This is a genomic window from Streptomyces sp. NPDC002536 (assembly GCF_053594995.1).
Genome location: NZ_JBSFWU010000006.1, coordinates 1 through 57,671, shown reverse-complemented (window position 1 = coordinate 57,671; position 57,671 = coordinate 1). Strand labels below are relative to the sequence as shown.

Annotated in this window: 49 protein-coding genes, 2 tRNA genes and 1 pseudogene (1 of these 52 running past the window's edge); 14 read left to right on the top strand and 38 right to left on the bottom strand. The window is 72.9% G+C overall.

Annotated elements, in window-relative coordinates:
* A protein-coding gene (locus ACWD4B_RS04005; RefSeq protein ID WP_336414136.1) for a catalase crosses the window boundary here: on the bottom strand, positions 1-63 show its beginning. It extends 1,413 nt beyond the left edge of the window; only the first 63 of its 1,476 coding nucleotides appear in the window; its start codon is at positions 61-63; its stop codon lies beyond the left edge, outside the window.
* A gap of 166 nt (positions 64-229) precedes the next feature.
* Here ACWD4B_RS04005 and ACWD4B_RS04000 point away from each other — a divergent pair, with 166 nt between their 5' ends.
* Entirely contained in the window at positions 230-649 is a 420-nt protein-coding gene (locus tag ACWD4B_RS04000) for a Fur family transcriptional regulator (protein WP_336414137.1), read from the top strand.
* 43 nt (positions 650-692) lie between these two features.
* On the opposite strand, the gene ACWD4B_RS03995 is transcribed toward ACWD4B_RS04000, so the two are convergent.
* The 4 genes from ACWD4B_RS03995 to ACWD4B_RS03980 form a co-directional block, all read right to left on the bottom strand.
* Positions 693-766: transfer RNA gene (locus tag ACWD4B_RS03995), tRNA-Met, on the bottom strand.
* Between the two features lie 51 nt (positions 767-817).
* Positions 818-2,797 (bottom strand): tetratricopeptide repeat protein, encoded by a 1,980-nt coding sequence (locus tag ACWD4B_RS03990; RefSeq protein ID WP_451419273.1) that lies wholly within the window; start codon positions 2,795-2,797, stop codon positions 818-820.
* A 271-nt stretch (positions 2,798-3,068) separates the two neighbouring features.
* Positions 3,069-3,142: transfer RNA gene (locus ACWD4B_RS03985), tRNA-Met, on the bottom strand.
* A 39-nt stretch (positions 3,143-3,181) separates the two neighbouring features.
* Positions 3,182-6,070 (bottom strand): UPF0182 family membrane protein, encoded by a 2,889-nt coding sequence (locus tag ACWD4B_RS03980; protein WP_451419328.1) that lies wholly within the window; start codon positions 6,068-6,070, stop codon positions 3,182-3,184.
* Between the two features lie 144 nt (positions 6,071-6,214).
* Here ACWD4B_RS03980 and ACWD4B_RS03975 point away from each other — a divergent pair, with 144 nt between their 5' ends.
* Entirely contained in the window at positions 6,215-6,793 is a 579-nt protein-coding gene (locus tag ACWD4B_RS03975; protein ID WP_336414139.1) for a PPA1309 family protein, read from the top strand.
* Between the two features lie 94 nt (positions 6,794-6,887).
* Here the strand turns inward: ACWD4B_RS03975 and ACWD4B_RS03970 are convergent, their stop codons facing one another.
* The 4 genes from ACWD4B_RS03970 to ACWD4B_RS03955 form a co-directional block, all read right to left on the bottom strand.
* Positions 6,888-7,979, bottom strand: a complete 1,092-nt coding sequence (locus tag ACWD4B_RS03970) for a YlbL family protein (protein ID WP_451419272.1) — start codon at positions 7,977-7,979, stop codon at positions 6,888-6,890.
* 88 nt (positions 7,980-8,067) lie between these two features.
* Positions 8,068-8,271 carry a hypothetical protein gene (locus ACWD4B_RS03965; RefSeq protein WP_451419334.1) on the bottom strand — a complete coding sequence of 68 codons (204 nt, stop codon included), beginning with the start codon at positions 8,269-8,271 and terminating at the stop codon, positions 8,068-8,070.
* A 163-nt stretch (positions 8,272-8,434) separates the two neighbouring features.
* Positions 8,435-8,896, bottom strand: coding sequence for a molybdenum cofactor biosynthesis protein MoaE (locus ACWD4B_RS03960; RefSeq protein WP_451419271.1), 462 nt, complete (start codon positions 8,894-8,896; stop codon positions 8,435-8,437).
* Between the two features lie 112 nt (positions 8,897-9,008).
* Positions 9,009-10,136 carry an SDR family oxidoreductase gene (locus ACWD4B_RS03955; protein ID WP_390776423.1) on the bottom strand — a complete coding sequence of 376 codons (1,128 nt, stop codon included), beginning with the start codon at positions 10,134-10,136 and terminating at the stop codon, positions 9,009-9,011.
* 204 nt (positions 10,137-10,340) lie between these two features.
* Between ACWD4B_RS03955 and ACWD4B_RS03950 the strand changes: the two genes are divergently transcribed.
* Together ACWD4B_RS03950 and ACWD4B_RS03945 are read left to right on the top strand one after the other, a co-directional pair.
* The gene (locus ACWD4B_RS03950) at positions 10,341-11,801 is read left to right on the top strand and encodes a zinc-dependent metalloprotease (protein ID WP_451419270.1); all 1,461 of its coding nucleotides are present in this window, start codon (positions 10,341-10,343) and stop codon (positions 11,799-11,801) included.
* Positions 11,798-12,319, top strand: a complete 522-nt coding sequence (locus tag ACWD4B_RS03945) for an NUDIX hydrolase (protein WP_451419269.1) — start codon at positions 11,798-11,800, stop codon at positions 12,317-12,319. The genes ACWD4B_RS03950 and ACWD4B_RS03945 overlap by 4 nt, the downstream gene beginning before the upstream one ends.
* Before the next feature lie 57 nt (positions 12,320-12,376).
* Here ACWD4B_RS03945 and ACWD4B_RS03940 read toward each other — a convergent pair whose 3' ends face one another.
* Both ACWD4B_RS03940 and ACWD4B_RS03935 read right to left on the bottom strand, forming a co-directional pair.
* Positions 12,377-13,201: a TerD family protein gene (locus ACWD4B_RS03940; RefSeq protein WP_451419268.1), complete on the bottom strand. Its 825-nt coding sequence runs from the start codon at positions 13,199-13,201 to the stop codon at positions 12,377-12,379.
* 22 nt (positions 13,202-13,223) lie between these two features.
* Positions 13,224-13,820 carry a M48 metallopeptidase family protein gene (locus ACWD4B_RS03935; RefSeq protein WP_451419267.1) on the bottom strand — a complete coding sequence of 199 codons (597 nt, stop codon included), beginning with the start codon at positions 13,818-13,820 and terminating at the stop codon, positions 13,224-13,226.
* Between the two features lie 196 nt (positions 13,821-14,016).
* Here ACWD4B_RS03935 and ACWD4B_RS03930 point away from each other — a divergent pair, with 196 nt between their 5' ends.
* Both ACWD4B_RS03930 and ACWD4B_RS03925 read left to right on the top strand, forming a co-directional pair.
* Positions 14,017-15,213, top strand: a complete 1,197-nt coding sequence (locus tag ACWD4B_RS03930) for a ThiF family adenylyltransferase (RefSeq protein WP_451419266.1) — start codon at positions 14,017-14,019, stop codon at positions 15,211-15,213.
* A 42-nt stretch (positions 15,214-15,255) separates the two neighbouring features.
* Entirely contained in the window at positions 15,256-16,620 is a 1,365-nt protein-coding gene (locus ACWD4B_RS03925; RefSeq protein WP_451419265.1) for an ABC1 kinase family protein, read from the top strand.
* Between the two features lie 76 nt (positions 16,621-16,696).
* Here ACWD4B_RS03925 and ACWD4B_RS03920 read toward each other — a convergent pair whose 3' ends face one another.
* The 5 genes from ACWD4B_RS03920 to ACWD4B_RS03900 all read right to left on the bottom strand — a co-directional run bounded on the left by ACWD4B_RS03920 (position 16,697) and on the right by ACWD4B_RS03900 (position 20,435).
* Entirely contained in the window at positions 16,697-16,912 is a 216-nt protein-coding gene (locus tag ACWD4B_RS03920) for a hypothetical protein (RefSeq protein ID WP_451419264.1), read from the bottom strand.
* 80 nt (positions 16,913-16,992) lie between these two features.
* On the bottom strand, positions 16,993-17,319 hold the full coding sequence (locus tag ACWD4B_RS03915) for a hypothetical protein (RefSeq protein WP_451419263.1): 327 nt from the start codon (positions 17,317-17,319) through the stop codon (positions 16,993-16,995).
* Positions 17,316-17,675 (bottom strand): WhiB family transcriptional regulator, encoded by a 360-nt coding sequence (locus ACWD4B_RS03910; protein WP_336414149.1) that lies wholly within the window; start codon positions 17,673-17,675, stop codon positions 17,316-17,318. The genes ACWD4B_RS03915 and ACWD4B_RS03910 overlap by 4 nt, the downstream gene beginning before the upstream one ends.
* A gap of 133 nt (positions 17,676-17,808) precedes the next feature.
* Complete coding sequence (locus ACWD4B_RS03905; protein WP_451419262.1) at positions 17,809-18,099, bottom strand: hypothetical protein; 291 nt, start codon at positions 18,097-18,099, stop codon at positions 17,809-17,811.
* Positions 18,100-18,254: 155 nt separating this feature from the next.
* A complete protein-coding gene (locus ACWD4B_RS03900; protein WP_451419261.1) occupies positions 18,255-20,435 on the bottom strand; it encodes an ATP-dependent DNA helicase UvrD2 in 2,181 nt (726 codons plus the stop codon).
* Between the two features lie 164 nt (positions 20,436-20,599).
* On the opposite strand from ACWD4B_RS03900, the gene ACWD4B_RS03895 reads away from it, so the two are divergent.
* Positions 20,600-20,839 (top strand): mycoredoxin, encoded by a 240-nt coding sequence (locus tag ACWD4B_RS03895; protein ID WP_451419260.1) that lies wholly within the window; start codon positions 20,600-20,602, stop codon positions 20,837-20,839.
* Between the two features lie 34 nt (positions 20,840-20,873).
* On the opposite strand, the gene ACWD4B_RS03890 is transcribed toward ACWD4B_RS03895, so the two are convergent.
* From ACWD4B_RS03890 to ACWD4B_RS03835, 12 genes and pseudogenes are all read right to left on the bottom strand, one after another.
* On the bottom strand, positions 20,874-21,332 hold the full coding sequence (locus ACWD4B_RS03890; protein ID WP_451419327.1) for a metallopeptidase TldD-related protein: 459 nt from the start codon (positions 21,330-21,332) through the stop codon (positions 20,874-20,876).
* Between the two features lie 204 nt (positions 21,333-21,536).
* Positions 21,537-22,148, bottom strand: coding sequence for a hypothetical protein (locus tag ACWD4B_RS03885; protein ID WP_451419259.1), 612 nt, complete (start codon positions 22,146-22,148; stop codon positions 21,537-21,539).
* A pseudogene (locus ACWD4B_RS03880) lies at positions 22,133-22,750 on the bottom strand (JmjC domain-containing protein); the annotation flags it as partial. The gene ACWD4B_RS03885 and the pseudogene ACWD4B_RS03880, both read right to left, overlap by 16 nt.
* A 215-nt stretch (positions 22,751-22,965) precedes the next feature.
* Positions 22,966-23,709, bottom strand: a complete 744-nt coding sequence (locus ACWD4B_RS03875; protein ID WP_451419258.1) for a hypothetical protein — start codon at positions 23,707-23,709, stop codon at positions 22,966-22,968.
* Complete coding sequence (locus tag ACWD4B_RS03870) at positions 23,693-24,247, bottom strand: hypothetical protein (protein ID WP_451419257.1); 555 nt, start codon at positions 24,245-24,247, stop codon at positions 23,693-23,695. The genes ACWD4B_RS03875 and ACWD4B_RS03870 overlap by 17 nt, the downstream gene beginning before the upstream one ends.
* Entirely contained in the window at positions 24,244-24,630 is a 387-nt protein-coding gene (locus ACWD4B_RS03865; protein ID WP_451419256.1) for a hypothetical protein, read from the bottom strand. The genes ACWD4B_RS03870 and ACWD4B_RS03865 overlap by 4 nt, the downstream gene beginning before the upstream one ends.
* A 153-nt stretch (positions 24,631-24,783) precedes the next feature.
* A complete protein-coding gene (locus tag ACWD4B_RS03860) occupies positions 24,784-25,488 on the bottom strand; it encodes a radical SAM protein (RefSeq protein ID WP_451419255.1) in 705 nt (234 codons plus the stop codon).
* A 101-nt stretch (positions 25,489-25,589) separates the two neighbouring features.
* On the bottom strand, positions 25,590-26,525 hold the full coding sequence (gene nudC, locus ACWD4B_RS03855) for an NAD(+) diphosphatase (RefSeq protein WP_336414161.1): 936 nt from the start codon (positions 26,523-26,525) through the stop codon (positions 25,590-25,592).
* Positions 26,526-26,594: 69 nt separating this feature from the next.
* Positions 26,595-28,001 (bottom strand): dipeptidase, encoded by a 1,407-nt coding sequence (locus ACWD4B_RS03850; protein ID WP_336414162.1) that lies wholly within the window; start codon positions 27,999-28,001, stop codon positions 26,595-26,597.
* A 47-nt stretch (positions 28,002-28,048) separates the two neighbouring features.
* Positions 28,049-31,450: a UvrD-helicase domain-containing protein gene (locus tag ACWD4B_RS03845; RefSeq protein WP_451419254.1), complete on the bottom strand. Its 3,402-nt coding sequence runs from the start codon at positions 31,448-31,450 to the stop codon at positions 28,049-28,051.
* A 55-nt stretch (positions 31,451-31,505) separates the two neighbouring features.
* Complete coding sequence (locus ACWD4B_RS03840) at positions 31,506-34,796, bottom strand: ATP-dependent helicase (protein WP_451419253.1); 3,291 nt, start codon at positions 34,794-34,796, stop codon at positions 31,506-31,508.
* A gap of 189 nt (positions 34,797-34,985) precedes the next feature.
* Positions 34,986-35,345 carry an MGMT family protein gene (locus ACWD4B_RS03835; protein WP_336414165.1) on the bottom strand — a complete coding sequence of 120 codons (360 nt, stop codon included), beginning with the start codon at positions 35,343-35,345 and terminating at the stop codon, positions 34,986-34,988.
* Positions 35,346-35,500: 155 nt separating this feature from the next.
* On the opposite strand from ACWD4B_RS03835, the gene ACWD4B_RS03830 reads away from it, so the two are divergent.
* The 7 genes from ACWD4B_RS03830 (at position 35,501) to ACWD4B_RS03800 (ending at position 46,131) form a co-directional block, all read left to right on the top strand.
* Entirely contained in the window at positions 35,501-38,203 is a 2,703-nt protein-coding gene (locus tag ACWD4B_RS03830) for a flippase-like domain-containing protein (protein ID WP_451419252.1), read from the top strand.
* 139 nt (positions 38,204-38,342) lie between these two features.
* Positions 38,343-38,738 carry a TOBE domain-containing protein gene (locus tag ACWD4B_RS03825; protein ID WP_451419251.1) on the top strand — a complete coding sequence of 132 codons (396 nt, stop codon included), beginning with the start codon at positions 38,343-38,345 and terminating at the stop codon, positions 38,736-38,738.
* Between the two features lie 14 nt (positions 38,739-38,752).
* Complete coding sequence (gene modA, locus ACWD4B_RS03820) at positions 38,753-39,502, top strand: molybdate ABC transporter substrate-binding protein (RefSeq protein WP_336414168.1); 750 nt, start codon at positions 38,753-38,755, stop codon at positions 39,500-39,502.
* A complete protein-coding gene (locus ACWD4B_RS03815; RefSeq protein ID WP_451419250.1) occupies positions 39,499-41,490 on the top strand; it encodes an ABC transporter permease in 1,992 nt (663 codons plus the stop codon). Before modA ends, ACWD4B_RS03815 begins: the two co-directional genes overlap by 4 nt.
* Positions 41,491-41,638: 148 nt before the next feature.
* Positions 41,639-43,225 carry an alpha/beta hydrolase gene (locus ACWD4B_RS03810; RefSeq protein WP_451419326.1) on the top strand — a complete coding sequence of 529 codons (1,587 nt, stop codon included), beginning with the start codon at positions 41,639-41,641 and terminating at the stop codon, positions 43,223-43,225.
* 134 nt (positions 43,226-43,359) lie between these two features.
* A complete protein-coding gene (locus tag ACWD4B_RS03805; RefSeq protein WP_451419249.1) occupies positions 43,360-44,502 on the top strand; it encodes a hypothetical protein in 1,143 nt (380 codons plus the stop codon).
* A 90-nt stretch (positions 44,503-44,592) separates the two neighbouring features.
* Complete coding sequence (locus ACWD4B_RS03800; RefSeq protein ID WP_451419248.1) at positions 44,593-46,131, top strand: alpha/beta hydrolase; 1,539 nt, start codon at positions 44,593-44,595, stop codon at positions 46,129-46,131.
* Positions 46,132-46,184: 53 nt separating this feature from the next.
* Here ACWD4B_RS03800 and moeZ read toward each other — a convergent pair whose 3' ends face one another.
* From moeZ to ACWD4B_RS03750, 10 genes are all read right to left on the bottom strand, one after another.
* Positions 46,185-47,363, bottom strand: coding sequence for an adenylyltransferase/sulfurtransferase MoeZ (gene moeZ / locus ACWD4B_RS03795; protein ID WP_390776401.1), 1,179 nt, complete (start codon positions 47,361-47,363; stop codon positions 46,185-46,187).
* Between the two features lie 85 nt (positions 47,364-47,448).
* Complete coding sequence (locus tag ACWD4B_RS03790) at positions 47,449-48,264, bottom strand: spherulation-specific family 4 protein (RefSeq protein WP_451419247.1); 816 nt, start codon at positions 48,262-48,264, stop codon at positions 47,449-47,451.
* Positions 48,252-49,166 (bottom strand): NAD-dependent epimerase/dehydratase family protein, encoded by a 915-nt coding sequence (locus ACWD4B_RS03785; RefSeq protein WP_336414173.1) that lies wholly within the window; start codon positions 49,164-49,166, stop codon positions 48,252-48,254. The genes ACWD4B_RS03790 and ACWD4B_RS03785 overlap by 13 nt, the downstream gene beginning before the upstream one ends.
* A 43-nt stretch (positions 49,167-49,209) precedes the next feature.
* The gene (locus ACWD4B_RS03780; protein WP_451419246.1) at positions 49,210-50,223 is read right to left on the bottom strand and encodes a hypothetical protein; all 1,014 of its coding nucleotides are present in this window, start codon (positions 50,221-50,223) and stop codon (positions 49,210-49,212) included.
* A complete protein-coding gene (locus ACWD4B_RS03775; RefSeq protein WP_451419245.1) occupies positions 50,220-51,764 on the bottom strand; it encodes a DUF3492 domain-containing protein in 1,545 nt (514 codons plus the stop codon). Before ACWD4B_RS03775 ends, ACWD4B_RS03780 begins: the two co-directional genes overlap by 4 nt.
* A gap of 165 nt (positions 51,765-51,929) precedes the next feature.
* A complete protein-coding gene (locus ACWD4B_RS03770) occupies positions 51,930-53,558 on the bottom strand; it encodes an ABC transporter ATP-binding protein (protein WP_451419244.1) in 1,629 nt (542 codons plus the stop codon).
* Positions 53,555-54,553, bottom strand: a complete 999-nt coding sequence (locus tag ACWD4B_RS03765) for an ABC transporter permease (RefSeq protein WP_451419243.1) — start codon at positions 54,551-54,553, stop codon at positions 53,555-53,557. The genes ACWD4B_RS03770 and ACWD4B_RS03765 overlap by 4 nt, the downstream gene beginning before the upstream one ends.
* Positions 54,550-55,551, bottom strand: a complete 1,002-nt coding sequence (locus tag ACWD4B_RS03760) for an ABC transporter permease (RefSeq protein ID WP_451419242.1) — start codon at positions 55,549-55,551, stop codon at positions 54,550-54,552. Before ACWD4B_RS03760 ends, ACWD4B_RS03765 begins: the two co-directional genes overlap by 4 nt.
* A complete protein-coding gene (locus tag ACWD4B_RS03755) occupies positions 55,548-57,266 on the bottom strand; it encodes an ABC transporter substrate-binding protein (protein WP_451419241.1) in 1,719 nt (572 codons plus the stop codon). The genes ACWD4B_RS03760 and ACWD4B_RS03755 overlap by 4 nt, the downstream gene beginning before the upstream one ends.
* A gap of 126 nt (positions 57,267-57,392) precedes the next feature.
* Positions 57,393-57,485, bottom strand: coding sequence for an Ms4533A family Cys-rich leader peptide (locus ACWD4B_RS03750; RefSeq protein WP_451419240.1), 93 nt, complete (start codon positions 57,483-57,485; stop codon positions 57,393-57,395).
* Positions 57,486-57,671 lie beyond the last annotated feature (186 nt).

Genomic DNA, 57,671 nt, shown 5'->3' with positions numbered 1-57,671 from the left:
CGGAGCTCCGGACTCCGTGGTCAGCGGGCCCGTGGTCGTTGCCGCCTCGCCGTTCAGCGTCACGTATGCCTCCGTCGTCTCGACTGCCTCGCGGCCGTCTGGCCTCGTCTCGAAAACGATCCTACATTGGACTTAGTCCAAGTCAAGATGAAGGTGATCTGGAGACAGGTTCCATGGGTGGACAAGGGCCACTGCTACGCTGGTCCTATCTGACTGATAGGTGAATGGCATGAGTGACCTGCTGGAACGGCTCCGGGGACGCGGCTGGCGGCTGACCGCGCAGCGACGCGTCGTCGCGGAAGTACTCGACGGGGACCACGTCCACTACACGGCGGACGAGGTCCACGCCAAGGCCGCCGAGCTGCTGCCGGAGATCTCGCGCGCGACGGTGTACAACACGCTGGGGGAGCTGGTCTCCCTCGGCGAGGTCCTCGAGGTGAGCACGGACGGCCGCGCCAAGCGCTACGACCCCAACGCACACCACGCGCACCAGCACCTGGTGTGCTCCCGCTGCGGCACGATCCGCGACGTCCACCCGGCCGGCGACCTGCTGGCGGGCCTGCCGGCCGACGAGCGCTTCGGCTTCCAGGTCTCGGCGGTCGAGGTGACGTACCGCGGCATCTGCCCCGGCTGCACCGGCACGGCATGACGAAAGGCCCGGATCCTGAAGGATCCGGGCCTTTCGTGAGCAGTAGCGGGGACAGGATTTGAACCTGCGACCTCTGGGTTATGAGCCCAGCGAGCTACCGAGCTGCTCCACCCCGCGTCGGTGAACACACTCTAACGCGCGCATGACCGGCGACGCAAACCCCTTCCGTTACGCCGTGAGCTCCTGCTGCAGTGCGTCCCGCAGCCGGGCCGCCCGCTCGGAGACCTCCGCCGGACCCAGCTCGACCGCGTGGGCGCACCACATCTGCCCCTCGGCCAGGTCGCCCCGGCGGGCCGCCAGCAGGGCGAGCCGCAGCGCGGCGCGCCCGTGCCCGGCCTCGGCGGCCCGGGCCCACCACATGGCGGCCTCCGGCTCGCTGCCCTCGCGGGCCAGCAGCAGCCCGAGGTTGAAGGCGCCGTTGCGGCTGCCCGCCTCGGCCGCCTCGCGGTACCAGTGCGCCGCCTCGACCACGTCCCCGCGCTCGGCGACGAGCATGCCGAGCCGCACCTGGGCTCGGCGGTGCCCCTGCCGGGCGGCCACCTCGTACCACTCCTCGCTCTGCGCACGGGTGTCGTCGTCGCGGTCGAGCAGGGCACCCAGCCGGAAGGCCGCCTCCGCGCTGCCGCCGCGCACGGCGATGCGCAGGTGCCGCTCAGCCTCCCCGTCCTCGGCGCCGCCGTCCCGCAGCAGGGCCATGGCGACCTGGAGGGCCGCCTCGGTGTGCCCGGCGGCGGCGGCGCGCTCGTACCACTGGCGGGCCAGCTGCTCCTCGTCGCGCCCGGCGTAGAGGATGCCCAGGTTGAACGCGGCGTCCACGCTGCCGGCCTCGGCGGCCTTGGAGAACCACGGCTCGGCGCCGGCCGGGTCGCCGCCCTGGAGCAGCAGCACGGCCAGGGCGTTGGCGGCCTCGCGGTGCCCGGCGTAGGCGGCGCGGCGGTACCACTGCTCGGCCTGTGCGGTGCGGCCCTGCTCGGCGCAGAGCAGGCCGAGGTTGTACGCGCCGTTGACGTCGCCCGCGTCCAGGGCGGCGCGGTACCAGCGCTCGGCCTGCTGGGCCTCACCGCGGTCGGCGTGCAGGGCGCCCAGCGCGTTGGCCGCGTTGCCGTCGCCCTCCTGGGCGGCGCGGCGCCACCAGACGGCCGCGCTGTCCAGGTCCCCGGCGTCGCGCAGCAGGAAGCCCAGGGCGCAGGCGGCGCGCGGCTCCCCGTCCTTGGCGGAGGTCAGGTACCAGCGGGCGGCCTCCTGGGTCTCGCCGCGCGCCTCCAGCAGGGTGCCGAGGTGCAGGGCGGCGCGGCGGTGGCCGCGGGCGGCGGCCTGCCGGTACCACTGCTCGGCCTCGCCGGCCGGGCCGTCGGTGCGCGGGCCCTTGGCCGCGTGGGCGCGCAGGTCGCGTACGGAGGTGTCCCCGCCGCCCGCGCTCACCTGCCGGGGGATGGCGGGGCCGAGCCCGCCGGCGAGGGAGCCGGGCCCGCCGGGGTCCTGTGACCCGGCGCCCGGCGCCCGGCCGTCGAGTATCCGCGCAAGGCGGTACGCGGCCTCGCGGTGCCCGCGCTCGGCGGCGGAGCGGAACCAGCGCTCGGCGCCCACGTCGCTGCGGTGCTCCAGGAGGTCGGCCAGGGCGTACGCGCCCAGGGCGTGGCCGGACTCGGCGGACTGGCGCAGCCAGTACTCGGCGGCCGGCTCGTCGCCGCGCTCGCGGTGGTAGCGGCCGAGGGCGTGCGCGGCCGCGGAGGAGCCGGCGACGGCGGCGACGCGCCACCAGCCGGCGGCCTCGTCGGCGTAGCCGCGCTGGTGCAGCAGGACGCCCAGGTTGTTGGCGGCGGAGCGGTCGCCCTCGGCGGTGGCGGCGCGCAGGTGGCGCTCGGCCCCGTCGAGGTCTCCGCGGCGCAGCAGCAGGGCGCCGAGCATGCTCAGGGACGCGGGGTCGCCGGACTCGGCGGCGCGGCGGCGGGCGGTCTCCAGCTCCAGGTCGCCCCCGTCCCCGGCGGACGACGGGGCGAAGGCCGAGGCGCGGGTGCCGCCTGCGGGGCCGTCCGCCCCCGGGCCGTACACGGACGTGTCACGGCCGTCCTGATCGCTCCCGTCACCGGGAGCTGCCACAAGCCGACGGGTCTCCAACAGCCTCGCCCTGTCCCCCATAAGTCCCATCGTCGCACTCCCGCAACCTGCGTACACCTGGAATACCGCAGCCAGTGAGGTCACTTCAGCGTTTTGTCGACTTCCCGACTTCCCGACACGGCGGTGCTCCAAACTCTAATCAAAACCCCCGCACACAACCCGCACAGACCGGCCCGCGCCGGGTCTGGACTGCTGTCCGGTCCGACCCCCGCACGAGCGCACGGCAGTCCAACGGTCGTACAGACGGTCCGCAGATGCGACAAGGCCCGGAGTCCGAGAACTCCGGGCCTTGTCCTGTGAGTAGCGGGGACAGGATTTGAACCTGCGACCTCTGGGTTATGAGCCCAGCGAGCTACCGAGCTGCTCCACCCCGCGTCGTTGTAGGGCAACCTTACCACGACGCGGGGCGGTCCCTTACTGGCTGCCCGGCTTGCCTCCGTTCCCGGCCGCCGAGGCCTCGGCCTTGGCGGCGCGGTCGAGGGCGTCCTTCAGGGACTGCTGGGCCTTGCCGTACGCCGCCCAGTCCTTGGCGTCGAGCGCCTTCTGGCCGGCCTCGAAGGCGTCCTGAGCATCCTTCAGGGCCTGCTGGACGTCGGCGTTCTGGGAGGCGGGCGGCTTGGTGGTGCCCTCGGCCGGCGGCTTGGTGCCGGGCTCGGGACCCTTCACCCCGAACACCACGTCGAGCGCCTGCGTGAGGTTGTCCTCGAAGGCGGTCTTGTCGCCGTAGGTGACCAGAACCTTCTTCAGCAGCGGGTAGTTGGTGCCGGCACCGCGCACGTACACCGGCTCGACGTAGAGCAGCCCGTCGTCGAGCGGGACGGTCAGCAGATTGCCGTACTCGATCTCGGAGTCGCCCCGCTTCAGGATATTGATCTTGTTCGCGATCTCCGGGTCGCCGTTGAACTTGCTCTGCACCTGCTGCGGACCGGAGACCGTGGTCTCCGACGGCAGCTTGAGGAGCCGGATCTTCCCGTAGTCCGGACTCGTGGCGTTCGCGTCCACCGCCATGAACGCACCGAGGTTCTCCCGGCTCTTGGGCGTGAACGTCGTGGTGAGCGAGAAGGTCTGCGCCTTCTGGTCCGGCATCTTCATGCTCAGGTAATACGGCGGAACCGCGTTGCCCGACTTGTTCGTCGGGTCGTCCGGCACCTGCCAGCGCTCACTGCCGGTGTAGAACGTGCCCGGGTTGGTGACGTGGTAGCGGGTGAGCAGTTCACGCTGCACCTTGAACAGGTCCTGCGGGTAACGGAGATGGTCCAGCAGCCCGGAGGAGATCTGGCTCTTCGCCTTCACCGTGCCCGGGAATGCCTTCATCCAGGTCTTGAGCACCGGGTCCTCGGTGTCCCACTGGTACAGCTTCACCGTGCCGTCGTAGGCGTCGACCGTGGCCTTGACGGAATTGCGGATGTAGTTGACCTGGTTCTGCTGGGCGACCACCGCGCGCTGCCCGTTGGTCAGCGAGTCCGCGGTCGTGTCGCCGAGGGTCGTACGGGACGCATAGGGATAGCCGTTGGTCGTGGTGTAGGCGTCGACGATCCACTGGATGCGGCCGTCGACCACGGCCGGATAGGCGTCGCCGTCGATGGTCAGCCAGGGGGCGACGGCCTCCACGCGCTCCTTGGGCGTGCGGTTGTAGAGAATGCGCGAGCCGTCGCCGATGGCACCGGAGTAGAGGATCTGCGGCTCGCCGAACGCCACCGCATAGGCGGCGCGGTTGACCGGGTTCGAGAGGCTCACACCGCTCTTGCCCTCGTAGCTGTAGCTCTTCTCGCCCTGGTCGCCGGAGTAGTCCAGCTCCTTCTGCGGGCCGCCGACGATCGAGTACTGCGTCGTCTTCTCGCCGTAGTACACGCGCTGCTCGTACGGGCCGAGCTTGCCGTCCGTCGGCAGGTTCTTCTCGGTGAAGTCCGGGGCGCCGCCGTCGACGGTGTTGGTGCCCTTGGCCGTGATGGCACCGTATCCGTGGGTGTACTTGAAGTGGTCGTTGATCCAGTTGCGCTCGGGAATCCCGTTGATGTTCAGCTCGCGCAGACCGATGACCGTGTCCTGCTCCTTGCCGTCGACCTTGTAGCGGTCGACGTCCAGGGTGGACGGGAACTGGTAGTACCCGCGCACCTGCTGGAGCTGCTGGAAGGTGGGCGAGACGATGTTCGGGTCGAGCAGCCGGAGGCTGGCCGTGGAATCCGCGTCCGCGCGCAGCTTCTGCTTGTCCTTGCCGTTCAGATCGCTGCTGCCCGGATAGTCCTTCACCTGAGCGTCGTCGATGCCGTAGGCCTCACGCGTCGCGGTGATGTTCTTCTTGATGTACGGGGCTTCCTTGGCCTGCTCGTTCGGCTGGACCTGGAACTTCTGCACGATCGCCGGGTAGAGCCCGCCGATCAGCACCGCCGAGAGCACCATCAGGCCGAAGCCGATCACCGGCAGCTGCCAGGTGCGCCGCCAGAGCGTCGCGAAGAACAGCACCGCACAGATCAGCGCGATGATGAACAGGATCGTCTTGGCCGGCAGATAGGCGTTCGCGTCCACATACCGCAGACCCGTCCAGCCCTCGGTCGACTTCAGCCCGCTGGACTTCACCGCCAGCCCGTACCGGTCCAGCCAGTACGCAACGGCCTTGAGCATCACGAAGAAGCCGAGCAGCACGGACAGATGCCCCGTGGCGGCGGCCGTGGCCCGCCCGCCGGGGCTGGTCAGCCGCAGCCCGCCGTAGAGGTAGTGCACCAGCGCGGCGGCGATCAGCGAGAGCACCGTCGCGGCGAAGCCGAAGCTCAGCAGGAAGCGGTACCAGGGCAGGTCGAAGGTGTAGAACGCGATGTCCTTGTGGAACTGCGGGTCCTTCTGGCCGAACGGCACCGCGTTCACCCACTGCAGCCACGTGCGCCACTGCCCGGCGGCGGACGCACCGGCCACCAGGCCGACGAGCGCGGAGACCGCCAGCAGGGCCCACCGCTTGTACGGGGCGATGCTCATCCGGTAGCGGTCGAGGCTCTGCTGCTCCATCGACATCGCGCTCAGCGGCGGCCGCAGCCGGTGCGCCAGCCAGATGTTGACCCCCACCGCGAGGGCCATCAGCACACCGAAGACGGCGAACAGGCCGATCTTGGTGCCGAGGGTGGTGGTGAAGACCGAGGAGTAGTCCACGGAGCGGTACCAGAGCCAGTCGGTCCAGAACCCCGCGAACATGACGAAGAGCATGGCCAGCACCGCCAGCACACCCAGGGTCGTCAGCAGGGTCCGCAGCCGTCGCGACGGCCGTCCGACTCTGATCCGTGGCCCCGTGGGGCCTCCGCCGCGGTCCGGCATCTGGAAAGCCAAGGTGCGCACCTCGAAGTTCGCTGTCGATGGAGCTGTCGATCAGGCCCAGGCGATAGTAGGACCCAGTGTGGCAACTTACCGAGGCTTTACTCGGTTCCCGATTTCGGCCCTTCTCGGTGCACGATATTGAGCATGTCCAGCAACACCGGCTCCTCGAGCCTCCCCGACCCCAGCGCTCCCATGGCCGCGAGCCCGCTGACCCGTGCCGTCCTCGAGATCGACGAATACGCCGCCACGCTCGGCTGGGACCAGCCCGCCCGGCTCTTCGCCCTCGTCGACAACGCGAAGCTGCGCTCCCAGGAGCCCGCCCTGGCCGCCCAGCTCGGCCTCGACGAGCCCGCAGGCGACAGCCCCTCCTACACCCCCATCGAGCAGGACGAGGTGCCCGCGGGCACCCCGCTCGACAAGTTCCTCGGCACGATCGCCTGGCCGGACGCGGTGGCGGGCTGCGCCCTGACCGTGGAGCGGCAGATGCTCCCGCCGTCCGCCGAGGGCTCCGTGCCGCACGGGATGAGCGAGAAGCAGCTCGCCGCCTGGGTGGCCAGGCACCCCGACCGCCAGGAGGTCCGGATGACCGTGGCCGTGCTGCGCGACGGCGCCCGGGAGACGGCCCTGCGGCTGCGCGAGAAGGACTCCCCCAAGGAGGTGCTCACCGGCGCCGACCTGGTCCCGGGCCTGGCGGAGGCCCTGGCGGCGACGTTCGCGGAATAAGGACGTGGGGCCCGCGCCCCGTGAGGGGCGCGGGGAACTGCGCGCTCGGCCGAAGACGGCCCGCGCCGTCGGACGAACCGCACCGGCAAACGGCTCACCTTGCGGAGCAGCTCGGCAGGTCGGCCGAATCCCCCTTGCGGATCTTCTCCAGCGACTTGAGGGCGTCGCCCATGGTGTCGACCTTGACCAGCGTGAGACCCGACGGGGTGTCCTTGGCGGCAGCCGCACAGTTGTCGCTGGGCGTCAGGAAGTACCGGGCGCCCTTGGAGCGCGCACCGACCGTCTTCATCTCGATGCCGCCGATCGGCCCGACCTTGCCGTTGTCGTCGATCGTGCCCGTCCCCGCGACGAACTTCCCGCCGGTCAGGTCGTCGGGGGTGAGCTTGTCGACTATGCCGAGCGCGAACATCAGGCCGGCGCTCGGCCCGCCGACGTCCGCCAGCTTGATGTTGATGCTGAACGGGAAGGTGTGGTCCGTCCCGGCCTGGATGCCCACGATGGCGCGCTTGGCGTCGTCGGGCGCCTTGGCGGTGACGAGGGAGACGGTGTCCTCCACCTTCGGCTGGCGCTTCTCCTTCTCCGCCGCGGCCGCCTCCTTGGCGGGGACGACCAGGAAGCTCACCTTCTGACCGGGCTGGTGCTTGGTGACCAGCCCGGCGACGTCGCCCGGCTCCTTGACCTCCTGGCCGTCGACGGCCTTGATCACGTCTCCCGCGTGCAACTGCCCTTCGGCGGGGCTGCCCTTGACCACGGACGAGACGATCACGCGGGTGCCGACCGGGATGCCCAGCTGCTTGAGCGCGGCCACCTTGGCGCTCTCCTGGGACTGGCTGAACTCCTCCGCCGTCTCCTGGTTGAGCTCGTCCGGGGACTTGTCGTCCGGGTAGAGCGTGCTGTGCGGGACGACGAGGTTGTCGTGGGTGAGCCAGCCGTAGAGGGCTTCGACCAGATTCATGCGGTACTGCGAGCCCGTCACCCGGACCGTGGTCATGTTGAGGTGGCCGGTGGTCGGGTACGTCTTGTGCCCGGAGATCTGCAGCACCGGCTCGCCGCCGTGCTCGCCCAGCGTGTTCACCGTAGGCCCCGGGGACATCTCCGCGTAGGGCACGGGGATCAGGACGCCGACGCAGAGCAATGCGATCAGCGACAGGAGAGAGGCGAGCATCGTCGCAGTGCGGCGGGGCATGGAACGACAGTACGGGACGGGTCCGACAGTCCACTCCCGGGGCGGTCCGTCCGGGGGTGAGCAGCGCGTGAGCCCGCTCCCCTGCTCCTCAGGCCGACGGTCCGGAGCCGGACTCCGACCGCTCCATCGCCTCACGGAATCGCGCATAACCCGCCAGTTCCGAGACGTCACCGGTCTTGCGGTTCCGGGCCGCCCAGCTTCCCCACAGGGCGGCGACGACAGCCGCGGCAACGGGAATCAGCAACCACGCGAGCGCCGCCATGCCGGCCTCCGACTCCTTACACAATCGCATGACTCGATGACGAACACCGTCGAGCAAGGACGAGCTGAACCGATGAGCAGATTAGTCGTCTTCGGTCTCAACGCTTACGTCAGGGGGCCGGTTACGCAACCGGGAGCGGCCCGTATGTGACCGGATTCGGACACCGCGCAGGACGCGGCCGACCACCGCATCTCTACGACGCGCCGACCCACTCCTCGGTTCCGTCCGCGAACGTCTGGTGCTTCCAGATCGGCACCTCGCGCTTGAGGTCGTCGATGAGCCGCCGGCACGCCGCGAAGGCCTCCGCCCGGTGCGGGCAGGAGACCGCCACCACCACGGCCAGGTCGCCCACGAACAGGTCCCCCACCCGGTGCACGGCCGCCAGGGCCCGGACCGGGAAGTCCGCCGCGACCTTCTCCGCGACCCGGCGCAGCTCGTCCTCGGCCGAGGGGTGCGCGGAGTATCCGAGCCCGGTGACGTCCGCGCCGCCGTCGTGGTCGCGCACGGTGCCCACGAACAGCGCGGTGCCGCCCGCGGCATCGTCACCGACCGCCGCGAAGACCTCGTCCAGGGACAACGGGGTGTCCCGCACCGCCAGCAGGCGCACGGGACCGTCGGCGGCGAGCTCGCCGGGGTGATCGTGGGTCGGAGCCATGCGGTCCATCGTGCCGCACACGGGCGGGCGGCGACCAATGGCCGTTCGACCGGGCGTACACCCGGTCATCCGTACGATCCGCCGGGCACGGCCGCCGACCCGGCGTGCGCGGCTACATCCGGCGGCGTGCCTTGCGGGCCCGCCGGACCAGGGCCGCGGTGCCCAGCAGGGCGACCGTGGCGCCCGCGGCGCCCGCGGCCGTGGCGTCCTTGCGGCCCAGCCGGCGGCCGACGACCGTGTGTCTGCCCGCGGCCTCCTCCAGCAGCTCCGCCAGGACCTCCTCGTTGGTCCACCGCGGCCGCCAGCCCGCGTCGTGCAGCCGGTGCCCGCTGACCACCCACGGGTGCATCGTGTACTCGAGGTCACCGGCCGGGGACGGGGTCAGGCCCAGCCGGTGCAGCCGGGAGGCGGCGCCCAGGGCGACGGCCGAGGGCAGCTCCATGCGCCGGATGCCGGTGAGCTCCTCGACCTCCTCCTGCTCCAGCCAGCCGTCGCAGCCGACCGCCAGCTCCCCCTCGGCCTTCTCCAGGGCCGCGAACTCCAGCGCGCTCACCAGGTCCTCCACGTGGCAGAACTGCCAGGTCGGCCGGGATCCGGCGACCACCAGGAGGCGGGGCGACTCGAAGTAGCGGGTCAGGGCGGTGTCGGTGCCGCCGCCGACCAGGACGGCGGGCCGCAGCACGGTGACGTTCAGGCCCGGGTGCGCCCGGGGGGCCCGTTTCGCGAGCCGCTCTATCTCCAGCAAGTCGCCCACCCCGGTGGCCTCGGCGGTGGCCCGCAGCTCCGCGTCCTCGGCGAGCGGAACGTCGTTGTCCGGATGCGCCCCGTAGACCATGGCCGACGTGCACAGCACCACACGGTGCACACCTGCGGCGGCCGCCGCGGTGAGCACCGTCTGGGTGCCGCGCACGTTGTAGGCGGTCCGGGCCGCGGCGTCGGTCTCCAGGTCCAGGTCGAGCGCGAGGTGGACCACGACGTCGGCGCCGCGCAGCTTCTCGGCGATGGCCGGGTCGCGGACGTCGAGCACGTGCCACTGCGCCTCGGTGACGTCACCACGCCGCTCGTCGATGGCCACCACGTGCTTGATGTGCTCGGACGCGGCCAGCCGCCGCGTCAGCAGCGCACCGACACCGCGCGCGGCACCGGTGACCGCGACCACGGGTCGGCGGCCGTGCGGGGTCGTACTGTCGCGCGCGGAACCGTTTCGCGCTGCGCGAACTTCTCGGTCGGGGGAACTCACCGGGCGTCTCCAGCGGTTGTCTTCGGTACGTAAGCGCCATCACGAGTGTCATGACGCGTACGGACCAGGTGACGTCCATCCTGCCGCAGGCCCCGGGTCGGCGGAGCACCAAGCCCCGATACCGGCAGGGTGTCTACGCTGGGTGGTGTTGAAGGGCATTCGCCGCCGGTACGGAGCCGGTGGCCCTACGAGCCGAGGAAACCCGTGAGTGACACCCCATTCGGATTCGGTCTTCCGCCGGAGGAGCCGGAGGACGGCGACAACGGCAAGAAGAAGGGCGGTGGCCAGGGTGACGGACAGGGACCCGCGAATCCCTTCGGCTTCGGCGGGCCCGCGGGCGGCGGGGACAACCCGTTCGCCGCGATGTTCGGTTCGATGAACCCGAACGACCTGGGCGCCGCCTTCCAGCAGCTCGGCCAGATGCTCTCCTACGAGGGCGGCCCGGTGAACTGGGACATGGCCAAGGACATCGCGCGCCGCACCGTCGCCCAGGGCACCGCCGACGGCAGCAAGGACGCGAGCGTCTCGGACGGCGAGCGGGCCGGGGTCGAGGAGGCCGTGCGGCTGGCCGACCTGTGGCTCGACGGTGTGACGTCGCTGCCCTCCGGCTCCGGCACCGCCGTGGCGTGGAGCCGCGCCGAGTGGGTCGAGGCGACCCTCCCGGTGTGGAAGGACCTGGTCGACCCGGTCGCCGAGCGGGTCGGCGCGGCCATGGGCGACGTGCTGCCCGAGGAGATGCAGGCCATGGCGGGCCCGCTGCTCGGCATGATGCGCAGCATGGGCGGGGCCATGTTCGGCACCCAGATCGGCCAGGCCGTGGGCGTCCTGGCGGGCGAGGTGGTCGGCTCCACCGACATCGGCCTGCCGCTCGGCCCGGCCGGCAAGGCCGCGCTGCTGCCGGTGAACATCGCCGCGTTCGGCTCCGGACTCGGCGTCCCGCAGGACCAGGTGCGTCTGTACCTGGCCCTGCGCGAGGCCGCCCACCAGCGGCTCTTCGCCCACGTGCCGTGGCTGCGCTCACACCTGTTCGGCGCCGTCGAGGGCTATGCGCGGGGCATCAAGGTCGACACCGCGAAGCTGGAGGACGTGGTCGGCCAGCTCGACCCCACGCACCCCGAGCAGCTCCAGGAGGCGCTGCAGCAGGGCATGTTCCAGCCGGAGGACAGCCCGGAGCAGAAGACGGCCCTGGCCCGCCTGGAGACCGCTCTGGCACTCGTCGAGGGCTGGGTCGACGCCGTCGTCCACGCCGCGGCCGCGCCGCACCTGCCGTCCGCCGACGCGCTGCGCGAGACGCTGCGCAGGCGCCGCGCCACCGGCGGCCCCGCCGAGCAGACCTTCGCCACGCTGATCGGCCTGGAGCTGCGCCCCCGCAGGCTGCGGGACGCCTCCCGGCTGTGGGCCTCCCTGACGGACGCCCGCGGCGCGGACGGCCGCGACGCCCTCTGGGAGCACCCGGACATGCTGCCGACGGCGGCCGACCTGGACGACCCGGACGGCTTCGTCCACCGCGAGCACCTGGACTTCTCCGAGATCGACAAGATGCTCGGCGAGGCCGCGGGCGGCAGCCCGGCCGGTGGCACGGGCGATGCCGGTGACGCCTCCGGCAAGGACGACGCCTCCGGCAAGGAGAACGGCGAGGACGGCAAGGGCGGCAGCGACAAGTGAGCCTGCACGAGAACGCGGTCCGCGTGCTGAAGGAGTACGCGGACCAGCCGGATCTGCGCGGTCTCTACCTGGACCACCTGGCGGCCTATGCGGACGGCATGTGGAAGCCCTGCCAGGCGGGCCACGTCACGGCCAGTGCGCTGGTGATCGATCCGGAGCACGGCCGGGTGCTGCTCACCCTGCACCGCAAGCTGCAGATGTGGCTGCAGATGGGCGGTCACTGCGAGCCCGGTGACACCACGCTGGAGGAGGCCGCCCTGCGGGAGGCGACCGAGGAGTCCGGCATCGCGGGCCTGACGCTGCTGCCGGGCGGCCCGGTGCGCCTGGACCGCCACCCCATCCCGGCGCCGTGCAACTGGCACCTGGACGTGCAGTACGCGGCCCTGGCGCCTCAGGACGCGGCGGCGACGATCAGCGACGAGTCGTTGGACCTGCGCTGGTTCGCCTACGACGAGGTGGGCGGGGTCGCGGACACATCCGTGGTCCGGCTGCTGGAGCGGACGCTCGCGCGCCTGTAGCGGAACGGCCGATGCGTAAGGGGCGTCCACCAAGGGTGGGCGCCCCTTACAGCATGGTCAGCGGCCGAACGGGCCGCGCCGGCCCGGCACTCCGGGCGGCGGGGGCGGACCGGGCGGCGGCACGACGCCCCCGTACGACCCTCCGCCATGGGACCGGCCGCCGTGGGACCCGCCGCCGTACGGGCCGGACGGCACGGTGCCGGTGGTCTCGCCCGAGAAGTAGCCGGGCGGGGCGATGGGCGCGGCGAGGGTGGGCGCGTAGTGCAGCCCGGAGCCCTGGTCCGGGACCGGATCCGGAACCGCCTGCACCGGGGGCGCCGCCTCCGGCGCGGGCTGCGGCTCCTGATCCTGTTCCTCGATGACTTCACCGCCGAAGTTCGTCAGCAACGCCTCCAGCCCGCCGTCGAAGCCCTGGCCGACGGCGGCGAACCGCCACCCGTCCTTGCGGTAGACGTCGGCGAGCATCACGGCCCGCTCGGTGCTGAACTCCCCGCCGGTGAAGGAGTACCGGGCGATCTCCACCCCTCCCGCGACGAGACGGATGCAGCCGGGCCCGGTCTGCGACATCAGTCCTTCGCCGTCGACCGTCGCGGTGAAGGCGAGCCTGTGGATGTGCGCCGGGATGCGGTCTAGGGAGACCTGGAACGACTCCGTGTCACCGGCCTGCGGCCCGAGTTGGCGGATGGCCCCCTCGGGCGAGGCGGGCTGGTTGTAGAAGACGAAGTACCGGTCGTCGGAGAGCCGTTCGCCGGCGTCCAGACCGAAGCAGCTGATGTCGAAGGCCACTCCGGGACCGCCCGCCTGCACCCCGACGTACAGTTCGGTCCCTGCCGTCAGGTCACTGATCCTGGCCCTGTGGCCGCGCTGGAATTCCCGGGACATGTGCGCCAGGCTACCCGCAGCCTCACTCGCTGCGGGCGGCCGGGAGATGCGGCAACCGCTCGGCGGCGACCACGCCTTCGAGGTATCCACGGGCCCGCTCGGTGCGCGGATACGCCTCCAGGAGCCGCCAGAAGGCCGGCCCGTGCCCGGGGACGAGCAGATGCGCCAGCTCGTGCAGGAGCACGTAGTCCACCACGTACTCGGGCATCCCCTGGAGCCGGTGCGAGAGCCGGATGCTGCCCTCGGCCGGGGTGCAGGATCCCCAGCGGGTGTTCTGGTTGGTGACCCAGCGGACCGAGTCGGGGCGTGCCCGGCCGTCCAGGTACTGCTCGGACAGCCGCCCGGCCCGCTCGGCGAGCTCGGCGTCGCCGAGCATCCTCCTGCTCTCCTGCGCCGCGAGCTTGTCGAGCATCACGGTGACCCAGCGCTGCTCCTCCGCGTCCGACATCCGCGCCGGGATCAGCACCACCGTCCGGTCGCCCTCGCGGTACGCGGAGACCGTTCTACGGCGACGAGTGCTCCGCCGGACCTCGACCGCGTGGTTCTCGGGCCCTCTGGAGTGCGGGCTCGGGGCGCTGCGCGGTGGTCTTGCGGCACTGTGCAGGGGGTCGGCGGGCACGCCCCGACGTTACCCGTTGCCGGTGCACGAAGTCCTGCCCGCGGACCGGTTGTCGGCGAAACACACCCGCAGCACACGGCTTGTATGACAATCATCCCTGCCCTGTGGACAACTCTGCACAGCCCCTCGCCAGGACGTGCATGCTGATCCCGTCGCCGACCGGATCGGTCCGGCCCGGCGAGACCGAGGGGGAATCATGTCCGCACACCCGACGCCCACCGCCCGGGCCCGTCCCGGCTCCGCACACCCGATGATCAAGCCCGCACTGCGGCGGGCCTGGCGCGACCGGGCCCACGTGCAGTTCGGCGTGGGCCCGGCACACGCCGTCCTCGTCGGCCCGGTCGACACCGCGACCAGTTGCTTCCTCGGCCTGCTCGACGGAACCCGCGGCCTGCCCCTGCTCCGCGAGGAGGCCCGGGGCATGGGACTGCCGGAGGGCAAGGCCGACGGCCTGGTGGAGCGGCTCGGCACAGCCGGCCTGCTCGACGATCCGCGCGGCGGCGGGGCCGGCGCGGCCGCCCTGCGCGAGCGGAGCGACGGCGACGCCCTGCAGCGGCTCCGCCCCGACCTGGCCTCGCTCTCCGTCCTCCACCGCGAACCCGGCGCGGCGATGCGGCTGATGGCCGCCCGGCAGACGATGCGGGTGCAGGTGCGCGGGGCCGGCCGGGTCGGCGCAGCCGTCGCGGCCCTGCTCTCGGCCTCGGGGGTCGGGCGGGTGGACGTGATGGACGGCGGCTGCGTCGAGCCCTGGGACGTGACGCCCGGCGGGGTGGACCCCGAGCGGACCGGCGAGCGGAGGGACTCCGCCGCCCGCCGGGCGGTCCGCCGAGCCGCGCCCCTGCCCCGCCCGCGGTCCCGCGCCGGAGGCGACGGGGAACGGGCCGCCGAGCCGCCCCTGGCACTGGTGGTGTTCGCCCCGCGCGACGGCCTCGCGGCCTACGCACCGGACCCGGCAGCGGCCGAGGAGTTCCTCTCGTCCGGTACTCCCCATATGTACGCGGGAGTTCTGGAGGCCACGGGAGTGGTGGGCCCGCTGGTGCTGCCGGGCGCGACGGCCTGCGCCGCCTGCATCGAGCTCGGCCGGGCCGAGCGGGACCCGGCGTGGCCGCGGATGCTCGCCCAGTGGAGGTCGGGCCGGGGGCCGGGGGTACCGTCTTGCGACATGGCACTGGCCACGGTCGTGGCGGGGCTGACCGTGGTGCGGGCGCTGGCCTTTCTCGACGGTGGGTCCGCCGCGGGCGCGGGGGTCCGGCTGGATCTGGCACTGCCGGGTCCCGCCTGGTCCCCGCGGCCCGTGGAGCCGCATCCGCGGTGTCCGTGCGGCGCAGCGGGCTCCCCCGGTCCGGGGGATGCTCCGGCCGCGGGGATGCCGCACGGGACAATGGCCCGGTAACCGCCGTCCGCGGCGTGGCTGTTCAGCGAGTTGGAGGGGCGCATGTCTGATCTACCCCGCAAGGCGGTCACGCGGACCGCCAAGTTGGCCGCGCTGCCCTTGGGGTTCGCAGGGCGCACTGCGCTCGGGCTCGGCAAACGCATCGGAGGGCGGCCCGCGGAGATGATCGCCGCGGAGCTCCAGCAGCGGACGGCCGAGCAGCTCTTCGCCACCCTGGGGCAGCTCAAGGGCGGGGCCATGAAGCTCGGTCAGGCGCTGTCCGTCTTCGAGTCGGCGCTTCCGGAGCAGATAGCCGGCCCCTACCGGGCCGCGTTGACCAAGCTCCAGGAGGCCGCGCCGCCCATGCCGACGGCATCGGTGCACGCGGCCCTGGCGGAGCGGCTCGGGGAGGACTGGCGGGATCTCTTCGACGAGTTCGAGGACCGGCCGGCGGCAGCAGCGTCGATCGGGCAGGTGCACCGCGCGGTCTGGCACGACGGCCGCGAGGTCGCGGTCAAGGTGCAGTATCCCGGTGCGGGTGATGCACTTCTGTCGGACTTGACGCAACTGGGCCGTTTTGCCCGGCTGCTGGGGCCGCTGATCCCCGGCATGGACATCAAGCCTCTGATCACGGAACTGCGCGACCGCGTCGCGGAGGAGCTGGACTACGAGTTGGAGGCACGGGCTCAGAGAGCCCATGCCCGGGAGTTCTCCGGCGACGGCGATGTGGTGGTGCCCGATGTGATCCATCACTCCGACCAAGTGCTGGTGACGGAATGGCTGGAGGGGGTGCCGCTGTCCGAGGTGATAGCGAACGGCACCCAGGAGCAGCGGGACCGTGCAGGGCAGTTGCTGGCCCGGTTCCTCTTCTCCGGTGCGGCCCGCACGGGCCTGCTGCACGCCGATCCGCATCCGGGGAACTTCCGGCTGCTGACGGGGGACGCCCCGGACGGCCCGCCGGAGAAGTGGCGGCTGGGCGTGCTGGACTTCGGCACCGTCGACCGGCTTCCGCAGGGGCTCCCGGTCGAGATAGGCACGGCCCTGCGGCTGGCCCTGGACGGCGATGCGGAAGCGGTCCACGAACTGCTGCAGGACGAGGGCTTCGTCAAGCCGGAGATCGAGCTGGATCCGGGCGCGATCCTCGACTACCTGGTCCCGATCATCGAGCCCGCACAGGTGGATGCATTCACCTTCACCCGCGACTGGCTGCGCTCCCAGGCGACCCGTATAGCCGACCCGCGCTCCCCCGCGTACCAGCTGGCCCGGCAGCTCAACCTGCCTCCGGCCTACCTGCTGATACACCGGGTGACGATGAGCACCATCGGGGTGCTGTGCCAACTGGGCGCCACGGTACGCCTGCGCGACGAAATGGAGGCGTGGGTCCCCGGCTTCGCCACGGACACCCACAGCGAGGAAACACCGGCCTGACGGTTTCAGGGGGGAGGGGTGGGGCGGGGGGGGAGGCCCCCCCGGGAGGGGCGTCAACGCCAACCCCCCGCTCCCCTCACCACCAGGACGAGTCCAAGCGCCCTTCGATGGATCTGATGTTGGCGCGGGCACAGGCGTCGCAGAAGTAGCGGCGGGTGCCGTTCTCGACGGAGCAGGTCCAGGTCGGCGGCGTACCGTCGGCGGCGGTGCCACAGCGAGCGCACGTGAGGGGCGTGGCGGTCTCGGTGGCCTCAGGATCCAACTGCACTGGTTTATGCGTCTTCTGGTCCACCTCCCAGACGATATCCCCGTGCACGGTCCGGAAGCGCACAACGGGGCCGGTCCCGATGGACCGGCCCCGTGCGAGTCGTCTCAGTGCATCACGGCCATGGCCAGAGCTCGGCGGGCGCGCAGCGAGGCGCGCTCGGCGCGGCGCTGCATCCGCCGGGCGGCGACCAGCCGGACGGCCCTGCGTTCGGACTCGGCCTCTTGCAGGCGGTCCTGCATATGGGCCCGGGCCAGGGCTTCTGGGATGAGTTGCATTTCGAGGTTCCTGTTCTGGCGCGACTTCAGCACACCGGAGGTGTCACGGGCGGGGGCTTCGGAGCCGAATGGCTCGGGGGACGGGCGCTGCATCGTCGGATCCTGCTTCTTGGGGTCGTGCGTCGTGGGGCGGTCGATGGTGCCGGCGGCGTTCATGCGGCGACCGGGTTCTTGCGCGGACGGCCACGGGGCCGCTTGCGGGCGACGACCACACCCTGGACGAAGAGCTCGCCGCCCCAGACGCCCCAGGGCTCACGGCGGTCCTGGGCGCCGGCCAGGCAGGCCTCGCGCAGCGGGCAGGTCTGGCAGAGCGACTTGGCGTACTCCACGTCGGCCGGGGACTCGGCGAAGAAGACCTCGGGGTCATAGCTGCGGCAGGGAACCGAGCCGCCGAGGTTCTCGATCGCGTCGTCGAGCTCGGTCAGGGTGGTGAGGGGGGTCAAGGTGTCCTCCGTGGGCACAGGCGGGGGGATCAAGTCGGTGGCTGACGGGGTGTGCGTGGAGATGTGCACGGTGTCGTGTGTCCTCGTCTGTTGTTCCGGCTGGTGGCCGGGCTGGTTCCCCAGGCTTGGGGGGCAAACAAAAGGGCCGCGGATCCCGGTGTGGGTTCCGCGGCCCTGGAAGGTGCCGACCTGATCTCGCCGATCAGGCTGGATCTCTCCAGGGTTCGAGCCCACGGAAGGCCCACATCGAGTCGTTCTGGTGCTGCAGGTGCAGGGATCCGGCGCCATTGGCCGCCGCTGCGAGGGCATAGGGCTTCGCCTGTGCCACCGCTGCTGCCGCTACCGCAGACGCCTGGGTCGGTCGCTCTTCGAAGAACATCGGGACGTCGGCGGACACACCGGTGCCCCGGAAGCAACCGGCGGCGAAGCCGAGCATGCTGGCGGAGCCGATCTGGCGATCGGTCATTTTGTTGCCTGCGATAAAGCTGATCATTGTCTCCGCCTCCTCTCGGCGTCTCGGGGGACCGGTGGTGACCGGTCCTGCTCTTCGGTTTCGGTTCTGCAAGTACAGCACGGACACAGCAGCTCTCGGAAGAACCGCGGTTTCCCTGCTCGGAAGGCTATGGGTATGCCCTCCGCGCGCGCAAACTATTTTTCCGGGGAGTTCTGCGACGTCGGTTCCGCCCCCGCGCACAGGGCCAGGACCTCGGCGCCGAACCTGTCCAGCTTGCGCCCTCCGACACCTGAGATGCCCGCCAGCTCCGCTTCGGTTCCCGGGACGGCCTCGGCGATCGCGAGCAGGGTCTTGTCGGTGAAGACGCAGAAGGCGGGCTGGCCCAGCTGCCGGGCCTGCTCGGCCCGCCAGTCGCGCAGCCGCTCGTAGAGCGCCTCGTCCAGCTCCGAGGGGCAGTCCTCGCAGCGCATCAGCTTGATCTCGCCCGCGTCCGTCAGCGTGCGGCCGCAGACCCTGCAGTGCGCGGGCCCGCGGCGTCTGCGCCGGTCACCGCGCTCGATGCCGCCCTGGACGGCCGCGGCCGCCGAGCCCGGGCGGGGCGCGGCGGAGCCCGGCCGCAGCCCGTTGAGGAAGCGGCTGGGGCGGCGCGAGGGGCGGCCGCCGGGGGTCCGGGAGAGCGCCCAGGACAGGGTGAGGTGCAGCCGGGCCCGGGTGACGCCGACGTAGAGCAGGCGGCGCTCCTCCTCGATCTGCTCGTCGGTCTTGGCGTAGGTGATGGGCAGCATGCCCTCGGTGAGGCCGGCCAGGAAGACGGCGTCCCACTCAAGGCCCTTGGCGGCGTGGAGTGAGGCGAGCGTCACACCCTCGACGGTGGGTGCGTGCTGGGCGCTCGCCCGCTCGTCCAGTTCGGTGACGAGATCGGCGAGGGTGGCCTGCGGCCGGGCCCGGGCGAAGTCCTCGGCGAGCCGCACCAGGGCGGCCAGGGACTCCCAGCGGTCGCGCACGGCGCCGGATCCGGCGGGCGGCTCGGGCGACCAGCCGCGGGTGCCCAGGACGGCGCGCACCTGGGAGGGGAGGTCGTCGGCGTCGGCGAGCTGGGGGTCGGCGTGGCTGCCGGCGCGGGCGGCGCCGCGCAGCAGCAGCCCGGCCTCGCGAACCTCGGGGCGTTCGAAGAACCGCTCGGCGCCGCGCAGTTGGTAGGGCACCCCGGCGTCGGCGAGGGCCTGCTCGTAGACCTCGGACTGGGCGTTGATGCGGTAGAGGACAGCGATCTCGCTCGCGGGCACGCCGGAGTCGAGGAGCTCGCGGATGCGCCGGGCGGTGCCCTCGGCCTCGGCCGGCTCGTCGGCGAACTCGGCGTAGCGCGGCTCGGGGCCGGGCGGGCGCTGGGAGATCAGCTCCAGCCGGTGCTCGGCAGCCCTGCCGCGGGCCTGGGAGAGCAGTCCGTTGGCCAGGTGGACCACCTGGGGGGTGGAGCGGTAGTCCCGGACGAGTCTGATGACGGTCGCCTGCGGGTGGCGGGTGCGGAAGTCGAGAAGGTGGTCGGGGGTGGCGCCGGTGAAGGAGTAGATGGTCTGGCTGGCGTCGCCGACGACGCAGAGGTTGTCGCGGCCGCCCAGCCACAGCTCCAGCAGCCGCTGCTGGAGGGGGCTGACGTCCTGGTACTCGTCGACGACGAAGTGCTGGTACTGGTGGCGGACGGTTTCGGCGATGTCGTGGCGGTCCTGGAGGACGCCGACGGTGAGGAGCAGGACGTCCTCGAAGTCGATCACTCCGCGGTCGCGCTTGAGCTGCTCGTACATCCCGTAGACGCGGGCGGTCTCGGCCGGGTCGCGCGGGACATCGCGGCCGGCCTTGGCCGCGGCGGCCGGATAGTCCTCGGGGACGGTCTGGGTGACCTTCGCCCATTCGATCTCCGCCGTCACGTCGCGCAGTTCGTTGCGGTCGAGGCGGATGCGGCAGCGGGCGGCTGCTTCGGCGACGACCTGGATCTTGCGCTCGACGAGGCGCGGCAGTTCGCCGCCGACGGCCTTCGGCCAGAAGTACTGCAGCTGGCGCAGGGCCGCCGAGTGGAAGGTGCGGGCCTGGACGCCGCCCGCGCCGAGCTGGCGCAGCCGGCCGCGCATCTCCCCCGCGGCGCGGTTGGTGAAGGTGACGGCGAGCACACTGGCGGGCTGGAGCACTCCGGAGCGGACGCCGTAGGCGATGCGGTGGGTGATCGCCCGGGTCTTGCCCGTGCCGGCTCCGGCCAGGACGCACACCGGCCCGCTCAGGGCCATGGCCACCTCGCGCTGCTCGGGGTCGAGCCCGTCGAGCACCGCGTCGGCGGAGGCCGGCACCTGGGGGAAGAGGGAGGAGTGCGTTGCTGCTGTCACCCCGCCATGCTGCCAGGTCCCCGGAGGCGACCGGGAATGTTGTCCACAGCCGGGACCGTGCGGTCGTATTAATGCGGGAGTCGACGGGAGTGGCCCTGGCGGGAATGCCACGGGGCGGACGCACGTTCTACCCGCGGAGCATCACCCACCCCTAAGGAGCCCCGATGTCCGCCGTGACGATGTACAGCACCACCTGGTGCGGTTACTGCCGCCGTCTGAAGAGCCAGATGGACCGCGAGGGAATCGCGTACACCGAGGTGAACATCGAGCTCGACCCCGAGGCGGCCGCCTTCGTGGAGAAGGCCAACGGGGGCAACCAGACCGTCCCGACCGTGCTCTTCCCGAACGGCACGACGCTCACCAACCCCTCCCTGGCCCAGGTCAAGCAGAGCCTGGGCGTCTGATCCGGGCGATCGGGCCGGAGAGGGCCGGATCGGGTCAGAGCGGTCGGCCGGGTGCCGGGTCGTCCCGCCGTGGGCGGGGGCCCGGCACGGGCACGGCCGTCAGGGCTTCGCAGGCGAGGGAGGGGGCGGCCACGCTCACCGGCAGTTCCTGGCCGTTCTTGCCGCAGCCGGTGACGGGGTTGAAGAAGGCGACGTCGTCGCCCACCTGCCGCAGGGCGTGCAGGGCGGCCGTCTTGTCCCCCTTGATGTGCAGCCGGCGGACGAGGGTCCCGGTGAGTTCTCCGTCCTCGATCCACTCCGCGTAGGCCGGCCGGATCACGAACAGTTCCTCGACCGAGCCGCCGCCCCAGGCCCCGCGGCAGTACAGGCCCCGGCGGACGGACCGGATCATGCTGTCGGCCGGTGTGCCGCCGACGGCCACGGACAGGGCGGACATCCTCGGCTGTGCCGGTCCGGTGCCGAGGGAGCGGCGGCCGTTGCCGGTCCGGGCCAGGACGGTGACCAGACCTGCGGCTGCGGCCTCCGGGGCCGGTGCCGCCCCTGCTGCCGTCAGGGCGAGCCGCTAGGCCGGTGCGGGTCCGGCGAAGAGCAGCAGGTGGGCTTCGGCGGCGGCCAGGGCGTCGGGCCAGTGGTCGGCGAGCAGGGCGACGGCGTCCGCTGCCGTGTCCGCTTCCTGTTGCGGCAGGCGGCCGCAGTGTCAGGAGATTCCGAGCTGTTCGGCCGTCTGCCACCAGGTGTGGTGCGTCAGCAGGTGCAGGCCCGAACGGCCAACAGTGGCGAGCGGTGTGACGGCGGACCGCTGCCATGTGCCGTCGGCCGTGCGCAGTTCGGGAGTGCCGTCCTGCGGGTCGAACCGCACGGCGGTGGTGTCGCCGAGATCCGCGGGGACGGTCCAGCGTTCGCCGGGCAGGAGTACGGCGATGCCGTGGGGTTCCGAAGGGACTGCGGTCAGTGGCCGGCCGGCGACTGTTCCGGGGTGGCGGGCGGCGATGCCGAGGACGGCGGAGGCGACGTGCGGGACGAAGGTGTCGTCGGGCTCCCAGTAGTCGGCGGCGGCTTCGCGTTCGGCGCGGCGGACGGCCCCGAGGAGGACGGGGTGGCGGCCCAGGGCGAGGAGTTCCGGCTCCTCGGCGGCCGACAGCAGGTCGACGATCGTCTGTGCGGTGCGCAGGGTGTCGGGTCGGCCGTCCCAGTGGCTGCTGCGGTGGCGCAGCAGGCGCAGGACGCGGAGGAGGACGTGCCGGGTGTGTTCCCTGCGTGCGTCCGCCCAGAGGGTGTCGGAGACGGGTGCGGTCAGCAGGGCGCGCACGTCGGGCAGGTCCGGGGTGCGGCGGAGCAGGTCGCGCAGTGGGCCGCGGAGGGTGACGGCGAGGGGTTCCCTTGCACCGTCTGCACCGTCGTCCTGTTCGGTGTCCGGCCCGGTACGGGGGCGTGCAGCCCGTGGCGCACGCCGGCGCGGTGGCGTGCGCGCAGGGCTGTGCCAATGCGGTGCCGCAGTGCGGGGTCGTCGAGGGCCTGCCAGAGGGCGTCGAGGTCGGGCTCGCCCGGCGGCAGCGGCTGCCACCACGCGCGGTGTGCCGCCAACTCCTCGCCGATCAGCGGCAGTACGGACTGCAGCGCGCTGGCGGAGTTGAGGGCGACGCTGATGCTCAGGGAGGGGCCGTCGCTGACGCCCCAGTGGCTCCAGAACACCGGGAGGTAGAGCACGTCCCCGGGTTCGAGGACGAATTCGAGGGCGTCGTCGGGCATATAGGCGGTGCCGACGGCGTGGTCACCGGTCATGCGGCGGCGCAGGGAGTCCTCGGGCAGGCCGGAGGGCGGGGCGAGCTGCCAGCGTTTGGTGCCCTCCTGCTGGATCACCAGGTTGTCGCTGTCGTCGAAGTGGCAGCCGATGCCCGAAGGGGGCGAGTGTGCGTACCGCGTCGCACCACACGTTGGGCCAGTCCAGGGCGTGCCGGACGGTGTCGCTGACCGCGGCCAGGCGGGCCCGGATCTCCTCGAACTCGGCGACGGTCAGGGGAGGTTCGAGGAGTGTACGGGCGGCTCCGCGCAGGACGAAGGGGGTGCGGCGGAAGTGTGCGGCGAAGAACGTCTCCCGGCTCTTGCCGGGGAGGAAGGCGTGTTCGTCAGCCATCCCAGACCTCCGCGAGGATGCCGGTGTGCCGTTGTGCGTCGCGTTCGGTGCCGCGGTCCCCGCTGCGGCGGCCGGCCAGGGCCAGCAGGCCGGGCAGGTCGCGGTGGAGCGGGGTGGTCTCCAGGGCGCGTCGTGCCCGTTGTACGCCGTCGGTGCTGCGGCCGAGGCGCAGGGCGCAGATGACGCCCAGGATGCCGGCGTGGGCGTCCAGGGTGTCGGAGACGGTCTCGGTGCACAGGTCGAACAGTTCGAGTGCCGTGGCGTGTTGGCGTGCGTGCATGGCCGCGAGTCCGGTGACGTAGGCGGCTGCCGGGCGTCGTGGACGGCGGTAAGGGCCTCGTCGATGCGTCCCGACCGGGCGTCGAGGACAGCGCGCAGGGTGAGGCCCTCGGCGCCCAGGGTGGCCAGTTCCTCGTCCCACAGCCGCGCGGTCTCCGCCGGGTCGAGGGGGGGTGCCGCGTGCGGCGGCTGCCAGTGAGCGTTCCGGGGCGGTGCCGTCCGAGGTGCCGGTGAACACCTCGGCGGCGGGTGTCCGCAGGGGCATGCCCAGTTCCTGTGCCAGCTGTTCGGCCAGGCCGGTGCCGCGGTCGGCGGGAACGAATCCGCTGGAGACGCTCAGGGAGCCGCTCCAGCTGCGTACCTTGCCGCTCCACGGGCCCAGTCGGGCCATGACGTCGGCGGCGGTGTGGTCCGTACGCCCGTCGCTGTCGACGAAGTAGTCAAGGTCGACGTCCACGGCGGTGATGTCGTCCAGTACTTCGGGGCCGAGTGTGCAGGCCGGTGCAGGCGAGAGTGCCGACGAGCAGTTCGGCGCGGACGCCCCACGGTTCGCGGGCGAAGGTCTCGATCACCCGGTGACCGACGTGGGGCACCAGGCTGAGCGCGCCCAGCAGGGCCGCTGCGGGGTTCCGGCCGGCCTCGCCGGGGACGACCCAGCACACGGAGGAGAGCCAGCCGCCGGCGAGTGCGGGGTAGAGGAAGTCGTCGAGCCCGTAGCGCCCTTGACCGGGCTCGCGGAACGGCAGACGGCGGCAGGCGGCGGCGAGTTCGCGGGGGCGGCCGCGCAGCGCGGCGAGTGCCCGGCAGTCCTCCGCGGGCACGTGTTTGAGGTCGAGGTGCCGGTCGAAGAAGAGGAGGCGTTCGCCTGTGAACTCCCTGACGTCCCAGACCGGGAGGACGTGACCGTGTTCCGGTACGACGGTCAGTCCTTCGCGCAGTCCTTCACGCAGTCCTTCACGGGTGTCGTCGAGTGTCGTCCTGCCGTCCGTCGTCACCAGATTCCTCGCCTCCGCAGTGCCTGTCCGGCTCGTTCCGCTTCGGGCTCGTCGGGCCGGAGCAGGGCGTCGGCGATCCGCCGGGAGACGGGTCCGAAGGCCATGGCCCGGGGTGTGCACACGTACAGGCAGGTCACGCTTCCGCTGTCGTTCCCCGCCGCGGCTGCTGCTCCCCAGCGGGCCGGCAGTCGTGCGGGGCAGCTGCGCACGGTGGCGTGTCCGTGGTCGGTGGGCAGGATGCCGGGCACGTCCGTCCGGAAGGAGACCGGCCGTTCGTGGACGAGTGCGGTGAGGAGGGCGAGGAGCATCTCGTGCTGCAGCGTGTACCAGAGGTCCTGGGCCGCGGGGTCCTCACCGTCCGGTGCCGCGCAGGGCAGGTCCATGGCGTAGCCGGCGAAGGCCTCCTCCAGCGAGATCCCTTCGCCGGTGTAGGGCAGGGCGCGGAAGCCGGCGAACCGGCCCGTGCGCCTGGCTGCGCCGCTGGTGCGGGGGCAGTGCGTCGTTCCCCTGCGGGCGGACGGCCTGGAAGGTGTCCGTCAGCCGTTGCAGGGACGTGGTGCGGCCGGGCCGTCCGGAGCGGTCAGCGGGTAACCGTGTCTGCCGCCGAGATAGTTGAGCTCGGGGTTGGCGCCGAGCGCGCCCGTGCGGTCGAGGGCGATGCCGTAGCGCCCGGCGTCGGAGGCGAAGAGCGTTCCGGGTTCCGCGACCATGAGCTGCAGGACGTCGATGCCGATCTTCGTCTCGTTGGCCCGGAGGAATTCCCGTGACGCCTTCGCCTCGTCCTCGGTCTCGTCGAAGAGGCCGCCCATGACCGACAGCCGGAGATTGATGCCCGCACCGGTGACGTTGTCGATGATGCGCTGGTAGTCGGCGGAGACGACGCCTTTGTCCATGAGGTCGAGCAGGCGCTGCGCATTCGTCTCGTAGCCGACGCTCATGAGAACGCATCCGAGCTCCGCGAGTTCCCGGCAGAACTCCTCGTCGAGGAGGACGGATTCGAGTCGGTTGCGGGTGCTGAAGGTGATCCGGATGCCGCGGCGGCGGACTTCGCGCATTGCCTGGACGATCAGCCGCAGATTGGTGTTCTCGTCGACGACGGCCACGAAGTCCACGCCGTGCCGGCGCACGACGGATTCCACGATGCCGGCAATCTGCGCGGGAGTTCCCTGTTGATACGCCCCTTTGGGCAGGGACCTGTTTCCGTATCCGGCCAGCTGACGCCCCGTTCCCCCGGTGTGCACCGGTTTGGCGAGGGTCTGCCGGCCGGATGACGCCCCTCCTCGCACCGGTATCCGATATCCGGTGCGGGAATTGCGCGGGAAGATGTTCTGGAACGCGATATTCAGCTTGCGGGCAGCGGCTCGCCGAACCAGAGTTCGATCAGCCGGGCCGCGATGGAAATACCGGTGGGCGGCAGGACCTCGCCCGAGGCGAACGCGGCCCGCAGCTCGTCCCGCGAGAACCAGCGCGCCTCGTGGATCTCCTCGCCGTCCACCTGGATGTCCGAGGACGTCGCCCGGGCCATGAAGCCCAGCATCAGGCTGGACGGGAACGGCCAGGGCTGGCTGGCGACGTACTCCACGTCGCCGACCACCACGCCGGCCTCCTCGGCGACCTCGCGGCGCACGGCCTGCTCGATGGACTCGCCCGGCTCGACGAAGCCCGCGAGCGTCGAGAAACGGCCCTCCGGCCAGTGCATCTGCCGGCCCAGCAGGGCCCGGTCCTTCTCGTCCGTCACCAGCATGATCACGGCCGGGTCGGTGCGCGGGTAGTGCTCGGCGCCGCAGGCCGGGCAGCGGCGGATGTGGCCGGCGGCCGCGATCACCGTGCGCTCGCCGCAGCGGGAGCAGAAGCGGTGCAGCCGCTGCCAGTTCTCCAGGGCCACCGCGTGCACCATCAGGCCCGCGTCGCGCGGCGAGAGCAGCAGCCCCGCCTCGCGCAGCCCGGCCGGCCGCGCCGACTGGTCCATCCGGCCCGGCAGCGCGTCCTTCTGCAGGGCGAAGTAGGCGACGCCGTCGGCGTCCTCGCCCAGGAAGTAGCGGTGCGTCTCGGTGACGGGCGCCTCGAAGGAGGGGGTCATCACCAGCTCGGTGCGGCCGTCGGGGGTGTCGTCGATCAGCGCCTGCCCGCCGGAGACCACGAAGACCCGCGTCGACGGGTGGCTCCACGCCGCCGACAGCCACGCCTCGTCCAGGCGGTGGTGCGCGGCGCGGTCGATGCCGCTCGTGTCGCTGAGCGTGATGGGCCGGGTTGCTGCGAGATCGGTCCAGGTGGTCACGGCTGCTTCCAACTCCCCCTGCGAATGGTGATGACGGTGCGTCATGGGCGCGGCTCTCGGATCCGCCGGTCAGGCCCGGCCGGTGCGCCCGGTCGCGGCGAGCTCGCCCCACAGGTGGGCGGCGGTCTCGACGCCCTTCATGAGGAGATCCAGCTCGACCTTCTCGTTCGGCGCGTGCCAGCCGTCCGACGGCACCGAGATGCCGAGGAACAGCACGGGCGCGCCGAGCACGTCCTGCAGATCGGCGGCGGGGCCCGAGCCGCCCTCCCGCGTGTAACGGATCTTCTGCCCGAAGGCCTTGCCCATGGCCCGGACGACGGCCTGCAGTGCCGGGTGGTCCAGGGGCGTCAGGCAGGGGCGGGTCGCGCCCCAGAACGTCACCTCGTGCCGGATGCCCTCGGGCAGCCGGTCCGCCACCCAGGCGCCCAGGGACCGCTCGATGAGCTCCACGTCCTGCCCGGCGACGAGCCGGAAGGAGAGCTTCAGCTGGGCGGAGGAGGGGACGATCGTCTTGCCGCCGGGGCCCTGGTAGCCGCCGCCGATGCCGTTGACCTCGGCGGTGGGCCGGGCCCAGATGCGCTCCAGGGTGCTGTAGCCCGCCTCGCCGAGGGTGCCGTGCGAGTGGGCCGTGCGCAGCCACTGCTGCTCGTCGAACGGCAGTTCCGCGAAGAGTTCGCGCTCGGCGTCGGTGAGTTCGGCGATGCCGTCGTAGAAGCCGGGGATCGTCACGCGGTGCTGCTCGTCGTGCAGCGCGGCGGCCAGGCGGGCGGCCTCCATGGCCGGGTTGGGCACGGCGCCGCCGAACGAGCCGGAGTGGATGTCCTGGTCGGGGCCGTACAGGTCGATCTGGCAGTCGGTGAGCCCGCGCATGCCCGTGCACACGGTCGGGGTGTCCGCGGACCACATGCCGGTGTCGGAGACGATCACGGCGTCGCAGGCGAGGCGGTCGGCGTGGGCGCGCACGAGGCCGGGGAAGTGCGGCGAGCCGGACTCCTCCTCGCCCTCGATCAGCAGCTTGAGGTTGACCGCCGGGGCGGTGCGGCCGGTGGCCGCGAGGTGGGCCCGGACGCCCAGGGTGTGGAAGAAGACCTGTCCCTTGTCATCGGCCGCGCCGCGCGCGTACAGCCGGCCGTCCTTCACGACCGGCTCGAACGGCTCGGTGTGCCAGCCGTCCTCGCGGGCGGCGGGCTGGACGTCGTGGTGGCCGTAGACCAGGACGGTCGGTGCGTCCGCCTCCCCGGAGGGCCACTCGGCGAAGACCGCCGGGGCGCCGTCCGTCTCCCAGACCTCGGCGGTCGGGAAGCCGGTCTCCTTGAGCTTCGCCTGCAGCCATTCGGCGCTGCGGCGCACGTCGGACGCGCGGCCGGGGTCCGCCGACACGGAGGGGATGCGCAGCCACTCGACGAGGTCGTCGAGGAACGCGGCGCGGTGGCCTTCGATCCAGGTGCGGACGGCGCTGTCCGGGGTGTTGCTCATGACCTCGAGCCTAGCCGGATACGGGGTGTGACCGGGACCGGGTTCCGTCATGATCCCTCCCCCGGTTCCGCTTCCGGTTCCCCGCCGAGGAGGATGCGCTCCAGCGCCGCCCGGTCCGGCAGGCCGGCGGGGCGCACGGTCTCGCCGTCGCGGACGTGGACGAAGGCCGCGGTGACGGCGGACAGGGGCAGGCCGCAGCGTTCCGCCCAGGCCAGGCGGTAGATCGCGAGCTGGAGGGGATCCGCGAGGGTGCGGTCGCGGGCGGTCTTCCAGTCGACGATCTCGTAGCCCTCGCCGTCCGGGGTGCGGTAGACGGCGTCGATCCTGCCGCGGACCGGCCGGCCGGCGAGGGTGAGCTGGAAGGGCACCTCGACGCGGTGCGGGACGCGGCGGGCGTAGGGGGTGCGCTCGAAGGCCTCCTTGAGCGCGGCCAGGTCGCGCTCGTCGGCGATCTCCGTGCCGTCCTCCTCGCCCGGCAGGTCGTCCGGGTCGTGCAGAGGAAGGGGCAGGGGGACGGCGTCGAAGCGGGACTCCACCCAGGCGTGGAAGCGGGTGCCGCGGCGGGCGGCGGGCTGCGGGGCGCGCGGCATGGGGCGCGCCAGGTCGCGGGCGAAGGCGTCCGGGTCCGCGGCCAGGTGCATCAGCTGGGTGGCGGTGAGGCTTGCGGGCAGGGCGACGTCACGGACCGTGGCACGGGCGCGGCGGAGCTCGCCGGCGAGCGCGTCCAGGTCGCGGTCCCAGGAGGCGACGGCGCGGGCCTCCTCGGGGAGGAGCGGGTCCGCCGCGGGGGCGGGGCGGGGGGCCGGTACCCGGGGGCGGGTGGTGGGCAGGGAATCCCAGTCCCAGTCCTCGTCCTCGTCCTCGCCGAGGGGGGTGTCGTCCGCCGGCGCCTCGTCGTCCTCGGGCGGAGGGGGCCAGTCCGGGTCGTGGGCGGGCTCGGCTTCGGGATTCTGCGGTTCGGCCTCCAGGCGCGCCAGGTGGGCCGTGACCGCGTCCGCCGCGGCCCGGCGGCGGGCCAGGGACTCGGGGTCCAGCGGGAGCGGCCAGCACTGGTCAGCCGCGGCCGCCTGCAGGGCCGGGTTCTCCGCGCCCTCCTCGGGGGCGTCGGCCCAGGCCTCGATCTCACCGTGGCCCTCCTCGCAGTGGGCGCGCAGGGCCTCCAGGAACGCCGACGGGCCCCGCGGGCGCTTCTGGTCCGGGCCCCACCAGTGGCCCGAGGCGAGCAGGAGGGAGCGGGGGCGGGTGAAGGTGACGTAGCCCAGGCGGAGTTCCTCGATGCGCTGATGCTCCTTCATGGCGGCCTTGAAGGAGGCCAGGCCCTTGCTGTCCCAGGCGTCCACGCCGGGCAGGGTGTCCGCGTCGCCGCGGAGGGCATGCGGCAGGACCCTGGGCTGGGCGGTCCAGGACTCGCGGGCCTGTTCACTGGGGAACTGCTTGGCGACGAGGCCGGGGACGGCCACGACGTCCCACTCCAGGCCCTTGGACTTGTGCGCGGTGAGGATCTTGACGGTGTTCTCGCCGCCGGGGAGCGAGCTGTCCAGGCCCTTCTCGTACCGCATTGCGGTGCGCAGGAAGCCCAGGAAGGCGAGCAGGGTCGTCCCGCCGTCCAGGGCGGCGAAGTTCGCGGCGATGTCGAGGAATTGGGTGAGCGTCTCGCGGCGGCGGGCGGCCAGCGCGTGCGGGGAGGCGGAGAGCTCGACCTCCAGGCCCGTGGTGGCCAGGATCCGGTGCAGGACGTCCATCAGCGGGTCGGCCAACGAGCGGCGCAGGTCGCGCAGTTCGGCGGCGAGGCGGGCGAAGCGGATGCGGGCCTCGGGCGAGAAGGGGAGGCCGTCGTCGGGGGCGTCGGCGGTGAGGAAGGTGTCGAGGGCGTCGGCCAGCGAGATCGTCTCGGCCGGGTCCACGCCTTCGACGGCCTCGGCGAGGCGCCGCTCGGGGTCGGCCCCGGCGGACCCGTAGGGCACCAGGGTGCGGGCGCGGCGGCCGAGGAGGGCCAGGTCGCGGGGGCCGATGCGCCAGCGCGGGCCGGTGAGCAGGCGGACGAGGGAGGCGTTGGCCGTGGGGTCCTGGAGGACCTCGCAGACGGCGACGAGGTCGGCGATCTCCGGCAGGTGCAGCAGGCCGGACAGGCCGACGACCTCGACGGGCACGTCCCGCGCGACGAGCGCGCCCTGGATGCGGGCGAAGTCCGAGGCGGTGCGGCAGAGCACGGCGATCTCGCCGGGCGGGGTGCCGGTGCGCACGAGGTGGGCGAGGGAGTCGGCGAGCCAGTCCAGCTCCTCGGCGTGGGTGGGCAGCAGGGCGCAGCGGACGACGCCGTCGTGCTCGGCGCCGGGGGCGGGGCGCAGGGCCTCGACGCCCTCGTGCCGGGTACGGAGTTCGGCGGCGAGGTGGTTGGCGAGGCGGAGCAGGCGGCCGCCGCTGCGGCGGTTCTCGCCGAGCGCGTGGCGCCGGGCGGGGCTGCCGTCGGCGTGCGGGAAGTGGCGCGGGAAGTCGTCGAGGTTGGCGACGGAGGCGCCGCGCCAGCCGTAGATGGCCTGGCAGGGGTCGCCGACGGCGGTCACGGGGTGTCCGGTGCCGCCGCCGAACAGCCCGGCGAGCAGCAGCCGTTGGGCGACGGAGGTGTCCTGGTACTCGTCGAGGAGGACGACGGCGAACTCCTCGCGCAGGATGCGGCCCACCTCGGGCCGTTCGAGGGCGAGTTCGGCGGAGAGGGAGATCTGGTCGCCGAAGTCGAGCAGATCGCGGCGGCGCTTCTCCTCTCTGTACGTCCGGACGAGGCCGAGGAGTTCGCGGCGGGCGCGGGCGGCCTCGGGGACCTTGCGCAGGTCGGCGTTGGTGAGCCGGGCGCCCTCCAGGGCGGCGAGCAGTTCGGTGTCGTGGGCGTGCAGGCGGGCGGGCGGCACGAGGTGCTCGCTGAGCTCGGCGTCGAGGGCCAGCAGGTCGGAGACGAGGTCGCCGAAGGAGCGGGTGAGCGCGGGGTGGGGGCCCGGGGAGGAGTGCAGGACGCGGGCGGCGAGCTGGTAGCGCGTGGCGTCGGCGAGGAGGCGGGCGGAGGGCTCCAGGCCGATGCGCAGGCCGTGCTCCTTCAGCAGCCGTCCGGCGAAGGCGTGGTAGGTGGAGATCTGGGGCTCGCCCGCGGCGCGGTCGGGGTCGTCGTCGTACGCATCGGTGATGCCGGCCTGCGCGAGGGCCTTGCGGACGCGCTCGGCGAGCTCGCCGGCCGCCTTGTTGGTGAAGGTCAGGCCGAGGACCCGCTCGGGGGCGACCTGGCCCGTGCCGACGAGCCAGACCACGCGCGCGGCCATCACCGTGGTCTTGCCGGATCCGGCTCCGGCCACGATGACCTGCGGGGCGGGCGGCGCGGTGATGCAGGCCGTCTGCTCCGGGGTGAAGGGGATGCCGAGGAGCTCCTTGAGCTGCTCGGGATCGGTCAGGCGCGGGGTCACGCCGGAAACGCTAGCGGGGGCCACTGACAACGGGCGCCGACCAGGCTCTTCCTGCTCACTCCACGACATGCCGGCCCTCCGGGCGTGCCGTGCACGAGGCGCGGAAGGTGCAGTGGGTGCAGTGCTGGCCGGGGCGCGGGGAGAACCGTTCCTCGAGGACGCGGCGGGCGGCCGCGGCCAGCAGGTCGCCGATCCACTGCCCCTCCCCCAGCGGCTCCTGGGCCTGCACCTTGGGCAGGGCGTCACCGCCGTCCTTCTTCGCCGCGCCCTGGCGCAGCTGGACGAGCTCGGCGCCGCCCGGCTCCGGCCGCGCGCCGTCGAACAGCTCGTCCACGGCGCCCTGTTCGACGGCCAGCTGGTAGACGGCGAGCTGCGGGTGGCGCTCGACGTCGCCCGCGGAGACCGTGCCCTTGCCGGTCTTGAAGTCGACGACGTACGCGCGGCCCTGGCCGTCGCGCTCGACCCGGTCCATGGAGCCGCGGATGCGCACGAGGTGGTCGTCGGCCTTGAGCGTGACGTCGAAGGGGTGCTCGGTGGCGACGGCGCCGCGGCCGCCGCGCTGCAGGACGTGCCAGCGCAGGAAGCGTTCGAGGGCGGCGCGGGCGTTCTCCTTCTCCTGCAGCGACTTCCAGGGGGCGTCGAAGGCGAGCGCGTCCCAGACGGACTCCAGGCGTTCCATCAGGACGGCGAGGTCGGCGGGGGTGCGGCCGGAGGCGACCTCGTCGGCGAGGACGTGCACGACGTTGCCGAAGCCCTGGGCGGCGGTGGCGGGGGCGTCCGCCTTGACCTCGCGGCCCAGGAACCACTGGAGCGAGCAGGTGCCCTCCAGCTGTCCGAGTGCGGATCCGGAGAGGGCGACGGGGCGCTCCGGGTCGCGCAGCGGCACCTCGCTGTGGGTGGCCTCGGCCAGGCCCCACCAGCGGTAGGGGTGGGCGGCCGGGACGAGCGGCCGGCCCTCCTCGTCGCGCAGGGCGGCGAGCCGGGCGAGCCGTTCGGCGGCGGCGGCGCGCAGCGCGTCGGAGGCGGCGGGGTCGACGGTGGTGGCGCGCAGCTCGGCGACGAGTGCGGCGACGGCGAGGGGGCGGCGGGGCCGCTGGGTGACGTCGACGGGGGTGGTGCCGAGTTCGGTGAGGAAGCGGGAGGGCTGGTCGCCGTCCTCGGCGGCGGCCTTGACGGCGGTGACGACCAGGCGGTCGCGGGCGCGGGTGGCGGCCACGTAGAACAGGCGGCGCTCCTCGGCCAGCAGGGCGCCAGGGGTGAGCGGTTCGGCGAGGCCGTCGCGGCCGATGCGGTCGGCCTCCAGGAGCGAGCCGCGGCGGCGCAGGTCGGGCCAGAGGCCTTCCTGTACTCCGGCGACGACGACGAGGCGCCACTCCAGGCCCTTGGAGCGGTGCGCGGTCATCAGGCGCACGGCGTCGGGGCGGGCGGGGCGGCGGGTGAGGGTGTCGGCGGCGATGTCCTGGGCGTCGAGCTCGTCGAGGAGGTTGAGGGCGCCGCGGCCGCCGGTGCGGGCCTCGGCGCGGGCGGCGGTCTCGAACAGGGCGCAGACCGCGTCGAGATCGCGGTCGGCGTTGCGTCCGGCGGCGCCGCCGCGGTGGGCGGCGCGTTCGAGGCGCTGGGGCCAGGGGGTGCCGTTCCACAGGGCCCACAGGGCGTCCTCGGCGGTGGCGCCGCCGGCGAGCAGTGCGCGGGCGCTCTGCAGGAGGGCGGCCAGGCGCTGGGCGCCGCGGGCGTAGGCGGGGTCGTGGGCGGCGAGGCGTTCGGGGGCGGCGAGCGCCTCGGCGACGAGTTCGTCGGAGGGGCGGGGGACGGTCCGGCCCGCGGCCCGTTCCTCGTCGCGCAGGGCGCGGCCGAGCCGGCGCAGGTCGGCGGCGTCCATGCCGCCGAGGGGGGAGGCGAGGAGGGCGAGGGCGGTCTCGGCGGCGAGCCAGGGGGTGTCCTCCTCCGCCGGGAGGACCGATTCGGCGACCGTGCGCAGGGCGGTCAGCAGGGGGGCGACGGCCGGTTCGTGCCGCAGGGGCAGGTCGTCGCCGTCGACCTCCACGGGTACGCCCGCGGCGGTCAGGGCGCGGCGCAGGGACGGCAGGGAGCGGGAGCCGGCGCGTACCAGGACGGCCATGTCCTGCCAGGGGACGTCGTCCTCGAGGTGGGCGCGGCGCAGGATGTCGGCGATGTTGTCGGTCTCGGCGCCCTGGGTCTGGTAGGTGAAGGCCTCCACCCGGCCGCCGGGGCGGACGGCGGTGAGCTCCCGGTGGGCGCGGACGGCGTCGGCGGGCAGGCGGGTGAGCGGCATGCGGCGGGTGAGCTGCCGGGTGGCAGCGAGCAGGTGCGCCCCGGAGCGGCGGGAGACGGTCAGGACCTCGACGGGGGCGGGGGTGCCGTCCGGGCGGGCGAAGGTGCGGGGGAAGTCGAGGATGCCGCCCACGTCGGCGCCGCGGAAGGCGTAGATCGACTGGTCGGGGTCGCCGAAGGCGACCAGCGTCCGGCCACCGCCGGCCAGCGCGCGCAACAGGCGCACCTGGGAGGCGTCGGTGTCCTGGTACTCGTCGACGAAGACCGCGTCGTAGCGGCCGGCGAGCTCCACGGCCGTCTCCGGGCGCTCGGCGAGCAGCACGGCGCGGTGGACGAGTTCGGCGTAGTCGAGGACCCCGTAGGCGTCGAGGACGTCCAGGTACTCGGCCATGAAGGAGGCGGCGGCCCGCCAGTCGGGGCGCCCGGTGCGGGCGGCGAAGGCGCCGAGCGTGCCGGGCCCCAGGCCGAGTTCGCGGCTGCGGGCGAGGACGGCGCGCACCTCGTCGGCGAAGCCGCGGGTGGTCAGGCAGGCGCGCAGTTCGTCGGGCCAGCGCACGGCGGCGCGGCCCGCGCGCTCCAGTTCGGCCTGGCCGGCGAGCAGTTCGCGCACGACGACGTCCTGCTCGGGGCCGGACAGCAGCCGCAGCGGGTCGGCGAAGAGGTCCGCGTCCTGGTGGGCGCGGACGAGGGCGTAGCAGTACGAGTGGAAGGTGGTCGCCTGCGGGGCCGCGGCGGCGCCCATGCGGGCCGCCATCCGGTCGCGCAGTTCGACGGCCGCCTTGCGGCCGAAGGTCAGGACGAGCACCCGCTCCGGGTCGGTGCCGCGCCGCACGCGCTCGGCCACGGCCTCGACGAGCGTGGTGGTCTTCCCCGTGCCCGGCCCGGCGAGCACCAGCAGCGGGCCGTCCCGGTGGTCAACCACGGCGCGCTGCCGTGCGTCCAGCTCAGGAGAAACCACGGGTCCCGGCCGGGTGCGCACCAGACGGTAGGCGCCCTGGGCGGGCTGCCGTGCCTGGTGGGCATGCGGTGAGCGGGAAGGCGGGGAGAGACTCACGTGGGTTGCCGGTCCTGGTGGTGTTGCGGGGGTGGGTGCGACGCGGTCCTCGACGCTACGCCAGGAGGCCGCCGGGGTGCAGGGCGTCCGGGGAGCCCCCGCACGCCCGTCGCGGCCTCATCCGTTCGGGTGCTGCCCCGGGACCACGGGCCCGCGGACGGTGCGCGCGGCCCCGCCGCGCGGCCCGGCTCACGTGTGCGGAGTCACATCGCCGTCCCAGCGCGCCCGGGCCATCGCCAGGCGCGGCACGTGCCCCTCGGCCTGCCGGCCCGCCTCGCGCAGCGGGGTGCCCTCGGCGCGGTAGCGGGCGAGGGCGCGCAGCTCGTGGCCGGGCAGCAGCACCCCGTCGGCGCGGACGACCCGCCACCACGGCACCGCGCCCCCGTAGAGCGCCATGACCCGCCCCACCTGCCGCGGCCCGCCCTCGCCGAGCCACTCGGCGACGTCCCCGTACGTCATCACCCGGCCGGGCGGAATCAGCTCGGCCACGGCCAGCACCCGCTCGGCATACTCGGGCAGGGTCTCCGGAAGCTCGCTCACGCGGCCCATCCTGCCGCACCCCGCCGACAACGCCCCGGGCGGACGATCACTCAGAGTGCAGTACCGCAGCGCAGGGCGTACGATCCGGAGTCCGCGCCCGCGAAATGCACCCTGATGCCCTGTTGCCCGGCCGGGCCGTGCCACCATCTTCCGGGCGGTGACTGGTGATACGAGACCAAGAAGAAGACAAGGACGAGCAACAGGGCGCGCAGCCTCGCGACGAGGCCCGCGCCCCCGGCGCGCTGCCCCCTTCCGGGGACGGCGGCTCGTACACGTACGAAGGCGGCGAGGTCCACATCGACAAGGTCTCCGGCGACGAGCCCCTGCTCCCCGCCCGCGTCCACCGCCCCGCCGACCTGGTCCGGCTCTTCCTGGGCATCCTCGGCATCGCGCTTGTGCTCGCCCTGGCCGTCTTCGCCCACTTCACCACCGCCGGGCTGGAGAGGGACATCGGCGAGAGCACCGGCCGGGCGCCCCAGCTGCTGGCGAACTTCGCGGGGCTCGCGGCCAATATCGCCATCTTCATCGTGCCCGTCGCGTTCGCCATCGAGCGGCTGATCAAACGGGACGGGCTGCGCATCGCCGACGGCGTGCTGGCCGCCGTCCTCGCGCACGGCGTCTCACTGGCCACCGATCTGTGGGTCGCCCAGGGCGCGCCCGCCTCGATCCGCGGGGCGCTCACCCAGACCTCGCCGACCGGTGGCGCCACCGACCCGGTGCACGGCTACCTGGCGCCCGTGATCGCCTACATGACGGCCGTCGGCATGTCCCGCCGCCCGCGCTGGCGGGTGGCCATGTGGGCGGTGCTGCTGCTGGACGCCTTCGCCGTGCTGGTGAACGGCTACACCACACCGTTCTCCATCGTCACCACGGTACTGATCGGCTGGACCGTGGCCTACGGCACGCTCTACGCGGTCGGCTCGCCGAACGTCAGACCGACCGGTCAGCATCTGCTCGCCGGGCTGCGGCGCGTGGGCTTCAACCCCGTCACCGCCCTGCGCACCGAGGACCCGGAGGACACCGAGCACCACGACCGGGGCCGCCGCTACATCGTCACGCTGGAGGACGGGCCACCGCTCGACGTCACCGTCGTCGACCGCGAACAGCAGGCGCAGGGCTTCTTCTACCGCGTCTGGCAGCGCCTCGCACTGCGCGGCATCACACAGCGTCGCAGCCTGCAGTCGCTGCGCCAGGCCCTGGAGCAGGAGGCCCTGCTGGCCTACGCGGCCATCGCCGCGGGCGCCAACGCGCCCCGGCTGATCGCCACCTCCGAGCTCGGCCCGGACGCCGTGATGCTCGTCTACGAGCACATCGGCGGCCGCACCCTGGACGCCATCCCGGACGAGGAGATCACCGACGAGCTGACGGCTGGCGCGTGGCAGCAGGTGCAGGCCCTGCAGTCGCGGCGCATCGCCCACCGGCGCCTCGACGGCGACGCTCTCCTGGTGGATCGTTCCGGCAATGTCGTCCTGACCGACCTGCGCGGCGGCGAGATCGCCGCGGGCGACCTGGTCCTGCGGATGGACATCGCCCAGCTGCTCACCACGCTCGGCCTGCGGGTCGGTGCCGAACGGGCCGTGGCCTCGGCCGTGGCCGTGCTGGGCCCCGACGCGGTCGCCGACAGCCTCCCTCTGCTCCAGCCGATCGCCCTCACCCGCTCCAGCCGGGCCACCCTCCGCCAGCTCGCCCGCGAGCGCGCGCAGCGCGAGCGGGACGCAGTGCTGGAGGCCTCGCGCATCGAGAAGGAGCGCAGAGCGCACGAACGCGCGGAGAAGGGCGCTGCCGTCAGCGAGCGCAAGGCGCTCAAGGCGGAGAAGAAGGCGGAGAAGCAGGCGCTCGACGTGGCGGCCGAGGAGGCCCGCGAGGAGGACCTGCTCGCGCAGATCCGCCGGCAGGTCCTGCTGATCCGCCCGCAGGCGCCGATAGAGCCGGTGCGCCTGGAGCGCATCAAGCCGCGCACCCTCATCAGCTCCATCGCGGGCGCCTTCGCCGCGTACTTCCTGCTCTCGCAGCTCGCACACGTCAAACTTGGCGACCTGGTCGCACACGCCAACTGGTACTGGGTACTGGCCGCCGCGGCCTTCTCCGCCCTGAGCTACTTCGCGGCCGCGATGAGCCTGCTGGGCTTCGTTCCGGAGAAGGTGCCCTTCGGCCGCACGGTCCTCGCCCAGGTCGCCGGCTCTTTCGTCAAACTGGTCGCCCCCGCCGCAGTGGGCGGTGTCGCCCTGAACACGCGCTTCCTGCAGCGCCAGGGGCTGCGGCCGGGGCTCGCCGTGGCGAGCGTGGGAGCGTCGCAGCTGTTCGGTCTGGCGAGCCACATCATCCTGCTGCTGACGTTCGGCTACATCACCGGCACCGAGAACACCTCGTCGCCGCTCCCCCCGTCCCGCACGGTCATCGGCGGCCTGCTCACGGCAGCGGTCCTGGTCCTGGTCGTGACGGCCATCCCGTTCCTGCGGAAGTTCGTCTCCACGCGCGTGCGCTCGCTCTTCGCGGGCGTGGTGCCGCGCATGCTGGACCTGCTGCAGCGGCCGCGGAAGCTGCTCAACGGCATCGGCGGCATGCTGCTGCTGACCGCCACGTTCGTGCTGTGTCTGGACACCTCGATCCGGGCGTTCGGCGGGGACATGAGCTACGCGAGCGTGGCCGTGGTCTTCCTCGCGGGCAACGCGCTGGGGTCGGCGGCGCCGACGCCGGGCGGCGTGGGCGCGGTGGAAGGTGTCCTCATCGGTGCGCTGACCCTGGCCGGGCTGCCCGCGGAGACGGCTGCGCCGGCCGTGCTGCTGTTCCGCCTGATGACGTTCTGGCTGCCGGTGCTGCCGGGGTGGCTGTGCTTCAACCAGCTGACGCGGAAGGGTGCGATTTAGCCTCCGGCTCGGGTCGGGTGCCGATCCGGGTGCGGGTCGGCTGTGGCTGGTCGCGCAGTTCCCCGCGCCCCTTCGGGGCGCGGTCCACAGCCGGGGCGCGCCTTGCATATGCGAGCCATATCGCCATACCGTGCCGCACATGCGCACCTACACCATCGGCCAGGCGGCCCGGCTGCTCGGCGTCAGCCCGGACACGGTGCGGCGCTGGGCCGACGCAGGACGTATACCGACACAGCGCGACGAGTCGGGCAAACGCCTCATTCCGGGTGAGCAGTTGGCGGCCTACTCGGTCTCCCTCGCCTCCGAGGCGAACAGCGAGGACGAGGCGCCGTACACCACCGCGCGCAACGCCTTCCCCGGCATCATCACCGCCGTCAAGCTCGGCGACGTCGCCGCCCAGGTGGAGATCCAGGCCGGCCCGCACCGCCTGGTCTCCCTCCTCACCCGCGAGGCCGTGGAGGAACTGGGCCTGGCCGTCGGCATGGAGGCCGTCGCCCGCATCAAGGCCACCAACGTGCACATCGACCGCGCCTGACCGGGGGGAACACCATGAACCGCACGCTCACCCGCACCGCCCTCGCAGCAGCCCTCGTCCTCCCCCTGGCAGCCTGCAGCAGCACCGGCAGCAAAAGCACGAGCACCATCACCGTCCTCGCAGCGGCCTCCCTCACCGACGTCTTCAAGCAGGCAGGGGCCGCGTACGAGAAGGAGCACCCGGACACCGAGGTGAAGTTCTCCTTCGCCGGCTCCCAGGAGCTGGCCGCCCAGGTCCGCCAGGGCGCACCGGCCGACGCGCTGGTGACCGCCGACACCAAGACGATGGACGACCTCAAGGCGCAGACCGGAACCCCCGCGGTCATCGCGAAGAACCGCCTCACCATCGCCACGGCTCCGCACAACCCCCGGCATGTCCAAGGCCTCACGGACCTCTCGCAATCCGGCCTCAAGGTCGTCCTGGCGGCACCCGAGGTCCCCGCGGGCCGCTACAGCAAGAAGATCCTGGACCAGCAGCACCTCTCCGTGAAGCCGGTCTCCCAGGAGCCCAGCGTCCGGGCCGTGCTCAGCAAGGTCTCCCTCGGAGAGGCGGACGCCGGCATCGTGTACGTCACCGACGCGACCGCGGCCAAGGGCAAGGTGGACACCGTCACGATCCCCGACGCCCAGAACGCGGTGGCCAGCTACCCGGCGGCAACGCTCAAGAACTCCAAGAACACCAAAGCGGCAGAAGACTTCGTGAAGTGGCTGAGCTCCGCCGAGGCCCGGAAACTGCTCGCGTCCGCGGGCTTCCAGAAGCCGTGAAGAAAAGAATCCCCCTCCCTCTCGGCATACCGGCCGCACTCGCGGTGACGTTTCTCCTCCTCCCCCTGGCGGGCGTCCTCGCACACGCCCCCTGGAACTCGCTCCCCTCCCGCCTCGCCTCTCACGAAGTAACGCAGGCCCTCACCCTCTCCCTTCTCGTCTCGGGCTGGGCCCTGCTGATCGCCCTGCTCCTGGGCGTCCCGCTGGCCTGGCTGCTGGCTCGCACCGACTTCCCGGGCAAATCACTGGTGCGCTGCCTGGTCATGCTCCCGATGGTGCTACCACCAACCGTCGCCGGGGTGGCCCTGCTCCAGGCGTACGGCCGCCACGGCATCCTGGGCCCGGCGCTGGCGCATTACGGCATCACCCTGCCCTTCTCCACGGCAGGCGCGGTGATGGCCTCGGCATTCGTGGCCATGCCCTTCCTCGTCATCAGCCTCGAAGGATCTCTCGCCGGCCTGCACCCCCGTTACGAGGAAACGGCAACGTCCCTGGGAGCGGCGCCACTTCGTGTCTTCCGCACGATCACGCTCCCCATGGTCCTCCCGGGCCTGTTCGCAGGAGCGGCCCTCTCCTGGGCCCGCGCCCTGGGCGAGTTCGGCGCGACGATCACCTTCGCGGGCAACCTCCCGGGCACCACACAAACCCTGCCCCTCCAGGTCTACCTGCTCCTCCAGGACGACCCGGAGGGAGCAACGGCCGTATCCCTCCTCCTCCTTGCGATAGCCACGGCAATCCTCATCACGCTCCGCGGCAGCCGGCTCAACCCGCAGACGCCGACGAAGACCGGGCGGGGCCGGGGGGCCGGGGAGGGCCCGGCAAGGGGCGTAAAGCCGTATTTGCGGCCAAGTGCGGGGCACACAACACGCGGAACGGCAACGGCCGCAAATACAGCAGCCCCGGAGGGCCCTCCCCGGCCCCCCGGCCCCGCACCCACCCCGCACCCGCTGCGCACCACGGTGACCGGCGCCGTAGAGGCGAGCCTCCACGCATCACCCGGCACAACGATCGCAGTGGTCGGCCCCAACGGCGCAGGCAAAACAACACTCCTCCGCACCCTCCTGGGCCTGACCACCCGCGCAACGGCAACCGAACTCCGCCTCGGAACCGAAGACGCATCCCACGCACCCCCACACCACCGCCGCATCGCCTGGGTCCCCCAGGACGGCGCCCTCTTCCCCCACCTGACCGCCCTCGCCAACACCGCATACGGCCTCCGCGCCCAGGGCACCCCCCGCGCCGAGGCCCACCGCGAGGCCCGGCAATGGCTGGACCGCCTCGGCGTCGGCGCCCTGGCCCACCACCGCCCGGGCCGGCTCAGCGGCGGCCAGGCCCAGCGCGTGGCCCTGGCCCGCGCCCTGGCCGCACGCCCCCGCCTGCTCCTCCTGGACGAACCCCTCGCCGCCCTCGACCAGTCGACCCGCACCCACGTGCGCCACACCCTGCGCACCCACCTCGCAGACTTCCCGGGCGTGTGCCTCCTCGTCACCCACGACCCGGTGGAAGCCGTGTCGCTCGCGAGCCACGTCCTCGTCCTGGAGAACGGCCGCACCGTCCAGTACGCCACCCCCACCGACCTCACCCGCCGCCCCCGCTCCCCCTGGGTGGCCCGCATGCTGGGCCGCAACGCCTGGCCCGGCCGGACCACCGCCGACGGCGACGGCACCGTGCTCCTCGACGACGGCGCCCGCCTCACCACGGCGGAGCCGCCCCCCGCCGCAACGACGGGCCTCGCGGTCGTACCCCCCGAAGCGGTGTCCCTGCACACCACCCGCCCCACCGGCAGCCCCCGCAACATCTGGCAGGGCAAGGTCCGTGAGATCACCGCCCAGGGCGGCCGTCTCCGCGTCCTGGTCGAGGGCACGGACGGAGCCCCGGAGACCGTCGCCGAGATCACCCCGTCGGCCGCGGCGGACCTCGCCCTGGCCGAGGGCACCCCGGTCTGGGCGAGCATCAAGGCCACGGAAGCGGCATTCATCCCCCTGTAACCCGTACGCCCCGTAACCCGTACGCCCCGCACCACGCGCGCCCCGGCGGCACCCCGCAGACGATGGCAGTCAGCCAACGTCAGCCCCGGGAGGCACCGCCGTGCCGAGAGCAACGAGAGCCGCACAAGCCACGAGATCCACACGATCCATACGAACCGGCAGCCTGCTCTCGGCCGCCCTGCTGACGCTCACGGCGGCAGCCGCGACGGGCTGCTCGAACGGCGACGCCGCAGACCGCCGACAGACGGCCGCCACCGCGGGCGGCACCCCCCGCAACGCCCAGGACCCCAAGCTGGACTGGAAGACGTGCCCGCCCCCGAGCGCCGGCGAGGACAACGGCGGGGCGGCCAGAACCCCGGGCCGCGACTGGGAGTGCGCAACCCTGCGCGCGCCCCTGGACTACGCGCACCCCGACGGCGAGAAGATCGGCATCGCCATGATCCGGGCGAAGGCCACCGACCCCGCGCACCGCATCGGTTCGCTCGTCTTCAACTTCGGCGGCCCGGGCGGCTCGGGCGTCACGACCCTCCCCGCGTTCGCGGAGGACTACCGGAATCTGCGCACCCGTTACGACCTGGTGAGCTTCGACCCCCGCGGGGTCGGCCGCAGCACCGGCGTCCGCTGCCTGGACGACAAGGAGCTGGACGCGTACTACGCGGCGGACTCCGCACCGGCGACCAAGGCCGAACAGACGGCCCTCGTCGGCCGCGTCGAGGCCTACGCGGCCGCCTGCCGCCAGCACTCCGGAAAGGTCCTCCCGTACGTCGGGACGACGAACGCCGCCCGCGACATGGACCTGATGCGGCAGGTGCTCGGCGACGACAAACTGCACTACTTCGGCGTCTCCTACGGGACCGAACTCGGCGGCGTCTACGCCCACTTGTACCCCAAGAACGTCGGACGGGCGCTCCTCGACGCGGTGGTCGACCCGTCGAGCGACCCGGTGCAGAGCGCCCTCGCCCAGGCCCGCGGCTTCCAGCTGGCCCTCGGCAACTACATGGCGGCGTGCCCGCAGACCTCCGACAACTGCCCGACGGAACGCTCGATCACCGACCTCCTCGACCGGCTCGGCAAACAGCCGATCCCGGCAGCAGGCGGCACCGGCACCGGTTCCCCCACGGGCGGCACCGGCGGAGCCGCCGGCCGCGAGCTGACGCGCTCGCTGGCGACGAGCGGCATCGCCCAGGCCCTGTACTCCAAGGACTTCTGGGAGTACCTCACCGAGGGTGTCGAAGACGCCGAGAACGGCGACGGAAGGATCCTGCTCTCCCTCGCGGACTCCATGAACGGCCGCGGCCAGGACGGCCATTACAGTTCGCTCCAGGCCTCCCTCAACGCGGTCACCTGCGCGGACTTCGCCCAGCGCTACACGGCGGAGGACATCGAGCCGAAGGTGGCGGAGTTCCGCAAGGCGTCGTCGGTCTTCGGCGACTTCATGGCGTGGAGCCTCCTGCAGTGCACCGGCTGGCCCGTCAAGGGCGAGTGGCAGACGCCGGACGTGAGCGCGAAGGGTGCCGCACCCATGCTCGTGGTCGGCAACACCGGTGACCCGGCGACCCCTTATGAGGGAGCGCGCACGATGGCACGGGAGCTGGGCGAGGGCGTCGGAATCGAGATGACGTACCGGGGCCAGGGGCACGGGGCGTACGACAGCGGCAACCCCTGCGTCAAAGGTGCGGCAGACGCGTATCTCCTGGACGGTAAGGTCCCGGAGCCCAACAAGGTGTGTTCATAGCACCCATAGCAGATCACACCGGTAATACGAACTGCACCGGCTCGAATGTCAGTGGCCCGCACTACGATCGCCCGCACAGAAGTTCCGTACGCGGACGGCGCGTTGCGGACCGAGCACGGGGCGGGGGGATCGAAGTGTCGAACGACAGCAGTACGTTACGGACCACCGCCGGGCGCACCGGCGATCCCGGCCACAGGGCCCGGGTGTTCACCGGCGCCCTGGCCATCGCGGCCCTGCTGGCCGCCCTGATGGCGTTCTGGCAGGCGGAGTTCGGGCCGCCGGCGAGGTCCTCGTACTGCTGGGGCACCTGGCCGGAGGACGGCGGACCGTTCCGCAGCGGCGACCACGACCGCTCGGCGCAGGAGAGCGCCCCCGCCCCCGGGCGCCCGTACGGCACGTGCACGCTGAGCTGGCGCGGCGGCCGGGGCGCCGGGGCGTACCGGCAGCGGCTCGACGTGCGGTACGGGACGGGCCCACGGGAGGCGGAGGCCCGCCGCGCCTGGCTCTCGGGGCTGCTGGTGGGCGGGGACAGTGCGCTCCCGGACGGCCTGCCCGGCTTCGTGGCCGCCGGCTCCGGCACGCTGGTGCTGCCCCCGTCGTGCGACGTGGACGGCCGCCCGTCGGTGGTGACGGTGACGAGCTCGTTCCGCGATGCGAACGGATCGGACGGGTCGGACGGGTCGGACGGAACAGGCGACCGTCCCGGCTTCCCGGACGACTCCTCCCCCGCCCGCACGGGCAGCCTGCTGGTGGATGCGGCCAACAGGGCGGTGCGGGCGTCGCATTGCGCCCCGGCGCCGGTCGTGCAGCCGCAGCACGCGCCGCCCAGCTGGGTGCGGGTGTCGGCGGGCGGCCCGGCGGAGCAGTGCGCGATACCGGGGCTGACGGTGGCGGCTGCGGACTCCGTCCGGCTGACGGACACGGTGGGCAGCGTCGGGGACGACTTCCAGACGTGTGCGGTCGCCGCCGACGACCGGTGGGCGGCACGCTTCGCCATGATCGCCCGGCCGCGGGTCGTCGCCCTCTTCGACGGCCTCGCCGGGGACGGCCCGCCCGCGCCGGGGTGGCGTGCGCACGGCCGGATCGAGGCGTCCGGCGCGCTGATACAGGCGGACTGCGCGGGCCGTCCGACGGTCTTCACCATGCGGACCGGTCCCGGCCGTTCGCGCACCCGGCTCGACGACGCGCGCGCGGTGTTCCCGGACTTCGTCGACGCGGTGGGCCGGCGCATCGGGTGTGCGCCGCTGCACACGGGCCGTACCGGGCACGCGGAGTGACGGCGGGAGCGGATCGCGCCCCGCCGCGCTCCCCCGCGCGCGCCTGTACCCCGAGTCCGGCGCGGGCGATTCCTCCGTAGAGTCGGTGAAATGAGTACCGCACGGCCCCGGGCCACCGCCCTCGCCTCCGCCGCCCTCGCGCTCGCCCTGACCGCCACCGCCACCGCGTGCGGCGGGAGCAGCGGCGATGCCGGGTCCGGCGCCGACGCCAAACAGTCGTCCGCGGGCGGCGCCGCCCTGCGCTGGACGGCCTGCGACGCCCCCACGGCCGCCCAGGGCGGCGGCAGGGCGCCCGGCAAGGGGTGGGAGTGCGCAAAGCTGCCCGTACCGCTGGACTATGCGAAGCCGGACGGGGAGCGGATCGACCTCGCCCTGATCCGGGCCAGGGCGCTGGACGCCAAGCACCGCATCGGCTCACTGGTGTTCAACTTCGGCGGCCCGGGCGGCTCGGGGGTCGCGACGCTGCCGGGCCTGGCCGACAGCTACGCCAAACTCCGGCAGCGCTACGACCTGGTGAGCTTCGACCCGCGCGGGGTCGGTGAGAGCGCGGGCGTGCAGTGCCAGAGCGACAAGGAGACGGACGCGGCCAACGAGATCGACGCGACACCGGGGGACGACGCCGCGGTCCGCACGTACCTGGCGGCGAACAAGGCCTACATCGACGCGTGCGCCAAGAACTCCGGCAAGGTCCTGCCGTACGTGGACACCGTCAGCGCCGCCCGGGACATGGACCGGATCCGGGCCTCCGTGGGCGACGACAAGCTGCACTACTTCGGCATCTCCTACGGCACCGAACTCGGCGGGGTATACGCCCACTTGTACCCGCAGAACGTCGGGCGCGCGGTACTGGACGCGGTCGTCGACCCCACACAGGACCCCCTGCAGGGGAACCTCGCCCAGTCCAAGGGGTTCCAACTCGCCCTGGACGACTACGAGAAGGACTGTTCCTCCCGGTCGTCGTCCTGCCCCGGCATGGACGACATCACCGCGCTGCTCAAGCGGCTCGACACGCAGCCGCTGCCGACGGCGCAGGGGCGCAGGCTCACCCAGGACGAGGCGGTCAACGGCATCGCCGCCGCGCTCTATACCAAGGACACCTGGAAATACCTCACGGCCGGCCTGGAGGAGGCCCTGCAGAAGGGCACCGGCAACACCCTGCTGCTGCTCTTCGACTCGATCAACGGCCGCTCGCCCGACGGCCACTACTCCAACCTCCAGCCGGCCAACCGGGCCGTGTCCTGCGTGGACGAGGAGCAGCGCTACACGGTCGACGACGTGAAGGCGCACCTGGCCGAATTCCGGTCCGCCTCACCGGTGTTCGGGGAGTCGGCGGCATGGTCGCTGATCTCGTGCACCGGGTGGCCGGTGAAGGGGAAGGCGAAGACGCCGGAGGTCGGCGCGAAGGGCGCGGCGCCGATCGTGGTGGTCGGCAACACCGGGGACCCGGCGACCCCGTACGCCGGTGCGGGGCGGATGGCCTCGGCACTCGGCTCCGGGGTGGGCATCGAGGTGACGTACCGGGGCGAGGGTCACGGGGCGTACAACACGGGGGATCCGTGCATGACGCGGCTCGTTGACGCCTATTTGCTGGAGGGCGCGGTGCCGAAGGAGGGGGTGACGTGCGGGTAGCTTGTGGTTGCTCGCGCAGTTCCCCGCGCCCCTGACGGGGCGCGGGGCCCCGCTCAGTACACCGGCTTCTCGGGCTCGATCTGGTTGACCCAGCCGATGACGCCGCCGCCCACATGAACCGCGTCGGCGAACCCGGCGGACTTCAGGACCGCCAGAACCTCCGCGGAGCGGACACCCGTCTTGCAATGCAGAACAATCCGCTTGTCCTGCGGCAGGTCCTGGAGGGCGGTGCCCATCAGGAACTCGTTCTTCGGGACGAGGCGCGCGCCGGGGATGGAGACGATCTCGTACTCGTTCGGCTCGCGGACATCGATGATGTCGATGTTCTCGCCGTCGTCGATCCACTCCTTGAGCTGCTTCGGCGTGATCGTCGAACCCGCCGCGGCCTCCTGGGCCTCCTCGGAGACGACGCCGCAGAACGCCTCGTAGTCGATCAGTTCCCTGACGGTCGCGTTGGGGCCGCAGACCGCGCAGTCGGGGTCCTTGCGGACCTTGACCTGCCGGTAGGTCATCTCCAGTGCGTCGTAGATCATCAGACGGCCGACCAGCGGATCGCCGATCCCGGCGAGCAGCTTGATGGCCTCGTTGACCTGGATCGAGCCGATCGAGGCGCACAGCACGCCGAGCACGCCGCCCTCGGCGCAGGAGGGCACCATGCCGGGCGGCGGGGGCTCGGGGTACAGGCAGCGGTAGCAGGGGCCGTGCTCGGACCAGAACACCGAGGCCTGGCCGTCGAAGCGGTAGATCGAACCCCACACGTACGGCTTGCCCAGCAGCACGCACGCGTCGTTGACCAGGTAGCGGGTGGCGAAGTTGTCCGTGCCGTCCACGATCAGGTCGTACTGGGAGAAGATGTCCATGACGTTGTCCGCCTCCAGGCGGCCTTCATGGAGCACCACGTTCACATACGGGTTGATGCCCAGCACGCTCTCGCGCGCGGAGACGGCCTTGGGGCGGCCGATGTCGGACTGGGAGTGGATGATCTGGCGCTGCAGGTTCGACTCGTCGACCTCGTCGAACTCCACGATGCCCAGGGTGCCCACGCCCGCCGCCGCCAGGTACATCAGCGCGGGCGAGCCGAGACCGCCCGCTCCCACGCACAGCACCTTGGCATTCTTCAAGCGCTTCTGCCCCGCCATCCCCACATCCGGGATGATCAGGTGACGCGAATACCTGCGAACCTCGTCAACGCTGAGCTCGGCAGCCGGCTCAACCAAAGGTGGCAGCGACACGGGAACTCCGTAGGTCGGTCGGACATGCGGCTACGTCCCCGCGGAACGCGGGGCGTACGTTCCCGTAACACTGCCACGCCCGGTCTCATTCCGAGACACCAGGTCCGATGCGCGAGACGAACTCGTCCCAGTAGCCGGGCAGGGACTCCCAGGGGTCCACGCGCACGAAGGTGAGCGGGGCCGCCCGCCCCGCGCGGCCCGCCCGGTGGGCCCGGCCCGTCCGGCTCGCGTGGCTCGTGCGGTCCGTGAAGAAGACCGTGCCCGCGCCCTGCCAGCGGGCTATCCGCATCGCCTCGTCCAGGTGCGACCGGGGCACCCCGTACACGAGGTGGCAGAAGCGCTCGGGCGGATGGTCGGCGGTCCACTCGGCGACCTGCGACCAGCGGTAGGCGGACCAGGAGCCCGCGAAGGTCACCAACTGGTCGGCGAGGGAGACGTATCCGGGACAGGGGTGGGTGCCCTGGAGCAGGACGAGGTGGGTGCCGTCGCGCAGCGTGCGCAGGGCGCCGGCGGCGCGGCGGGTCTCCTTCAGGCCCGCCGCGTCGGCCGGGCAGCGGCCCAGCGCGAATCCGTCGACCTTGTACCAGTTGAGGAAGCGCTGTGCGTCCGACAGGAGTTCACCGAGGGGACGCGTGCCGGAGGCCAGGTCCAGGTGGCCGAGGAGCCGCACGCCCGCCTCCCGCAGCGGGGCGGCGGCCGCGCGCCAGCACGGGTCCGGGCGACTGCCGGGGCCGCCGCCCGCGCCCCCGAGCACCACCCAGTCCAGCGGCAGGCCGGCGCGCTGCAGGCCGCCCCACTCGGCGGGCGCGACCAGCGGGTGCGCGAAGCCGGGGACGCCCAGCCGCAGCGGGGCCTTGCCGGTGGCCAGGAAACGGCGGTGCCCGGAGGTCAGATGCGACACGCGGCCTCCATCCAGATGTCGGCCAGCGACTCCTCCAGGCCGATCCGGGGGCGCCAGCCCAGCCGGTCGCGGGCGGTGCGCACGTCGGCCTGCTGCCAGGCGCCGCAGCCGTCCGGGTAGGGGTAGGCGGGCGGGCTGCCCAGGTGCGGGTCGTCCAGTTCGTGCAGGGCGCCGCCGAAGCCCGCCACCCGGGCCAGCAGGGTGGCCGCGTCCCGCAGCCGCACCGCGCGGCCGGTACCGATGTTGACGGCGCCCTGGGCGGCGGACAGGGACGCGGCGTGCACGGCGCGGGCGATGTCGCGCACGTCGACGAAGTCCCGCTGCACGCCCAGGCCGGTGAGCTTGAGCTCGTTGTCCCCGTTCTGCATGGCGCGCCGCATGGCCTCCGCGAGCCGGCCCAGCGGGGAGCCGGCCGGGGTGCCGGGGCCGACGGGCGAGAAGACCCGGAGCACGATGGCGTCCAGGCCGGAGCCCAGCACCAGTTCGGTGGCGGCGAGCTTGCTGACGCCGTACGGGCCGCCCGGGCGCGGGACGGCGTCCTCCGCGGTGGAGGAGCCGGGCTGGGAGGGCCCGTACTCGGAGGAGCAGCCCAGCTGGACCAGGCGGGCGCCGCACCCGCTGCGGCGCAGCGACTCGCAGACGGTGGCGACGGCGACGGTGTTGTGGCGGGCCAGTTCGCGGGCGCCGCCGCGGGTGGCACCGGCGCAGTTGATGACGACGCCGGGATGCACGGCGTTGAGGAAGCGGGTGAGCGCTCCGGGGCTGCCGCTGGCCAGGTCGAAACGGACGTCCGCGTCGTCGCCGCGGCCGAGTGCGGTGAGCTGGACGGCGGGGTCGGCGAGCAACCGGTCGGCCACGAAACGGCCGAGGTAGCCGTTGGCACCGAGCAACAGGACCCTCATCGGTGTTGCCCTCGCTCTCGCACGCTGCGGTGGGGGTGGACGGTCATGTTCCTTGCTCCTCTGAGTGGACGGAGGCCCGGGACAGGGCGGGGACGGCGTGGACCAGCAGGGCGAGGGCCGGCAGGACGCACGCGACGAGCGGTATGGCGACGGGCGTGCAGGCGCCGGCCGCCCAGCGCACCGGCCATCCGAGGGCGTCACAGCCCGGCAGGCGCGCGGCGAGGAGTGCGCACAGCGGTACGGCCTGGGCCGCACCGGCTGCGAGGGTGGCGTGGAGGGCCGCCCGGGTCTGCCCGTACGAGGCGAGCAGGCGGGCGAGGAAGAGCAGCCCGCCGAGGGCCGCGACGAGGGTGTAGGCGGGGACGGGCGCGGGGCCGGCCGGCCCTGCGGTCCCGTCGGGCAGGGCCGAGCGGGCCGACCACAGGAAGAGCAGCAGCGTGCCGAGGTGGAGCACGACGGCCGTCAGCAGTGCCGGCCGTACGCGGGCGCCGAACTCCTTCAGGCTGCGGCTGGTCCGTACGGCCCGGCGGGCCCGGCCGGCGAACCAGTGGGCGCAGCAGGCCGCGGGCACGACGGCGCACGCGAGGGCGAGCCCGGCGGGTGCGGCGGCGGCGAGCAGGGCGTGCACGCCGGTGCCGCGTCCGCCGTGCAGCAGCACGGTGAGCGTGCGGTCGCCGGCGAGCCCGGAGGCGAGCAGCCACAGCGAGGCCAGGGTGCCGCCTGCGCCCCGGCCGCGGCGCAGGGCCGCGCACCGGCCGCGCGGGTGTTCCCGTGCGGCCGGTGGTTCCGCGTCCGGGTCGTCCGGGCCCGGCTGTTCGCCGTGTTCCACGCGCGCGTGGAGCTCCTCGGCCAGGGAGAAGACGTCGCGGTGCCGGTACTCGGCGGCCTCGCGGTCGCCGATGCCGCGCACCTCCAGGCCCGCGGCGATCTCCCAGGGGTCGACGGCACCGGCGCACAGGACGCGGTGCCGCTGGAGGAGCGTCTTCACCGGGTCGGCCGGTGCGTCGGCTATGCCGACGGGGGTGGGAGCGCTCCCGTCGCGGAGCGAAGTGGTCATGAGCGGCCCGCCCAGGTGGGCGAGGCGGAGCGGGGGGAGCGGGTGAGCGGCGTCCGGTCGCCGGCGGCGTGGGCGAAGGGGACGGACGGGTCGGGGGCGGGGTGCTGGACCGGGGTGCGGGAGAGGGCTTCGAGGTAGAGGGCGCCGAAGGCGGCGACGTTCTGTTCGTCGGTGAAGAGTTCCAGCGCCCGGGCGCGGGCGGCGGCGCCCAGCCGGGCCCGGCGCGCGGGGTCGTGCAGCAGGGCGAGGCAGGCCTCGGCGAGGGCGCCGGGGTCGCGCGGGGGGACGACCAGGCCGGTGCCGCCGATGACTTCGCGGACGGCGCCGGTGTCCGGGGAGACGGTGGCGCGGCCGCAGAACATGGCCTCCGCGAGGGCGGCGGGGAAGCCGTCGGCCGTGCCGGCCAGGAGCACCACGGCGGCCGTCGCGAAGACGTCGGGGCCGCCGTTCCTGCCGTGGGTGACGCCCTCGGCGGCCGGTGCGTCCTCCGCCGGGTCGCCGACGACGTGCAGCCGCACGCCCGGTTCGGCCTCGCGCAGGGCGGCGAGGGCGTCCCACAGGCGGGGTTCGGGCGGGCCGCCGACCCAGACCAGGTCGGGGGCGTCGCCGCCGGGGTCCGGGGCGCCCTCGCCGACCTCCTCGTAGAGGCTCGCGTCCATGCCGGGGTAGACGGTGCGCAGCCGGGCCCGGTCGGCGCCGCAGCGCTCCTGCCAGCGGCGGGCCTGTCCGTCGCCGGAGGTGACGAGCGCGGCCCGGTCGTAGACGTGGGCGGCGAGCAGCCGGTGGAAGGAGGCCAGCAGGGTGCGGACGGACGAAGAGGATCCGGCGGGTCCGGCGGGGCCGTCGAGGTAGTACTCGCGGAGGCCGACCTCGTACTCGGTGACGAGCAGGGGGGTGCCGAAGAAGCGTTTGGCCAGCAGGCCCGGGAGGGCGGCGGGCCCGGCGGAGGTGGCGTGGCAGAGGTCGACGCCGGACAGGCCGCGGTCGCCGTCGGCGGTGCCGTACCAGTCGAGGGAGAGCGGTCTGAGGGCGCGCTCCAGGAGGCCGGAGACGGCGAGCAGGTCGGTGACGCGGGCCCCGTAGGCGGCGGGTTGTGCGCCGGGCGCGCGGCAGGCGTTCTCCAGGGCTCGCAGGGCCTGTTCGGAGCGGAGGGCGGCGGCGAGCCCGCCCTCGTCGCGGGCGAGGTCGGCGAGGCCGCCCAGGCCGTCGGCGAAACGGTACGCCTGGTCGCCCGGCAGGGTGATCGCCGCCGCCAGGTCGCCGAAGTGGGTGCCGAAGCGCCGCCGTTGTTCGCGGCCGTACGCGCCGTAGGCGCGCCCGGCGCACCCCGGCGCGGGGCCGCCCCACAGGGGTGCCGCTCTGACCCGCCGGACGTTGCCCGGCAGCGCGTGCCAACCGCTGTCCTCCTGGCGGGCGCTGCGGCTCAGTGCGTAGAGCTCGAAGTCGTGCTGGCCGAGTCCCCGGACCAGCCGGTCGCACCACTCCCCGCCGTCGCCCCCGGCATACGGATACCCGCCCTCGGAAAGCAGTCCCACACGCACGTGCGCACCCCCGCCTCTCCTTCGTGGCCCTGTCGGAAGCCACCGCCGAACGGCAGCGGGAGCACGCTATGCGGGCTGCACGGTGGCGCGATGGACGGTTGTCCGTCGCGCCACCGGAAGGGGTGAACGGGAGTGACTTTCGGGCAGACGGGACGTTGCGGCGCGCTATGCGGGAGCGCCCTGCAGAGCCGTCCCGTCCTCGGTGCCGAGCCGGGGAACGGCGGCCAGCAGACTCCGGGTGTAGGCGTGCCGGGGGTGCTCGTAGACGGCGTCGGCCGGGCCCTCCTCGACGATCCGGCCGCCCTGCATCACGACCAGCCGGTCGCTGACCTGACGGACCACGGCGAGGTCGTGCGCGATGAAGACCAGTGCCAGTCCGAGGTCGCGCTGCAACTCGCCCAGCAGGCGCACGACCTGAGCCTGTGTCGTCACGTCGAGCGCGGAGACGGGCTCGTCGCAGACGATCAGCTTCGGCTCGGGGGCGAGGGCCCGGGCGATGCCGACGCGCTGCCGCTGTCCGCCGCTGAACTCGTGCGGGTAGCGGTGGTAGGCGTCCGGGTCGAGTCCGACGCGTTCGAGGAGTTCGCGGACGCGCGCCACGATCGCCGCGTCGTCCAGCTTCCCGGCGGCGCGGAGCGGGTCGGCGATGGACTCGCCGATGCTGCGGCGGGGGTTGAGCGAGGAGACCGGGTCCTGGAAGACCATCTGCAGTTCGCTGCGGAAGGGGCGCAGTTCGCGCTCCTTGAGGCCGCCGATGGTGCGGCCCCGGTAGCGCAGTTCGCCGCCGGTGGGCTCCAGGAGGCGCACCAGCATCCGCCCGAGCGTGGTCTTGCCGCTGCCGGACTCGCCGACGACGCCGACCGTCTCGCCGGCCCGCACGGTCAGCGTGATGTCGTCGACGGCGGTCACGGTGTGCCGGCCGCGCCCGAACTCCCGGCGCAGGCCGGTGGCTTCGAGGAGGACGGGGTCGTCGGTGGCCGGAACCGGTTCCGCCGATCGGCGGACGTTTATCCGCGGGACGGCCGCCAACAGGGCGCGCGTATAAGGCTCGCGCGGTGTCTCCAGCACGTCGCGCACCGGTCCGTGCTCGACGGCCCGCCCGTCCTTCATCACGAGCAGGTCGTCGACGCTGCCGGCGGCCACGCCCAGGTCGTGGGTGACCAGGATCAGGCCCATGCCGGTCTCGGCCCGCAACTCGCCCAGCAGGCCCAGGATCTGGGCCTGGACGGTGACGTCCAGGGCGGTGGTGGGCTCGTCGGCGACGAGCAGCCGGGGCTCGCAGGCGAGGGCCATGGCGATGAGGGCGCGCTGGCGCATGCCGCCGCTGAACTCGTGCGGGCGGGAGCGGGCGCGGCGGGCCGCGTCCGGGATGCCGACGCGGTCGAGCACCTCGGCGGCGCGCTCGCGGGCGGCGCGGCGCGAGGCCCCGGGCCGGTGGACCCGGTACACCTCGGCGATCTGGTCGCCGACGGCCTGGTAGGGGTCGAGCGAGGACAGCGGGTCCTGGAAGACCATGGCCGCGACGCCGCCGCGGATGCTGCGCAGCCCGGCCTCGTCCGCGGCCTGCACGTCGTGGCCCGCGACCTGCACGGACCCGGTGACCTGCGCCCCGGTGCCGCGGTGCAGGCCCAGCAGGGCGTAGGCGGCGGTGCTCTTGCCGGAGCCGGACTCGCCGACGATGCCGAGCGCGCCGCCGGGCGCGAGCGCGAAGGAGAGCCCGTCCACGGCCCGGACGGGGGTGCCCCCGGCGGGGAAGGTGACGGAGAGGTCCGTCACGGAGACCAGCGGCGTCATCGCAGGGCCACCCTTCGGTCGGCGACGGCGTAGAGCACGTCGGCCACGATGTTGGCGAGCACCACGGCGGTGCCGGTGACCATCACCACGGCGACGACGACGGGGATGTCGATGGTCTGCGTGGAGTGGACGAGGAGCTGTCCGAGCCCGGGGAGGCCGAAGAGCGACTCGGTGAGCACCGCGTTGCCGAACATCGAGCCGAGGTCGACGGCGGTCAGCGCGATGACGGGCGGCAGGGCGCCGCGCAGGGCGTGCCGTCCGACGACCGCCCGCTCGGTCAGTCCGTAGGCGCGGAAGGTGCGGACGTGGTCCTCTGCGAGGGTCTCCAGCATCGAACTGCGCGTGAGCCGGGCGTATTTGGCGGACTCCAGCAGGGCGAGCGCGGACCAGGGCAGTACCAGGTTCCAGGCCCACTGCTCCGGGTCGTCGCCGAACGGGACGTAGGTGGGGAACGGCAGCCACTCGAGATAGACGCAGAACAGCATCAGCAGCCCGAGTCCCGTGATGAACACGGGCGTTGCCGTGCCCGCGAGCGTCAGCCAGGTCAGCACGCGCTCGGTCGCCCCACCGCGGCGCAGCGCGGAGAGCAGGCCGGTGCCGATACCGAGCAGCAGCCACAGCACCATCGCGCCGAGGGCGAGGGAGGCGGTGACGGGCAGCCGTTCGGCGAGCAGGTCGGTCACCAGCTGGTTGCTCTGGTACGACTGCCCGAAGCAGGGCGCCGTGCAGTGCAGCACGCCGGTGCCGGTGGAGTAGTCGTGCCCGGCGACGAGCCCCTGCAGGAAGTGCCAGTACTGGAGGTAGAAGGGGTCGTCGAGGCTCAGCTGCTCACGGACCTGGCGGAGCTGCTCGGGGTTGCAGCGGGGTCCGCAGGCCAGGCGCGCGGGGTCGCCGGGGGCGATGTAGAACGTCGCGTAGACGACGAGGGAGAGCACGAGGACGACGGCGAGCGCGCCGAGCGCGCGGCGCAGGAAGTAGCCGACGAGGCCGTTCACGCGGCGCCTCCTTCAAGGGACTTGCTTCTGTTCTTCCGGCCCTTCCTGCCGACGCGCAGCCGCGAGGCCTCGCGCGGGTCCAGTGCGGCCCGTACGCCGTCGCCGAGCACGGTGAAGGCGAGCACGGTGACGAACAGCAGCAGCGAGGGCAGCAGGACGTACATCGGGTCGGCGCGGAACCACATGGTGGCGCTGGACAGCATCTGTCCCCAGGAGGGTGTGGGGGGCTTGATGCCGACGCCCAGGAAGGACAGGCCCGCTTCGATGACGACGTTGGCGGGCAGCAGGATGGCCGCGTAGGTGATGACGGGTGCGGCGAGTGCGGGCAGCAGTTCGCGCCGGGCGACGCGCCAGGGCGAACCGCCGGTCAGCCGCGCTGCGGCGACGTAGTCAAGTTTTTTCAGTCCGAGCGTCTGGGCGCGCACGAGCCGTGCGGTGGAGCCCCAGTTGAGCAGTCCGATGACGACGATCAGCAGGACCGGCCGCGGGAAGTCGGACGGCACGACGGCGAACAGGGCGATGGTGAACACCAGGGAGGGCATGGCGACCATCACGTCGGTGAGGTGGCTGAGGACGCTGTCGAGCAGCCGGTTGCCGAGGGCGGCGGCCAGGCCGACGGCGACGCCGATCAGCACCTGGACGACCGTGGCACCGAGGGCGACGAACAGCGAGACGCGGGCGCCGTAGAGGATCCGGGCGAACAGGTCGCGTCCGGTGCCCGGTTCGACGCCCAGCCAGTGCTCGGCACCGGCGCCGCCGAAGGAGCCGAGCGGCACGCCGCCGCGGGCGGAGTCGACGAGGGTGTCGTGGTAGGTGACGGGGTCCTGGCCCTCCAGCGCGGCCAGCAGCGGTGCGCCGAGGGCGAGGAGGACGAGCAGGCCCAGCACGGCGGCGGCCGCGAGCGCGCTCTTGCGCGCGCGCAGCCGCCGCCACACCTGCCGGGCGCCGGAGACGGGGGCGGCCGCCTCCGGCTGCGGGGTGGCGAGGGTGTCCGTCACTTGACCGCGACCTGCGAGACGTCGAGGACACCGGTCCAGTCGCTGATGACGACGTTCTTGACGTCCTTGCCGTACAGCCGCTTGTAGACGGGGTGGAACAGCGGGACGGTCAGGGCCTGTTCGCCGATGGTGCGGTCGAGGGCGCCCCAGCGCTGTGCGGCGGCTTCATGGTCGGTGATCTTGTTGATCGCGTCGATCTCGTCGTTGACCTTGGCGTCGTCCAGGCGCGCGGTGTTGAAGTTGGCGCCGTCCTTCACGATCTGCCGCCCGTCGAAGATGGGCGCGAGGAACGGTCCGCCGGACGGCCAGTCGGCACCCCAGTGGGCGAGGAAGAGGCCGGGCTGGTCCTTGAAGCTGTGGACCTTCTGGTCGTAGTCGTTGAACTCGAGGCCCTCGAGCTTGACCGTGATGCCCGCGTCCTTGAGCGCGGCCTGCAGGGCCGTGGCGATCTCGGGGCTGGTCTCGAAGTCCTGGGCGGTGGAATGGGTGAGCGTGATCTCCAGGCCGTTGTCGTAACCGGCCTCCTTCAGCAGCTCCTTGGCCTTGGCCGCGTTGCCCTTGTCGCCTGCCGGGAAGTGGTCGTAGGGCGTGTAGCCGAAGGACTTCTGGTTCGGCAGGAAGGTGGTCGCGGGCTCGGCGAGCGCGGAGCCGCCGGCGGCGTTGACGACGCTGGTGCGGTTGACGGCGTAGGCGACGGCCTGGCGCACCTTCGGGTTGTCGAAGGGCTTCACTTCCGGGTTGAACGCCAGGTAGTTCGTGTAGCCGAAGTGGCCGGTGCCGACCCGGTCGGCGAGCTTCTTGTCGTTGCCGACCTGGGCGAGTTCGGCGGGGCCGAGGTTGGTGTCGGTGGTCACCGCGGCGGCGTCGGGGCCGGCGCCGGTCGAGAGCCGCTGGTTGATGACGGCGGAGGAGAGGCCGGACTTCACCTCGATCCGGTCGGGGTAGGCGTGGCGCTCCTTGTCGGAGTCCTCCGACCAGTGGGGGTTGCGCTCCAGCTGCAGCTGCTCGCCGTCGTTGGTGTTCTTGACGACCTTGTACGGGCCCGAGGAGACGGGGTGTTCGGCGTACTTGGCGCCGGTGTCCTTGTCCTTGGGGACGGGCGCGAACTGGGTGGAGGTGGCGAAGTAGGGGAAGTCGCCCTCGGACTTGCGCAGGTGGAAGACGATGGTCTTCGCGTCCGGCGTCTCGATGGAGTCCAGGCCCTTCTTCTCCTTGTACGGGCCCTGGTAGTCCTCGCCGCCGACGAGCCAGTCGCGCAAGTAGGGGGCGCCGCCGGAGAGTTCGGGGGCGAAGGAGCGCTCGACGCCGTACTTGATGTCGGCGCTGGTGATCGGGGTGCCGTCCTCGTAGGCGAGCCCGTCCTTGAGCCGGTACGTCCAGACCTTGGCGTCGTCGCTCGGCGTGCCGGTGTCGGTGGCGAGGTCGGGGACGACCTTGGTGCCCTCGGTGCCGTTGGCGCGGTGGCGGGTGGTGAGGGTGCGGAAGACGAGGGAGGGGATGTTGCCGCCGCCGGAGGTGTAGAGGCGGGCGGGGTCGAACTTGTTCTGCGGCTGTCTGTTGAGGACGGTGAGGGTGCCGCCCTTCTTCGGGGCCGCACCGGCATCGTTCTCGGCGCCGCCGCCGTCCTTCGGGCCGCAGGCCGCCGCGCCTCCGATCAGGACCACGCTGACGGCGGCCGCGGCCACGCGGCGGGATATGACGGATATATGAGGCATGACGAAGGAAGCCTTTCGCGGGTGGGCGAGGAAGGGCGAATGCAGGGAACACCCACGGAAGGCGGTTGGGAAGAAGGAGCGCACGGGAGCGCACGGACCGCCCCCGGGGAAAGGGGGAAGGCGGTCTCAGCGACAGAGGATGTCGGCGACTGCGTGCGCGGCCACGCCGATGAGAGCCAGCTCATAGCCGGCGTTCTCGGAGGCGTGGTGGTGCGGCATGGGAAGAAGACTGGTTGAAATCCGGCCAACCTGCAAAGCCGTCTCACCACGAGAGACGGCAGATCTCACTTTGCGGTCACGGGTAGCGCCCCGTAAGGGGCGCGGGGAACTGCGCGACCAGCCACGACGGCCCTGCAGCCGACGCACCACCCCGGGGGTCCGGGGCGAAGCCCCGAGAACCTCGGC

Bases quoted from the DNA above. Each gene is read 5' to 3' on its own strand.
- ACWD4B_RS03915 (WP_451419263.1), bottom strand. From the start codon at position 17,319: ATGAACGCCGCCGGCACCATCGACCGCCCCACGACGCACGACCCCAAG.
- ACWD4B_RS03970 (WP_451419272.1), bottom strand. From the start codon at position 7,979: ATGCCCCGCCGCACTGCGACGATGCTCGCCTCTCTCCTGTCGCTGATC.
- modA (WP_336414168.1), top strand. From the start codon at position 38,753: ATGAACCGCACGCTCACCCGCACCGCCCTCGCAGCAGCCCTCGTCCTC.
- ACWD4B_RS03940 (WP_451419268.1), bottom strand. From the start codon at position 13,201: ATGTCCCGGGAATTCCAGCGCGGCCACAGGGCCAGGATCAGTGACCTG.
- ACWD4B_RS03780 (WP_451419246.1), bottom strand. From the start codon at position 50,223: ATGACCACTTCGCTCCGCGACGGGAGCGCTCCCACCCCCGTCGGCATA.
- ACWD4B_RS03770 (WP_451419244.1), bottom strand. From the start codon at position 53,558: ATGACGCCGCTGGTCTCCGTGACGGACCTCTCCGTCACCTTCCCCGCC.
- ACWD4B_RS03930 (WP_451419266.1), top strand. From the start codon at position 14,017: ATGTCCGCACACCCGACGCCCACCGCCCGGGCCCGTCCCGGCTCCGCA.
- ACWD4B_RS03905 (WP_451419262.1), bottom strand. From the start codon at position 18,099: ATGATCAGCTTTATCGCAGGCAACAAAATGACCGATCGCCAGATCGGC.
- ACWD4B_RS03825 (WP_451419251.1), top strand. From the start codon at position 38,343: ATGCGCACCTACACCATCGGCCAGGCGGCCCGGCTGCTCGGCGTCAGC.
- ACWD4B_RS03835 (WP_336414165.1), bottom strand. From the start codon at position 35,345: ATGGGCCGCGTGAGCGAGCTTCCGGAGACCCTGCCCGAGTATGCCGAG.
- ACWD4B_RS03895 (WP_451419260.1), top strand. From the start codon at position 20,600: ATGTCCGCCGTGACGATGTACAGCACCACCTGGTGCGGTTACTGCCGC.
- ACWD4B_RS03865 (WP_451419256.1), bottom strand. From the start codon at position 24,630: ATGGACCTGCCCTGCGCGGCACCGGACGGTGAGGACCCCGCGGCCCAG.
- ACWD4B_RS03925 (WP_451419265.1), top strand. From the start codon at position 15,256: ATGTCTGATCTACCCCGCAAGGCGGTCACGCGGACCGCCAAGTTGGCC.
- ACWD4B_RS03750 (WP_451419240.1), bottom strand. From the start codon at position 57,485: ATGCCGCACCACCACGCCTCCGAGAACGCCGGCTATGAGCTGGCTCTC.
- ACWD4B_RS03755 (WP_451419241.1), bottom strand. From the start codon at position 57,266: ATGCCTCATATATCCGTCATATCCCGCCGCGTGGCCGCGGCCGCCGTC.
- ACWD4B_RS03850 (WP_336414162.1), bottom strand. From the start codon at position 28,001: ATGAGCAACACCCCGGACAGCGCCGTCCGCACCTGGATCGAAGGCCAC.
- ACWD4B_RS03990 (WP_451419273.1), bottom strand. From the start codon at position 2,797: ATGGGACTTATGGGGGACAGGGCGAGGCTGTTGGAGACCCGTCGGCTT.
- ACWD4B_RS03975 (WP_336414139.1), top strand. From the start codon at position 6,215: ATGTCCAGCAACACCGGCTCCTCGAGCCTCCCCGACCCCAGCGCTCCC.
- ACWD4B_RS03785 (WP_336414173.1), bottom strand. From the start codon at position 49,166: ATGAGGGTCCTGTTGCTCGGTGCCAACGGCTACCTCGGCCGTTTCGTG.
- ACWD4B_RS03965 (WP_451419334.1), bottom strand. From the start codon at position 8,271: ATGCGATTGTGTAAGGAGTCGGAGGCCGGCATGGCGGCGCTCGCGTGG.
- ACWD4B_RS03960 (WP_451419271.1), bottom strand. From the start codon at position 8,896: ATGGCTCCGACCCACGATCACCCCGGCGAGCTCGCCGCCGACGGTCCC.
- ACWD4B_RS03980 (WP_451419328.1), bottom strand. From the start codon at position 6,070: ATGCCGGACCGCGGCGGAGGCCCCACGGGGCCACGGATCAGAGTCGGA.
- ACWD4B_RS04000 (WP_336414137.1), top strand. From the start codon at position 230: ATGAGTGACCTGCTGGAACGGCTCCGGGGACGCGGCTGGCGGCTGACC.
- ACWD4B_RS03800 (WP_451419248.1), top strand. From the start codon at position 44,593: ATGAGTACCGCACGGCCCCGGGCCACCGCCCTCGCCTCCGCCGCCCTC.